The organism is Erythrobacter fulvus (assembly GCF_028595285.1).
GTDB classification, from domain to species: Bacteria; Pseudomonadota; Alphaproteobacteria; order Sphingomonadales; family Sphingomonadaceae; genus Erythrobacter; species Erythrobacter fulvus.
Map to the genome: position 1 here is coordinate 55850 of NZ_JAQQXQ010000005.1, position 55296 is coordinate 111145.

56 protein-coding genes and 1 other RNA gene (2 of these 57 only partly in view) are annotated in these 55296 nt (G+C 65.0%); 22 read left to right on the forward strand and 35 right to left on the reverse strand.

What is annotated here, in order from left to right; genetic code table 11:
* The 5 genes from OIK40_RS07610 to typA form a co-directional block, all read right to left on the reverse strand.
* Positions 1 to 120, reverse strand: partial view of a VOC family protein gene (locus OIK40_RS07610; RefSeq protein ID WP_273677511.1) — the 5' end (the start) only. 291 nt of this gene lie to the left of the window's left edge; only the first 120 of its 411 coding nucleotides appear in the window; it begins with the start codon at positions 118 to 120; the stop codon falls past the left edge of the window.
* A gap of 62 nt (positions 121 to 182) precedes the next feature.
* Positions 183 to 902, reverse strand: a complete 720-nt coding sequence (locus OIK40_RS07615; protein WP_273677513.1) for a cytochrome c biogenesis CcdA family protein — start codon at positions 900 to 902, stop codon at positions 183 to 185.
* Between the two features lie 12 nt (positions 903 to 914).
* Positions 915 to 1319, reverse strand: a complete 405-nt coding sequence (locus OIK40_RS07620) for a thioredoxin family protein (protein WP_273677514.1) — start codon at positions 1317 to 1319, stop codon at positions 915 to 917.
* Between the two features lie 121 nt (positions 1320 to 1440).
* Positions 1441 to 2925: a sodium/proline symporter PutP gene (putP, locus tag OIK40_RS07625; RefSeq protein WP_273677515.1), complete on the reverse strand. Its 1485-nt coding sequence runs from the start codon at positions 2923 to 2925 to the stop codon at positions 1441 to 1443.
* Positions 2926 to 3099: 174 nt separating this feature from the next.
* On the reverse strand, positions 3100 to 4938 hold the full coding sequence (gene typA, locus OIK40_RS07630) for a translational GTPase TypA (RefSeq protein ID WP_273677517.1): 1839 nt from the start codon (positions 4936 to 4938) through the stop codon (positions 3100 to 3102).
* Between the two features lie 402 nt (positions 4939 to 5340).
* Between typA and OIK40_RS07635 the strand changes: the two genes are divergently transcribed.
* Positions 5341 to 7965: a TonB-dependent receptor gene (locus tag OIK40_RS07635; RefSeq protein WP_273677518.1), complete on the forward strand. Its 2625-nt coding sequence runs from the start codon at positions 5341 to 5343 to the stop codon at positions 7963 to 7965.
* Positions 7966 to 8094: 129 nt separating this feature from the next.
* The gene (locus OIK40_RS07640; RefSeq protein ID WP_273677520.1) at positions 8095 to 8580 is read left to right on the forward strand and encodes a DUF805 domain-containing protein; all 486 of its coding nucleotides are present in this window, start codon (positions 8095 to 8097) and stop codon (positions 8578 to 8580) included.
* A gap of 31 nt (positions 8581 to 8611) precedes the next feature.
* On the opposite strand, the gene OIK40_RS07645 is transcribed toward OIK40_RS07640, so the two are convergent.
* Positions 8612 to 11137, reverse strand: coding sequence for an ABC transporter permease (locus tag OIK40_RS07645; RefSeq protein ID WP_273677522.1), 2526 nt, complete (start codon positions 11135 to 11137; stop codon positions 8612 to 8614).
* The gene (locus OIK40_RS07650) at positions 11134 to 11829 is read right to left on the reverse strand and encodes an ABC transporter ATP-binding protein (protein ID WP_273677524.1); all 696 of its coding nucleotides are present in this window, start codon (positions 11827 to 11829) and stop codon (positions 11134 to 11136) included. Before OIK40_RS07650 ends, OIK40_RS07645 begins: the two co-directional genes overlap by 4 nt.
* A 26-nt stretch (positions 11830 to 11855) precedes the next feature.
* Here OIK40_RS07650 and OIK40_RS07655 point away from each other — a divergent pair, with 26 nt between their 5' ends.
* A complete protein-coding gene (locus OIK40_RS07655; protein ID WP_273677526.1) occupies positions 11856 to 12617 on the forward strand; it encodes an arylesterase in 762 nt (253 codons plus the stop codon).
* On the opposite strand, the gene recF is transcribed toward OIK40_RS07655, so the two are convergent.
* The gene (gene recF / locus OIK40_RS07660) at positions 12614 to 13702 is read right to left on the reverse strand and encodes a DNA replication/repair protein RecF (protein WP_273677529.1); all 1089 of its coding nucleotides are present in this window, start codon (positions 13700 to 13702) and stop codon (positions 12614 to 12616) included. The genes OIK40_RS07655 and recF overlap by 4 nt on opposite strands.
* A 241-nt stretch (positions 13703 to 13943) precedes the next feature.
* Between recF and OIK40_RS07665 the strand changes: the two genes are divergently transcribed.
* Genes OIK40_RS07665 through OIK40_RS07675 form a run of 3 tightly spaced genes read left to right on the forward strand, consistent with a single transcriptional unit; the run spans position 13944 to position 14461 of the window.
* On the forward strand, positions 13944 to 14057 hold the full coding sequence (locus tag OIK40_RS07665) for an enoyl-CoA hydratase (RefSeq protein WP_273677531.1): 114 nt from the start codon (positions 13944 to 13946) through the stop codon (positions 14055 to 14057).
* A gap of 43 nt (positions 14058 to 14100) precedes the next feature.
* Positions 14101 to 14214 (forward strand): enoyl-CoA hydratase, encoded by a 114-nt coding sequence (locus OIK40_RS07670; protein WP_273677533.1) that lies wholly within the window; start codon positions 14101 to 14103, stop codon positions 14212 to 14214.
* 31 nt (positions 14215 to 14245) lie between these two features.
* Positions 14246 to 14461: a PspC domain-containing protein gene (locus OIK40_RS07675; protein ID WP_273677535.1), complete on the forward strand. Its 216-nt coding sequence runs from the start codon at positions 14246 to 14248 to the stop codon at positions 14459 to 14461.
* Positions 14462 to 14551: 90 nt separating this feature from the next.
* On the opposite strand, the gene OIK40_RS07680 is transcribed toward OIK40_RS07675, so the two are convergent.
* The 5 genes from OIK40_RS07680 to OIK40_RS07700 form a co-directional block, all read right to left on the reverse strand.
* Positions 14552 to 15334, reverse strand: coding sequence for an SDR family oxidoreductase (locus tag OIK40_RS07680; RefSeq protein WP_273677536.1), 783 nt, complete (start codon positions 15332 to 15334; stop codon positions 14552 to 14554).
* A gap of 32 nt (positions 15335 to 15366) precedes the next feature.
* Positions 15367 to 15912 carry an NUDIX hydrolase gene (locus OIK40_RS07685; RefSeq protein WP_273677876.1) on the reverse strand — a complete coding sequence of 182 codons (546 nt, stop codon included), beginning with the start codon at positions 15910 to 15912 and terminating at the stop codon, positions 15367 to 15369.
* Between the two features lie 78 nt (positions 15913 to 15990).
* Positions 15991 to 16665 carry a TPM domain-containing protein gene (locus OIK40_RS07690; RefSeq protein ID WP_273677538.1) on the reverse strand — a complete coding sequence of 225 codons (675 nt, stop codon included), beginning with the start codon at positions 16663 to 16665 and terminating at the stop codon, positions 15991 to 15993.
* A gap of 3 nt (positions 16666 to 16668) precedes the next feature.
* A complete protein-coding gene (locus OIK40_RS07695) occupies positions 16669 to 17538 on the reverse strand; it encodes a TPM domain-containing protein (protein WP_273677539.1) in 870 nt (289 codons plus the stop codon).
* Between the two features lie 5 nt (positions 17539 to 17543).
* Positions 17544 to 18146 (reverse strand): LemA family protein, encoded by a 603-nt coding sequence (locus OIK40_RS07700; protein ID WP_273677541.1) that lies wholly within the window; start codon positions 18144 to 18146, stop codon positions 17544 to 17546.
* A gap of 176 nt (positions 18147 to 18322) precedes the next feature.
* On the opposite strand from OIK40_RS07700, the gene mscL reads away from it, so the two are divergent.
* The 3 genes from mscL to OIK40_RS07715 all read left to right on the forward strand — a co-directional run bounded on the left by mscL (position 18323) and on the right by OIK40_RS07715 (position 19892).
* Positions 18323 to 18760 (forward strand): large conductance mechanosensitive channel protein MscL, encoded by a 438-nt coding sequence (gene mscL / locus OIK40_RS07705; protein WP_273677542.1) that lies wholly within the window; start codon positions 18323 to 18325, stop codon positions 18758 to 18760.
* Positions 18761 to 18792: 32 nt separating this feature from the next.
* Positions 18793 to 19135, forward strand: a transfer-messenger RNA (tmRNA) gene (ssrA, locus tag OIK40_RS07710).
* A gap of 97 nt (positions 19136 to 19232) precedes the next feature.
* Entirely contained in the window at positions 19233 to 19892 is a 660-nt protein-coding gene (locus tag OIK40_RS07715) for a hypothetical protein (RefSeq protein ID WP_273677543.1), read from the forward strand.
* Here the strand turns inward: OIK40_RS07715 and OIK40_RS07720 are convergent.
* From OIK40_RS07720 to OIK40_RS07735, 4 genes are all read right to left on the reverse strand, one after another.
* Positions 19889 to 20143, reverse strand: a complete 255-nt coding sequence (locus tag OIK40_RS07720; RefSeq protein WP_273677544.1) for a hypothetical protein — start codon at positions 20141 to 20143, stop codon at positions 19889 to 19891. The genes OIK40_RS07715 and OIK40_RS07720 overlap by 4 nt on opposite strands.
* Before the next feature lie 92 nt (positions 20144 to 20235).
* Positions 20236 to 21486: an N-succinylarginine dihydrolase gene (locus OIK40_RS07725; protein ID WP_273677545.1), complete on the reverse strand. Its 1251-nt coding sequence runs from the start codon at positions 21484 to 21486 to the stop codon at positions 20236 to 20238.
* Positions 21483 to 22499: an arginine N-succinyltransferase gene (gene astA / locus OIK40_RS07730; protein WP_273677547.1), complete on the reverse strand. Its 1017-nt coding sequence runs from the start codon at positions 22497 to 22499 to the stop codon at positions 21483 to 21485. The genes OIK40_RS07725 and astA overlap by 4 nt, the downstream gene beginning before the upstream one ends.
* Complete coding sequence (locus OIK40_RS07735; protein ID WP_273677549.1) at positions 22496 to 23707, reverse strand: hydrolase; 1212 nt, start codon at positions 23705 to 23707, stop codon at positions 22496 to 22498. Before OIK40_RS07735 ends, astA begins: the two co-directional genes overlap by 4 nt.
* Positions 23708 to 23824: 117 nt before the next feature.
* On the opposite strand from OIK40_RS07735, the gene OIK40_RS07740 reads away from it, so the two are divergent.
* Complete coding sequence (locus OIK40_RS07740; protein ID WP_273677550.1) at positions 23825 to 25921, forward strand: malate synthase G; 2097 nt, start codon at positions 23825 to 23827, stop codon at positions 25919 to 25921.
* Here OIK40_RS07740 and rsmA read toward each other — a convergent pair.
* The 4 genes from rsmA to OIK40_RS07760 form a co-directional block, all read right to left on the reverse strand.
* Positions 25918 to 26745: a 16S rRNA (adenine(1518)-N(6)/adenine(1519)-N(6))-dimethyltransferase RsmA gene (rsmA, locus tag OIK40_RS07745; protein WP_273677552.1), complete on the reverse strand. Its 828-nt coding sequence runs from the start codon at positions 26743 to 26745 to the stop codon at positions 25918 to 25920. The two genes, OIK40_RS07740 and rsmA, sit on opposite strands and share 4 nt — an antisense overlap.
* Before the next feature lie 80 nt (positions 26746 to 26825).
* Complete coding sequence (gene pdxA, locus OIK40_RS07750; protein WP_273677554.1) at positions 26826 to 27830, reverse strand: 4-hydroxythreonine-4-phosphate dehydrogenase PdxA; 1005 nt, start codon at positions 27828 to 27830, stop codon at positions 26826 to 26828.
* Positions 27831 to 27847: 17 nt separating this feature from the next.
* The gene (locus tag OIK40_RS07755) at positions 27848 to 29215 is read right to left on the reverse strand and encodes a peptidylprolyl isomerase (RefSeq protein WP_273677556.1); all 1368 of its coding nucleotides are present in this window, start codon (positions 29213 to 29215) and stop codon (positions 27848 to 27850) included.
* Positions 29216 to 29392: 177 nt separating this feature from the next.
* Positions 29393 to 31669, reverse strand: a complete 2277-nt coding sequence (locus OIK40_RS07760) for an LPS-assembly protein LptD (protein ID WP_273677558.1) — start codon at positions 31667 to 31669, stop codon at positions 29393 to 29395.
* A 145-nt stretch (positions 31670 to 31814) separates the two neighbouring features.
* On the opposite strand from OIK40_RS07760, the gene OIK40_RS07765 reads away from it, so the two are divergent.
* The 5 genes from OIK40_RS07765 (at position 31815) to ndk (ending at position 35046) form a co-directional block, all read left to right on the forward strand.
* A complete protein-coding gene (locus OIK40_RS07765; RefSeq protein WP_273677560.1) occupies positions 31815 to 33275 on the forward strand; it encodes a leucyl aminopeptidase in 1461 nt (486 codons plus the stop codon).
* A 41-nt stretch (positions 33276 to 33316) separates the two neighbouring features.
* Complete coding sequence (locus OIK40_RS07770) at positions 33317 to 33466, forward strand: DUF2256 domain-containing protein (RefSeq protein WP_273677561.1); 150 nt, start codon at positions 33317 to 33319, stop codon at positions 33464 to 33466.
* Entirely contained in the window at positions 33463 to 33897 is a 435-nt protein-coding gene (locus tag OIK40_RS07775; protein WP_273677562.1) for a DNA polymerase III subunit chi, read from the forward strand. The genes OIK40_RS07770 and OIK40_RS07775 overlap by 4 nt, the downstream gene beginning before the upstream one ends.
* Before the next feature lie 65 nt (positions 33898 to 33962).
* The gene (locus tag OIK40_RS07780) at positions 33963 to 34475 is read left to right on the forward strand and encodes a hypothetical protein (protein WP_273677564.1); all 513 of its coding nucleotides are present in this window, start codon (positions 33963 to 33965) and stop codon (positions 34473 to 34475) included.
* Positions 34476 to 34623: 148 nt separating this feature from the next.
* A complete protein-coding gene (gene ndk / locus OIK40_RS07785) occupies positions 34624 to 35046 on the forward strand; it encodes a nucleoside-diphosphate kinase (protein ID WP_273677565.1) in 423 nt (140 codons plus the stop codon).
* 139 nt (positions 35047 to 35185) lie between these two features.
* Here ndk and OIK40_RS07790 read toward each other — a convergent pair whose 3' ends face one another.
* Genes OIK40_RS07790 through purM form a run of 3 tightly spaced genes read right to left on the reverse strand, consistent with a single transcriptional unit; the run spans position 35186 to position 38470 of the window.
* Positions 35186 to 36466 carry a sulfotransferase family protein gene (locus tag OIK40_RS07790; protein ID WP_273677566.1) on the reverse strand — a complete coding sequence of 427 codons (1281 nt, stop codon included), beginning with the start codon at positions 36464 to 36466 and terminating at the stop codon, positions 35186 to 35188.
* Positions 36391 to 37356, reverse strand: coding sequence for a phosphoribosylglycinamide formyltransferase (gene purN / locus OIK40_RS07795; RefSeq protein ID WP_273677567.1), 966 nt, complete (start codon positions 37354 to 37356; stop codon positions 36391 to 36393). Before purN ends, OIK40_RS07790 begins: the two co-directional genes overlap by 76 nt.
* Positions 37349 to 38470 carry a phosphoribosylformylglycinamidine cyclo-ligase gene (purM, locus tag OIK40_RS07800; RefSeq protein ID WP_273677569.1) on the reverse strand — a complete coding sequence of 374 codons (1122 nt, stop codon included), beginning with the start codon at positions 38468 to 38470 and terminating at the stop codon, positions 37349 to 37351. Before purM ends, purN begins: the two co-directional genes overlap by 8 nt.
* 70 nt (positions 38471 to 38540) lie before the next feature.
* On the opposite strand from purM, the gene OIK40_RS07805 reads away from it, so the two are divergent.
* From OIK40_RS07805 to OIK40_RS07820, 4 genes are read left to right on the forward strand one after another with little or no spacing between them, the layout of a single operon-like run.
* Positions 38541 to 39833 carry a heavy-metal-associated domain-containing protein gene (locus OIK40_RS07805; RefSeq protein WP_273677571.1) on the forward strand — a complete coding sequence of 431 codons (1293 nt, stop codon included), beginning with the start codon at positions 38541 to 38543 and terminating at the stop codon, positions 39831 to 39833.
* A 21-nt stretch (positions 39834 to 39854) separates the two neighbouring features.
* The gene (locus tag OIK40_RS07810; protein WP_273677573.1) at positions 39855 to 40514 is read left to right on the forward strand and encodes an HdaA/DnaA family protein; all 660 of its coding nucleotides are present in this window, start codon (positions 39855 to 39857) and stop codon (positions 40512 to 40514) included.
* A 46-nt stretch (positions 40515 to 40560) separates the two neighbouring features.
* The gene (gene epsC, locus OIK40_RS07815) at positions 40561 to 41292 is read left to right on the forward strand and encodes a serine O-acetyltransferase EpsC (RefSeq protein ID WP_273677575.1); all 732 of its coding nucleotides are present in this window, start codon (positions 40561 to 40563) and stop codon (positions 41290 to 41292) included.
* 13 nt (positions 41293 to 41305) lie between these two features.
* The gene (locus OIK40_RS07820; RefSeq protein ID WP_273677577.1) at positions 41306 to 41671 is read left to right on the forward strand and encodes a DUF2794 domain-containing protein; all 366 of its coding nucleotides are present in this window, start codon (positions 41306 to 41308) and stop codon (positions 41669 to 41671) included.
* A 65-nt stretch (positions 41672 to 41736) separates the two neighbouring features.
* On the opposite strand, the gene OIK40_RS07825 is transcribed toward OIK40_RS07820, so the two are convergent.
* Entirely contained in the window at positions 41737 to 42666 is a 930-nt protein-coding gene (locus OIK40_RS07825) for an SDR family NAD(P)-dependent oxidoreductase (RefSeq protein ID WP_273677579.1), read from the reverse strand.
* 134 nt (positions 42667 to 42800) lie between these two features.
* On the reverse strand, positions 42801 to 43496 hold the full coding sequence (locus OIK40_RS07830; RefSeq protein ID WP_273677581.1) for an HAD-IA family hydrolase: 696 nt from the start codon (positions 43494 to 43496) through the stop codon (positions 42801 to 42803).
* 76 nt (positions 43497 to 43572) lie between these two features.
* Here OIK40_RS07830 and glmU point away from each other — a divergent pair, with 76 nt between their 5' ends.
* Together glmU and OIK40_RS07840 are read left to right on the forward strand one after the other, a co-directional pair.
* The gene (gene glmU / locus OIK40_RS07835; RefSeq protein WP_273677582.1) at positions 43573 to 44940 is read left to right on the forward strand and encodes a bifunctional UDP-N-acetylglucosamine diphosphorylase/glucosamine-1-phosphate N-acetyltransferase GlmU; all 1368 of its coding nucleotides are present in this window, start codon (positions 43573 to 43575) and stop codon (positions 44938 to 44940) included.
* Positions 44937 to 45212: an HNH endonuclease gene (locus OIK40_RS07840; RefSeq protein ID WP_273677584.1), complete on the forward strand. Its 276-nt coding sequence runs from the start codon at positions 44937 to 44939 to the stop codon at positions 45210 to 45212. Before glmU ends, OIK40_RS07840 begins: the two co-directional genes overlap by 4 nt.
* A gap of 14 nt (positions 45213 to 45226) precedes the next feature.
* On the opposite strand, the gene OIK40_RS07845 is transcribed toward OIK40_RS07840, so the two are convergent.
* The 7 genes from OIK40_RS07845 to OIK40_RS07875 form a co-directional block, all read right to left on the reverse strand.
* A complete protein-coding gene (locus tag OIK40_RS07845; RefSeq protein WP_273677585.1) occupies positions 45227 to 45478 on the reverse strand; it encodes a DUF1153 domain-containing protein in 252 nt (83 codons plus the stop codon).
* Between the two features lie 252 nt (positions 45479 to 45730).
* Complete coding sequence (locus OIK40_RS07850) at positions 45731 to 47851, reverse strand: prolyl oligopeptidase family serine peptidase (protein ID WP_273677586.1); 2121 nt, start codon at positions 47849 to 47851, stop codon at positions 45731 to 45733.
* A 323-nt stretch (positions 47852 to 48174) separates the two neighbouring features.
* On the reverse strand, positions 48175 to 48432 hold the full coding sequence (locus tag OIK40_RS07855; protein ID WP_273677588.1) for an ATP synthase F1 subunit epsilon: 258 nt from the start codon (positions 48430 to 48432) through the stop codon (positions 48175 to 48177).
* A gap of 6 nt (positions 48433 to 48438) precedes the next feature.
* Positions 48439 to 49896, reverse strand: coding sequence for a F0F1 ATP synthase subunit beta (atpD, locus tag OIK40_RS07860; RefSeq protein WP_273677589.1), 1458 nt, complete (start codon positions 49894 to 49896; stop codon positions 48439 to 48441).
* 22 nt (positions 49897 to 49918) lie between these two features.
* The gene (locus OIK40_RS07865; RefSeq protein WP_273677590.1) at positions 49919 to 50788 is read right to left on the reverse strand and encodes a F0F1 ATP synthase subunit gamma; all 870 of its coding nucleotides are present in this window, start codon (positions 50786 to 50788) and stop codon (positions 49919 to 49921) included.
* Between the two features lie 12 nt (positions 50789 to 50800).
* Entirely contained in the window at positions 50801 to 52330 is a 1530-nt protein-coding gene (atpA, locus tag OIK40_RS07870; RefSeq protein ID WP_273677591.1) for a F0F1 ATP synthase subunit alpha, read from the reverse strand.
* 10 nt (positions 52331 to 52340) lie between these two features.
* Entirely contained in the window at positions 52341 to 52895 is a 555-nt protein-coding gene (locus OIK40_RS07875; protein WP_273677592.1) for a F0F1 ATP synthase subunit delta, read from the reverse strand.
* A gap of 207 nt (positions 52896 to 53102) precedes the next feature.
* Here OIK40_RS07875 and OIK40_RS07880 point away from each other — a divergent pair, with 207 nt between their 5' ends.
* Complete coding sequence (locus OIK40_RS07880) at positions 53103 to 53930, forward strand: TauD/TfdA dioxygenase family protein (RefSeq protein WP_273677594.1); 828 nt, start codon at positions 53103 to 53105, stop codon at positions 53928 to 53930.
* On the opposite strand, the gene OIK40_RS07885 is transcribed toward OIK40_RS07880, so the two are convergent.
* Together OIK40_RS07885 and OIK40_RS07890 are read right to left on the reverse strand one after the other, a co-directional pair.
* Complete coding sequence (locus tag OIK40_RS07885) at positions 53927 to 54937, reverse strand: hypothetical protein (RefSeq protein ID WP_273677596.1); 1011 nt, start codon at positions 54935 to 54937, stop codon at positions 53927 to 53929. The genes OIK40_RS07880 and OIK40_RS07885 overlap by 4 nt on opposite strands.
* Positions 54934 to 55296, reverse strand: partial view of a hypothetical protein gene (locus OIK40_RS07890; protein ID WP_273677598.1) — the 3' portion only. Its footprint extends 579 nt past the window's final position; 363 of the gene's 942 nt are visible here — the last part of the coding sequence; its start codon lies off the right edge, out of view; the stop codon is at positions 54934 to 54936. The genes OIK40_RS07885 and OIK40_RS07890 overlap by 4 nt, the downstream gene beginning before the upstream one ends.

Below are 55296 nucleotides of genomic sequence, written 5' to 3' on the forward strand. Positions count from 1 at the left end.
CAGGGTATCGCGATACCACGCGCGGGTCGCTTCCGGGTCGCGCACCACGTAAAATACGCCGCCCAATCCAGTCACTCTGGGCCCGGTCACGCGCGGCCCGCTGCCATGATTGTCTGTCATCGTCCTTTCCTCCCCACGGAGCAAAGTGCCCCATGTTGCGACCTGAGGGAAGGGCGATACGTTCAGAACCGGGTAGTGAAGGCCACCAGCCCGGCCGGAAGCACGTCGAGCAGCGCGGCCTCCAGCACCTTGTCGAAGCCGGACAGCACCATCGCGCCGACCACCACCAGCGCCGCGCCGAATAGCGGCTTGCCGTAGCGGGCGAGTGTCACGAGTGTCTTGCGGCGTTCACCCAGCGCCCGGCGCGAACCATAGGCGAAGGCGAGGATTGAGGTGGCCACGCCCAGCCCGAAGGCAAGGAAGATGGTGAAACTCGCCAGCAGGTTCTCCCCCTGGCTTGCCGCCGCAATCGCGACGCCGAGCGTCGGGCCGACGCAGGGTGCCCAGACCAGGCCGAGCAATAGGCCGATCACCGCCTGTCCGTGCCACCCGTTACCGCTGACCTGCGCCAGCCTACGGTTGCCGAAACCGGCCAGCGGCGCGGCTGCGGCGCTGAGCGCGGTCTGAGCCTGCGGCACCAGCAGCACAAAACCGGCCGCCAGCAGCAATGCGCCCGCCAGCGCGCGCACCGCGCCTTCGTCGATCCCCAGCGCATGGCCGAATGCGATCGCGGCAAAGCCGAAAGTGGTGAAGCTCGTCACCAGTCCGGCGGCAAGCGCAAGCGGCCCGGCGCGGCTCTTGCCCAGCGCCGAACCGACGAGGATGGGCACCAGCGGCAGCACGCAAGGATTGAGGATCGTCACCAATCCCGCAAGGAAGGCGAGCAGCACGCCGGTGGCCATGATGCGCGCTCCTTACAGCGCGCCGAGGACGACGGCGCGTAGGCGCTTGCGATCGGTCTCGGCAATGGAGCGGGCGACTTCGCGTTCGCCTTTGAACACCACCACGGTCGACTGGCGCGGGATGCGGTGGGCGCGCAGGAAGGCCTTGTCGCTGTCGAAATCGACCTTGATGAAGACGATCTTGTCGCCGGCCTGCTCCTTGCGCAGTTCATCGAGGATGGGAGCCTGTGCGCGGCAGGTGGGGCACCAGTCGGCATGGACATCGACCACGATGGTTTTGCCTGCGGCCTGTGCGGCGGCGAAGGCCTTGGCATCATAGGCCTGCCAGCCGCCGCCGGTTTCCGCGCGGGCGGTGACAGTCAGGGCGGCAGCGAACAGCGCGCCGATAGCGGCGAGCAGCGAGACAAAACGCAGCATGGGAAATCCTCCGGTCAGGAAAACAAGGTGCAGGAGCGCACCGCCCGTCCGGATGGGGGGAGGGGGGGAGGACGGCGGCGCGTTCCTGACACCCCGGGTTTCGCGTGCAGGTGCCCGGTGGTTACACCGCCAGCAGGTTTTTCCGGGTCGCCTTGCTGACCACGATGATCGCCAGCATCGCTGCGGCAAAGCCGGGGACGATTTCGTAAAGACCCGGTCCGCCCATAAAGGCCTTGTTCCAGCCCAGCGCGATCCACGCCGCGACCACGCCAGCCCCGGTCACAAGCCCCGCAACCGCACCTGCGCCCGTCATGCCGCCGCCATCCTTGCCGTGCCACATCAGCGCCAGCAGGATCAGCGGGCCAAACGCAGCGCCGAAGCCCGCCCAAGCATTGGCGACGAGACCCAGCACCTCGCTGTTCGGATCGCTCGCCAGCAGGCAGGCGGCGACAGCGACCAGCGCCACGGCGATGCGGCTGACATTCACCGCCTCGCGCTCCGACGCGTCGCGGCGCAGGAACAGGCGGTAGAAATCCTCGGTCAGCGATGAGGACGACACCAGCAGCTGCGAGGAAATCGTGCTCATGATCGCCGCCAGCAGCGCGGCGTAGAGGAACCCCGTCACCGCCGGGTGGAACAGCAGTTGCGCGAGCACGATGAAAATCGTTTCGGGGTCGGCGATCACCAGCTCGTTGCGTTCAACATAGGCGCGGCCCGCGATGCCGAGGCCGATCGAACCGATCAGCGCGATCCCCATCCAGCCGAGGCCGAAAGCGGCCGCGCGGGGAACGTTCTTCACCTTGTCGATCGCCATGAAGCGCACGATGATATGCGGCTGGCCGAAATAGCCCAGACCCCAGGTGACCGCGCTGATGAAGCCGATTGCAGTGAGGCCGTGGGTGATGTCGAGGAAACCCTCCACCGGCACGTCCTTCAGACTCCCGCCCGCTTCGCCGCCGGCGCCGAACATTACCACCAGCGGCATGATGACGAGCGCGCCCATCATGATCAGCCCTTGCACGAAGTCGGTCAGGCTGACGGCCAGAAAACCGCCGATCATGGTGTAGGCGAGCACGATCCCCGCGGTGATCAGGATGCCCATCATGTAATCGCTGAACATCGTGTTCGGCAGGATGCCGGCAAAGGCGGTCTCGAACAGCTTGCCGCCGCCCACCAGCCCCGCGGCGGTATAGACGGTGAAGAAGGCGACGATAATCACCGCCGAGGTGACGCGCAGCATCGTCGCCCGCTCGGGGAAGCGGTTGGCGAGGAATTGCGGGATGGTCAGCGCGTTGCCAATCCGCTCGGTCTGTTCGCGCAGGCGCGGCGCTACGAGCACCCAGTTGGCCAGCGCGCCGACGAACAGCCCGATGCCGATCCACGCCTCCACCAGCCCGGCGGCATAAAGCGCGCCCGGCAGGCCCAGCAGCAACCAGCCAGACATGTCGCTGGCCCCTGCCGACAATGCCGCGACCGAAGGCGGCAGGTTGCGTCCGGCGAGCAGGTAGCCTTCCGAATCCGCTGTCGATTTGCGCCAGGCGTAAAGCCCGATCGCGAGCATGAGGACGAAATAGGCGGCGAGGGAAGCAAGGGTTGCGCTGTTCATGGCGCGGGTGGGTAACAAGCCGGAGCGTGCTTGGCCACCGCTCGCCCGAAATTCGCAAGGATTGCCTAGCGCTGTGGCGGATCGGCTAAATCCCTGTCCCGCAATCAGGATGCGCGGCAAGATTATGTCGCGAGGCAGGGCGGCATGAAATCACGCCGCCCGGCCTTGCGAGGATCAATCTTCCTTCTTGCGCTTGGCCTTCTTGCGCTCGTGCGGGCACAGCAGCGCCTTGCGCAGGCGGATCGATTGAGGGGTGACTTCGACCATCTCGTCGTCGTCGATATAGGCGATCGCCTGCTCCAGGCTCATGCGGCGCGGCGGGGTGAGGCGGATCGCGTCGTCCTTGCCGCTGGAGCGGATGTTGGTGAGCTGCTTGGCCTTCAATGGGTTCACTTCGAGATCGTCGGGCTTGGCGTTCTCGCCGATCACCATGCCTTCGTAGACCTTCATCTGCGGGCTGATGAACAGCGTGCCGCGCTCTTCCAGCGAGTTAAGCGCATAGGCCACCGCCTCTCCATCGCCGTTGGAGATCAGCACACCGTTGATGCGGCCTTCGATCGGGCCCTTGTAGGGGCCGTACTTTTCGAACAACCGGTTCATGATCCCGGTGCCGCGCGTGTCGGACAGGAATTCGCCGTGATAGCCGATCAGGCCGCGCGAGGGGGCGGAGAAGGTAATGCGGGTCTTGCCGAGCCCCGAGGGGCGCATTTCGACCAGGTCGGCCTTGCGGCGCTGCATCTTCTCGACAACCGTGCCCGAATGTTCGTCATCGACGTCGATCACGACCGTCTCGTAAGGCTCCATGCGCTTGCCGTCTTCCTCGCGGAACAGCACGCGCGGGCGGCTGATGCCAAGCTCGAAGCCTTCGCGGCGCATCGTTTCGATCAGCACGCCGAGCTGCAATTCGCCGCGTCCGGCGACTTCGAAGCTGTCCTTGTCCTCGGATTCCGTCACGCGGATCGCGACATTGGTTTCGGCTTCGCGCAGCAGCCGGTCGCGGATCATGCGGCTGGTAACCTTGCTGCCTTCGCGGCCCGCAAGCGGGCTGTCATTGACCGAGAAGCGCATCGCCAGCGTCGGCGGATCGATCGGCTGTGCGGCGATGGGTTCGGTCACCGAGGGATCGCAGATGGTGTTGGCGACGGTCGCCTTTTCCAGACCGGCGAGCGCGATAATGTCACCCGCGCGCGCGATTTCGACCGGAACGCGTTCCAGACCGTCGAAGCTCATCAGCTTGGTTGCGCGGCCAGTTTCAATCACCTTGCCGTCCATGTCGATGGCGTGGATCGGGTCGTTGACGCGGATCGTGCCCGACTGGACGCGGCCGGTCAGCACGCGGCCCATGAAGTTGTCGCGATCGAGCAGCGTGGCGAGGAAGCTGAACTTGGCGTCCGGGTCGAGGCCCGGGGGCGGTACGTGCTCGATCACCTTGTTGAAAAGCGGGGCGAGGGTGCCGCTGCGGGCTTCCTGATCATCGCTGGCATAGCCGTCGCGGCCCGAGGCGTAGAGCACGGGGAAGTCGAGCTGTTCGTCATTGGCATCGAGGCTGACGAACAGGTCGAACACTTCGTCGAGCACTTCCTGCGGGCGGCCGTCGGGACGATCGATCTTGTTGACGACGACGATCGGCTTGAGGCCCAGCGCCAGCGCCTTGCCGGTGACGAACTTCGTCTGCGGCATCGCGCCTTCCGCACTGTCGACCAGCAGGATCACGCCGTCGACCATGGAGAGGATGCGCTCCACCTCGGCACCGAAGTCGGCGTGGCCGGGGGTGTCGACGATGTTGATGCGGGTGGTATCGCCGCCGCCTTCCGGCGTCCATTCGACGCTGGTGCACTTGGCGAGAATGGTAATCCCGCGTTCCTTTTCGAGATCGCCCGAATCCATCGCGCGTTCTTCCACCCGCTGGTTCTCGCGGAAAGTGCCGGACTGGCGGAACAGCTGGTCGACCAGCGTGGTCTTGCCGTGGTCAACGTGGGCGATAATCGCGATATTTCTCAGCGAGGAGGACATTTTTTCGTTTTTCCAGTCAGGTCCCGGGCGCAGCCGATCCGGGCAGGTCAAAAGCATGGCGCACGGCCGGGCGCGCGAGGTAGGCCGGGTTTGTGGCGGGTTGGCGACAGGCCGCGACGCTACGGCAAGGTGCCGCGGGCGCGCTGCTTGTTGCGTTGCAACATTGCCGCGCCGCCTAGCGCAAGAGCGTCGGATGGGCAAGCGTCGGGGCGCAGGCGCTGCTTTGCAAGGGGTTAGTCACTGTGGCCTGCGTGCCACACACGGCGTTTTTGCCCCCGGAAACCGCGGGCTTTGCGCTTGTCGGGCAACCGTCGCTGGCTTATCACTCGGCCCGTCGACCACGGGAGAGAACGTATCGGGAGGTACGGGCCGGGGTCGAGGGATTTGAGGAGAGGAGCTTCCATGCGTTCGACCCACACCGGCTTTGCCGGCTCGTACCGATCCACCCTGCTGGCAGGTGCTGCCGCCATTGCCGCCGCCATGCCGGGCGTCGCGCTGGCACAGGACCAGGAGCCCGAAATCGAGGCACCGGAAAGCAGCAACGTCATTATCGTCACCGCGTCCAAGCGCGAACAGACCCTGCAGGAAACTCCGATCGCAGTGTCGGTGACCAGTGGCGAAGTGCTGGAGCAGGCGCAGATCCGCGACGTGCTCGACCTGCAGACCGTCACCCCGTCGCTGCGCGTCAGCCAGCTTCAGACCTCGTCGGCCTCGACCTTCATCATCCGCGGTTTCGGTAACGGCGACAACAACTTCGGCGTCGAACCTTCGGTCGGCGTGTTCATCGACGGCGTGTTCCGTTCGCGTTCGGCCGGCGCCCTGTCCGACCTTAACAACGTCCAACGCATCGAAGTCCTGAACGGTCCGCAATCGACCCTGTTCGGCAAGAACGCCAGCGCCGGCGTGATCTCGATCATTACCCGCGAACCGCAGTTCGAGTTCGGCGGTTCGGTCGAGGCGAGCTACGGCAATTTCAACAACATCTTCCTTCGCGGTGATGTGACCGGGCCGATTACCGATAACATCGCCTTCTCGCTCGACGGCACCTATCAGAAGCGTGACGGGACGGCGGAGATCGTCAATCTCGGTGTTGACCAGAACGACCGTAACCGCTGGTCGACCCGCGGCCAGCTGCTGATCGAGCCGACGCCCGATTTCCGCATCCGCGCGATCGCCGACTATTCGCGTATCGACGAAGTTTGCTGTCAGGTCGGCACTGTTGTCGCCGGCCCGACTGCGCCCGCACTCAACCTGTTGGGCGGGCAGGTGCAGAACTTCGACACCTTCTTCAACCGCACGTCGAGCCTCAACATCGTGCCGGTCAACGAAGTCGATAACTACGGCGGCTCGATCCAGATGGATTACAGCGCCGGTGCGCTGAGCTTCACCTCGATCACCGCCTATCGCGAACTGACGAACTTCTTCCGTTCGGATATCGACTACACCGGTGCCGACATCGCCCGCGAACAGCGCGATCAGGGCGTCGACACCTTCACACAGGAACTGCGCGTCGCGTCGGATTTCGACGGGCCGATCAACTTCCTGCTCGGCGGTTTCTACTTCGACGAGAAGATCACGCAGGAAAGCCGGATCGAGAACGGGTCGCAGATCCGCGACTTCTTCGAAATCCTTGCCGGCGGTAACCCGGCGGCCGTCCTTTCAGGCGCGCCGAGCGTGTTCAACGGGGTGGAGGCCGCACTTGGCCTGCCGCAGGAAAGCATCTTCCTGACCCCGCTGCTGACCAGCGAAAGCTTCCGCATGGACAACACCGCCTGGTCGGTGTTCGGTACGGTCGACTTCGAACCGGTCGACGGCCTCGTGCTGACCGCCGGCTTCAACTACACCGACGACAAGAAGCGTTTCGCGCTGAGCCAGAATAGCTTCGATCCGCTGGCCAACATCAACCTTGTCGATGCGGTTATCGTCGGCCAGATCGCACAGCTGACGGCGACGCCGCCGGCCAATATCGGTCCGGCCCAGATCGCCGCCTTCCAGGCCGCCAACCCGGCTGCTTTCGCCGCGATCGCGGCGGCGGCGACCAACCCGGCGCAGAACCCGCTGCTGGCACTGCAACCGTTCCAGTTCCAGCCGCCGTTCCTCGCCATTCCGAACGCGGTAGAGGATGGTCGTACCAATGACGACAAGTTCACCTACCTGCTGCGCGCCGCGTATCAGTTCTCGAACGAACTGAACGTCTATTTGAGCTATGCCACCGGCTTCAAGGCGAGCTCGGTCAACCTTTCGCGCGACAGCCGTCCGCTGGGTACCGATTTCGTTGCCGGCCCGCGTGGTTCGACGATCCTCGCGCCGTCCTCGCCGATCCGCGATGCGGGGCTGGCGGTTCCGAACCTCGTATCCGGCACCCGCTTTGCCGGTCCGGAAGAAGCCGAAGTCTACGAAATCGGCGTGAAGGGCCAGTGGGACGGCGTCGGCTTCAACCTCGCGGTGTTCGACCAGACGATCCAGGGCTTCCAGAGCTTCGCCTTCACCGGCACCGGCTTCGCCTTGCGCAACGCAGGTGAACAGTCGGTCAAGGGCTTCGAGTTCGACACCACGATCAACCCGACCGACGGTCTGGTGCTGACCTTCGCGGTGACCCACCTCGATCCGCTGTTCGACAGCTTCACCGGTTCGGTGGTTGGTGATCTGACCGGCCAGCGGCCGGCGGGCATCCCGTCCTGGGCGATCGCCACTTCGGCAACCTACACCCACGAATGGGACAGCGGTTCGAAGCTGATCACCCGTCTGGATTACAGCCACGAAAGCAATACCGACATCAACAACGGTCTGCCGACCTTCAATGCGGCGCTGGGCAACACGGAGATCTTCCGCCGCGAGGTCAACCTCGTGAACGGCGCGATCACGCTGGCGCTCAATAACGGGATCGAACTGGGTGTCTGGGGCCGCAACCTGCTCGACGACGAATATCTGCTCACCGTCTTCGACGGCGTCGCGCAGGCGGGCACGGTTTCGGGCTATCCCAACCAGCCGCGCACCTATGGCGGCCTGGTACGCTTCCGCTTCTGACGCGGACGCCCGTAACGAAATGCGAAGGCCCCGTGCAGCGATGCGCGGGGCCTTTTCGTTTGCCTTGGAACAAGGATTATGGTGCCTTGAGAGGGTGTTACGCACAACGCATGAGAGGGGATCACGCACATGGAATGGATGATTTTGCCGTTCAAACGGTATGTCGATTTTCAAGGCCGTTGGCGGCGCAAGGAGTTTTGGATGTTCCAGCTCCTCAATATTCTGGTCGGGCTGCTGCTCGTCACTCCGGCCATCATCCTTTCGCCGACAAGCAGCAGTTCCGACTTCGATTCCCAGGGAGACGGTTTCTCGGCATCGGCCGACTTTGCGAGCAATTTCTCCGAAAGTCCGATCGCTTTGGTTCTGATCGGCATCTACGCTCTTTATGCTCTGGCTACCTTTATTCCTTCGATCGCGGTCACGGTCCGGCGGTTCCATGATCGCGACATGTCCGGGTGGTGGTATCTCGGGTTCATAGTTGGCAGCGCGCTTCCGATAATCGGTTTGCTCATCGCATTGGGGTTGCTGGTTGTTATGGCCATGCCCGGCACGCCGGGCAGCAACCGCTTTGGCCCGGATCCCAAGGATCCCTTCAGTGAAGATGTCTTCGCGTGATCTTGCTGCCGCGCGCGCTCTGCGGGATAGCCTAGAGCTCTCGCAGAGCGCGGGCGGGTTTTGCGCGCAGTAGCGGCAGCGAACCCGCCAGCGCGAAGCCGAGCACCAGCGCCACGCCGAGGCCGAGCACCGCGAGCACCTGCCCCCAGTCGGGTAGCCAGTCGAATTCGAACAGGCGGGTTATCACGACCCATGCCAGCCCGCCGCCGAGCGCCAGGGCGACCAGCGCCAGCAGGCCCGCGAGCAGGCCGTATTCGGCCAGCTGCAACAGCAGGATCTGCCTCCGGCTCGCCCCCAGCACGCGCAGCATCACCGTGTCATAGGTGCGCGCTGCCCGTGCGGCGGCAATCGCGCCCATCAGCACCGCGAGACCCGCCAGCACCGTTACAGCCGCCGCTGCCAGCGTGGCGAGGCTGACTTGCTGGAGCAGGTTGCGCGCCTCCACCAGAATACCGCCGACCTCGATCACCGAACTTGACGGCAATTCCTTCACCAGCGCGCGCAACAGCGTTCCGCGCGCGGCGGAGTCCGCATCTTCGGGCAGATCGATGGTCGCGGCGAGATTGTGCGGCGCATCGCTGATCGCGTTGCGGCTGAACACCAATGCGAAGTTGAAGCCCATGCTTTCCCAGTCGATTTCGCGCAGGTTGGCGATGCGCGCGGTGCGCTCGACCCCGAGAATGCCGATCGTGAGATAGTCACCGACCTTGAGGCCGGTGGCGTCGGCCAGCCGCTTGTCAATCGAAACCAGCGGCTCTCCCTGATGCACCGGGCTCCACCACTTGCCTGCGACGACGCGGTTTCCGGGCGGCACGCGATCGGCATAGGTAAGCCCGCGCTCACCGCGCAGCGCCCAAGCGCCTTCGGGGATTTCCTCCAGATCGGCGACGCGGACCATCTTGTCCTTCTGGCCATAGGCCAGCACCGCGCCGCGCATGGTCGGGACGGAACGGATCACGGCATTGGGGAAGTCGGCCTCGACCAGTTCGAAGAAACGCGCTTCCTTGTCGCGCGGCACGTCGAGCACGAAGTAATCGGGCGCCTCGCGCGGCACGCGGCTCTGGATATTGCCGTCGATCGCGCTTTGCACTGCGGCAAGCAGCACGAAGGCGGCAAGTCCGAAGCCGAGCGCCGTCACCAGCGCGCCGGTGGGGGCGCCGGGACGGTGGAGATTGGCAATCGCGCTTCTGAGCAGCGGGTTGGCCGGGCGCGGCAGGCGGCGGGCGAAATGCTGGATCGCCCAGCCGAGCCCCGCCAGCAATACCAGCGCGCCGCCTGCGCCGATCAGGAATCCGCCCGACAGCATCGGCTGATCAGTCGTCAGCAGCGCCAGCGCACAGATCGCGGCAAGGCCAAGGCCCGTTACCAGCAGCGCCCGCTTGTCGCGCGACAGCGGTACGATGCCCGATCGCATCAGCGCCATTGCCGGAAAGGTGCGGGCACGCAGCAACGGCGCGGCAGCGAAGGCAAAGGCGACCAGAAGGCCATATGCTCCCGCCAGCGCCAGTGGGCCGGGCGCGATGATAAAGCCGCTTTCGACCGGCAGCAGGCCTTGCAATGCGCTGGCCAGCAGCGGTGTAACAGCGACGCCCGCCAGCAGCCCAGCAAGGCTTCCCGCCAGTGCCGCGGCGCCGATTTGCAGGGCATAGATGCGCACGATGTCAGCCGAGGTCGCGCCCAGCACTTTCAGCGTAGCGATGCTGCTGCGGCGCTGGTCGAGGTAGGACGACACGCCGCCGGCAATCCCGATTCCGGCAATCACCAGCGCGGCGAGGCCAACCAGCGTGAGGAAATCGCTCATCTGCCGCACAAAGCGGTCTGCCCCGGGCGAGGCACGGTCGCGCGTGCGGAAGTCGAAGCCCGCTTCGGGGAAAGCCTCTGTCAGTTCCTCCTCGACCGCTTCGGGGTCGCGGCCCGGATCGGCAAAGGCGACGCGGTGCTTGCTCTGGTACAGCGCGCCCGGTTGCAGCAATCCGGCCTCTGCGGGCACGCCGCGCGCGACGATCACCGTCGGGCCGAGCTGGAATCCTTCGGACAGGCGATCGGGCTCGTCCCTGATCACGCCCGCTGCGGTCAGCGTTACGGTGCCCACGCTGAAGCTGTCGCCGACCTTGATCCCCAACCGTTCGAGCGCACCCTCGGCAATCCACGCGTCATTGCCGGACGGCGCGCCGACCTCGCGCCCGTCGGCAAGCACGAGCGTCCCGAACATCGGCCACTTCGCGTCCACCGCCTTCAATTCGATCGGCGCGGCGGCATCGGGCGTGCTCGCCATGGCCTGCAAGCGGAAACCGCCCGATACCTCGCCATATTCCTGCAATGCGGCCAGTTCGTCGGCACGCAAATCGCGCTGCCAAACCTCGACCTCGAGATCGCCGCCGAGCAGTTCCTGCCCGCTGGAAGCCAGTTCACGCTCGATCGCGGCGGTCAACGTGCCGATCGCGGCCAGGGCGGCGGTGCCGAGGAAGATGCACACCAGCAGCAGCCGCAGCCCCTTGAAGCGGGCATTGAGATCGCGCCGGGCGATGCGCCATGCGGTCGAAAGCGGCAGGCTCATGCGCCCGAAGCCGTGTCCGAGACGATCACCCCGTCGGCCATGGTCAGCACCCGCTCGCAGCGCGCGGCAAGGCTGGCGTCATGGGTGATGATCAGCAGCGTCGCCCCGGTTTCGGCGCGGCGTGCGAAGAGGAGGTTGATGATCTCCTCACCGGTGGCGGCGTCGAGGTTGCCGGTCGGCTCGTCGGCGAAGATCAGTTCCGGGCGCGGTGCGGTGGCGCGGGCGATGGCGACGCGCTGCTGCTCACCGCCGGAAAGCTGGGTGGGATAATGCCCGGTGCGGTGGCCGAGCCCGACCGCTTCCAGTTCCGCCAGCGCGCGCGGCGCGGCATCCTCCATCCCGGCCAGTTCCATCGGTGTGGCGACATTCTCTGCCGCTGTCATGGTGGGCAGCAGGTGGAATGCCTGCAGCACGATCCCGATCCGTCCCCGCCGTGCGGCAGCAAGGCCATCCTCGTTTAGCGACGTGAAATCCGCACCGGCGACCGTCAGGCTGCCGCCGCTGGCACGTTCGAGGCCGGAAAGCACCGCCATAAGCGAGCTCTTGCCCGAGCCGGAAGGACCGAGCAGCGCCACCACCTGCCCATGCGCGATGTCGAGATCGATACCCCGCAGGATCGTCACCGGCGCGGCACTGCTGCCGAGGGTGAGGGTGAGATTGCGGGCGGAGATTGCGAGAGAGGGACTTGTCACACGGTTCCGATGGCATAGGTGAAGGGATGCAACAAGGTACTGTCACGGAAGGTTCGCGGATGCACGGGCGCGGTTGGTCGAAAATGATGGTGGCGGGCGCGGCTCTGCTGGCGCTGGCGGCTTGCGGCGATCCCGCCGAAGAGGCGACCGCGCCGCCCGCTTCGGGCGCGGCGCTTGGCGCGGGCGAAGGGCCGCCGCCGATCCCGGTGATGGGGCCGGAACGGCGCATTCTGGCATTCGGGGACAGCCTGTTTGCGGGCTATGGCCTCGAACCGGAGCAAAGTTACCCGGCGCAGCTGGAGGCGGCGCTGCGGGCCAAGGGCGTGAATGCGCGGATCGCCAATGCGGGCGTGTCGGGCGATACCAGTGCGGCCGGATTGATGCGGCTTGCCTTCACGCTCGACGCGCAAGGCGAAACCCCCGATCTGTTCATCCTCGAACTGGGCGGCAATGATCTGCTGCGTGGGCTTTCGCCGGAGGAAACCAAGGCCAATCTCGGCAAGATGCTGGACGAATTGAAGGCGCGCGGCATTCCGGTGTTGCTGATGGGGATGCGTGCGCCGCCCAATTACGGGCCGGAATACCAGGCGCAGTTCGATGCGCTCTACCGCGAACTTGCGAAGGAGCATGGCGCGGCGCTGATCCCCTTCTGGCTGGAGGATATCTATCGCGAATCCGATCTGTTCCAGGACGATCGCATCCATCCCACGGCAGAAGGGATCGAACGGCTGGTTGCCTCGACGCTCGGAGAGGTCGAAGGGGCGCTGCCCCCACCCGGCGAAGGCTAGAGCCGTTCCACGCTGCCGCCGCTGACCCGCCAGATCGCCGCTTCTTCGCGGATCGCGTCGAAGGGGGCGAGTTCGGTGCCGGTCATCCACACCTGCGCGCGGCCTTCGCGCAGCCGCCGGAACAATTCGGTGCGGCGCACCGGGTCAAGGTGCGCGGCGACTTCATCAAGCAGCAGCACGCTCGGCCGGCCGGAGGCGGCGAGGATGCCATGGGCCAAAGTGATCGCGATCAGCATCGCCTTTTGCTCGCCAGTCGAACAGGATGCGGCTGGCTGGCGGGTGCTGGCCATCACCACCTCCAACTCGTCGCGCTGCGGGCCCGTGAGCGCGCGGCCCGCCGCCCGGTCGCGCGGGCGATTGCGGGCGAACTCGGCGCGCAAACCGGCCTCGTCGGTCGGGCCGCCGGAGCGATAGGCGAGGGCGGGGCGCGCAAAAGGTTCCGGGGGCAGCGCCGATAATTCATCCGCCAGCCGTGCGACCAGCTCCGCCCGTGTCGCCGCCACGGCCGCACCGTGGTCTGCCGCCTGCGCTTCCACGGCATCCAGCCAGCGCGGATCGCCCCCATGTTCAAGCAACCGTCCGCGTTCGCGCAGCGCCGCCTCCAGCGCATTGACCCGCCGCGCATGATCGGGTGCGATCGCCAGCGCCATGCGGTCCATGAAGCGCCGCCGCGCGCCCGCGCTGTCGGTGAACAGCCCGTCCATCGCCGGGGTGAGCCATGACAGCGCCAGCCATTCGGCAAGGCTTGCCGCGCTCGCGGGCGCGCTGTTGACCCGCACCAGCCGCCGTCCGGGCTGACCCGCTTCGGTATAGGTGCCGATCCGCGCGGAGACAGTGCCCGCCTCGTTCAGACTTGCGCCGATGGCGAAAGGCAGCGGAGCATCGCCCGGCGCAGGGCGGCGAGCGAGATCGGCAAGGTTCGAACGCCGCAAGCCACGGCCCGGTCCGAGCAGCGATAGCGCTTCGAGCAGGTTGGTTTTGCCCGCGCCGTTTTCGCCCACCAGCAGGTTGAAATGGGCCGTCTCCCCAAGCGTCGTGCTTGCGTGGTTGCGGAAGTTTTCGAGGCTGATCCGGCTGAGGCCCATGGCCTTTGCGCGGTTAGCGGGAGGGGCAGGATTTGGCCAGTGCGCACACCCCGCAATCCGCAATCCCAATCCTTAGGAAATTTCACCAAGCTTTCGGGAAGGTGAACGGCATGTCGGCCGGTTGAAAGCAAAGGAATGGCGGAATTCCGCCGTTTTTCGAGTTTGGCACGGCTCCTGCAATGTTGTTTGCGTCCCCGGGATGGTCTCGAGGGACAGCAAAAAACACCAAGGAGATTACCCCATGTTTGCCATCGAAGCTTCCGAACGCTTTTTCGCTGCTGCCTTCTCGGTCGTCATTTCGGCCGCGTTCCTGGCCTATGCGATCATCCCCGCCAGTCCGAGCCTCGTTGCCTGATTTCGGCACTGACCAGCTCTTTTTTCACAAGGACCATTTGACCATGTTCGGCCCCGAAACTTCTGCCCGCTTCGCCTCTGCCACCTTCGCGGTGATCCTGACGGTTGCAAGCTTTGCCTATGCGATCATCCCCGCCAGCCCCGGCCTGACGGCGTAAACCCTAACCACGCAACAGGAGTGCGACTGAAATGAACAACGTTACCCGCAATCCCGACGGCAAGCCGCCCCGCGCTGGCTTCCGCCTCGACAAGACCAATGCGAAGGTCTTCGGCGTCTGCGCCGGGATTGCCGACTATTTCGGCATCGATACGATGCTGGTGCGGATCGGCTTCGTCGCCGCCACGCTGCTCGGCTTTGGCAGCCCGATCCTCATCTACCTCGCGGTCGCGCTGATCGCGGATTGAGTGCAGCGCCAGAAAAGCGGTTCCCGGTTTTCGGGCCGCTGCACCTGATTGGACAAACCGGGAAGGGGCCTTTTTGGGCCCCTTTCTTTTTTACATGGCGGAAATGCCGCCATCCAGTTTCAGCTCCGCCCCGGTCATGAAGCGGCTTTCATCGCTGGCGAGATAGAGCACCGCATTGGCGATGTCGTTGGGCTCGCCCACGAATTTGAGCGGGATCTGCCGCGCCAGCTTTTCCATCAGCACCTCCTTGTCGAGCGCGTGCGCCTTGGCCGTCCCGTCAAGGATCGGCGTATCGACGAAAGTCGGGTGCACCGAATTGCAGCGGATCTGCATGCCCTTCTTGGCGCAGTGCAATGCGATCGACTTCGACAGCATCCACACCGCCGCCTTTGAGGAATTATAGGCCGGCATGGTGTCGCTGGCGATCAGGCCGGCGATGCTGGAGATGTTGATGATCGATCCCGGCGCATGCTCGCGCATCAGCGGCAGCGCCTTCTGGCAACCGTGGAAGATCGAATTCACGTTGATGTCGAAGCAGCGCTGCCAGTCCTCGAACTTGCAGGTCTCGATATTGCCGGCAACGCCGATCCCGGCATTGTTGACCAGCACGTTGAGCCCGCCGAGGTGTTCGCGCGCGGCATCCACCGCGGCTTCCCACTGCGCCGGGTCGGTCACGTCATGGGCGATCGAAAAGGCGGTGCCTTCGCCCATTTCGGCATTGATGATCGCCGCGGTTTCCGCCGCGCCCGCACCATTGATGTCGGTTGCCAGCACCCGCGCGCCTTCCTGCGCCAAGCGGATGCAATGCGCACGGCCCAGGCCCTGTGCGCCGCCGGTCACCAGGGCCATCTTGCCCGCTACACGTCCTGCCATATCTTGATCCTCTCCCAAATATTCCGGTGCTATCAGCCCAGCAAATTCAAAAACAGGGCGATGCGCACGTCGACCGCGTGTCCTGCGCGTCGCCATTCGGCCACGAAGCGCGAAAGATCGCGCAAGGCAACCCGGTGAACGGTGATATTCTCGCCTTCCGTCCCGCCGCCTTCGCCCACGCGTTCCAGCGCGGTCGCCTTGAGCAGGGTGAAGCATTCCGAAACCATGCCCGGCGAGGAATAGAATTCGCCCAGCACCTCGAGGCTTCCGGCGCGATAGCCGGTTTCCTCCTCCAGCTCGCGCGCGGCGGCGAGGGTCGCATCCTCGCCTTCCTTGCCCTCGTCATCGCCGATCAGCCCGGCCGGAATCTCGAGGCAAAAGCGGCCCAGCGGTACGCGATACTGGCTGACCAGGATGACGTGGCGCGTGCCGTCCGGGTCATCATCAAGGGCGATGATCGCGGCGGCGCGGATGCCGCGCGCGCGCCCGACATATTCCCACCGCCCGCGCTTCTTGGCCGTGATAAAGCGGCCTTCCCACATGATCTCTTCAGGCAAGTCGGCGTCGCGATCTTTGATCAAGGGGAACTCCATCGGGTGAGGCTGGGTGGCGCTTTTCGACAGGTTCGCGCGCGGCGGGTCAAGAGGGAAGGGTGATCAGACTTCGATCAGCCGATCGGGCAGCTCGTTCACGTCCTCGCTGCCGCGCGGGAAATGCTGCGACAGAACGAAGCCGACATCGCGGATGCCCGCTGCCAGCCCTTCGGCGACATGGCCCTTGCGGATATGGCTGAGCATATCGCCCATCGCCTCGCCCCAGACTTCGGCCGGAACCTTGGCGGCGATGCTTTCGTCGGCGACGATCTCGGCCCGGTGTTCGCGCATCGACAGGTAGATCAGCACGCCGGTGTGGCCGGTGGTGCGCGCCTGCGCGCCGACCTTGAACTGGCGCACTGCCTGATCGTGGACGCGTGCGGTACGGGTGGGGCCCGGCACCAGCGCGAATTTGAGCGGCTGCCATTGCTGTACCAGCATCACGACCAGGAAGGTGAGCAGGCCAAGCCCGATCACCATGCTCGCCAGCTCTCCGGTGGTCCATTCGTGGCCCCAGCCGCCGATCAACCGGTCCCACAATTCGAGAAAGGGCAGAGGAAAGGCCGCAAAGATGCTCATCATCGTGAAAGCCGCGCCCGCCGCCCAGAGCAGCGCGACATCGGTGTAGCCGTCGCTGCGGTCGGCGAGCACGGTCACGATCTCGCCCGCGGTCGCGCTTTCCGCCTCGGTCACGGCTTCGCTGACCAATCGGTGTCCTGCCTCGTCAAGCCACGCCATGTGTCACCATCCCCCCGAGGCGCCGCCGCCTCCGAAAGAGCCGCCGCCGCCAGAGAATCCTCCCCCGCCGAAGCCGCCGCCTCCGCCGAACCCGCCACCGCCCCAGCCGCCGCCGTCATCGTCGCCGCCCGACAGCGCGCCGCGCAGGATCGCGCTGCCCACTTCCCACAGGATGATGTCGCGCGCGGTGTCCGCGGCATCGCGCCCGCGATCGCCCCAGGGGCCGGAGCCGCGCGAGCGGTATTTGCGCCGCCGCCCGCGTCCGGCAAGGATGGGCAGTACGAAGAAGAAGAACATGAAGGCGAGCCAGATCAGCACCCCGATCGGAAAGCCGCCGTCGCTTTGGCGCTTCTTGCCTGCCTCGGCTGCGACCTTGGCCGCTTCCTCGGGCGGGAGCTCAAGCTGGGCGATGATGGCATCCGTCCCCGCCTCGATCCCGCCGGGAAAATCGCCGTCGCGGAACCGCGGCAGGATGGCATTCTGGATAATCAGCGCGGACAGCGCATCGGTAAGATAGCCTTCGAGGCCGTAACCCACCTCGACCCGGACCTTGCGATCATTCGGGGCGACCAGCAGCAGCGCGCCGTCATTGCGCTGGGCATCGCCAAGGCCCCAGTAGCGGCCGAGCTGGTAGCCGTAATCGGCGATATCATAGCCCTGCAGATCGGGCACCGTGGCGACGACCAGCTGGCGCTGCGACCGGGTTTCAAGCGCTTCGAGCTTGGCAGTCAGCTGTGCTTCCTGTTCGGGCGAGAGCAGGTCGGCATTGTCGACCACCCGCCCTGTCAGCTCGGGAAATTGCGGCTCTGCGGCCAGCGGGGATGCGAACAGCGCCCCCGCCAGCGCGAGCAAAAGGAGCAGGCGACGGATCACGCCGCTCAGTTCGAGGTCATGTCGAGCGTCGGCGCGGCTTCGGCGCCTTCGGTCACGGCCTTGTAGGGCACCATCGGTTCGGCCCCATGGACGACCTTCGCGCCGATGATGTCGGGGAAGGTCCGGATCGTGGTGTTATACTTGCGTACCGCTTCGTTATAGTCTCGGATGGCGACAGCGATGCGGTTTTCCGTCCCTTCGAGCTGGCTCTGCAGCGCAAGGTAGTTCTGGTTCGACTGGATCTGCGGATAGGCCTCGAAGCTGGCGAGCAGACGGCCGAGCCCGGCGCTGAGCTGGCTCTGCGCGGCAGCGAATTCTTCCATCTTGGCCGGATCGTCGAGATCTTCGGCGGTGACATTGACGCTGGTCGCCTTGGCGCGGGCTTCGGTGACCTGAGTCAGAATGCTGCGCTCGTTCTCGCCCGCGCCCTTGGTCACTTCGGCGAGGTTGGGGATGAGATTGGCGCGGCGCTGGAACTGCGCCTCGACATCGGCCCACTTGGCCTTGGCTTCTTCCTCGGCGGCGGGAACCGAGTTGATCCCGCAAGCGGCAAGGCTGAGCGCGGCGACGGCAGCAAAGGCGCCGCGCAGCATGGTGGTGAGCTTCATTATCCGATCCCTCCTGATGGCGCTGCCCGAGGACAGGGGCGGCGCAGCAAGTTCCTGTATTGCCGATATAGCACACCTCCTTGGCGGTTCAAGCGGTGGAGGGAGGAAACCGTACGGCTTGGCAGCGTACGGAGAGAGTGCCAGAAGAAGGCAGCAGCGGACACAAGGGGATAGACATGCTGTCGGAATTCAAGGCTTTCATCGCCAAGGGCAACGTGATGGAACTGGCTGTCGCGGTGATCATCGGCGGCGCATTCGGAACCATCGTCACCTCGCTTACCGGCGATATCATCATGCCGCTGGTCGGCGCGATTTTCGGGGGGGCGGATTTCTCTTCCCATTTCATCCTGCTGTCCGTGCCCGAAGGTTATGAAGGCGCGATGGACGATTATGCCGCGCTGAAGGAAGCGGGTGCGGCGATGATCGGTTATGGCGCATTCGTCACCGCGGTGATCAATTTCGTGATCCTCGCCTTCATCATCTTCCTGCTGGTGCGTTACGCCGCCAAGGTCACCGCGCAGTTCGAGAAGAAGGAAGAAGAGGCCGCGCCCGCGCCGACAGGTCCGACCGAGATCGACCTGCTGACCGAGATCCGCGATGCGCTGAAGAAGTAAGTGTTACCCCCTCCTGCCTGCGGGAGGGGGATACACTTCACATTCAGGAATGCCGCGCTATATCAGCCATGTCGGGCAACCGACTATGGCGATAAACTGCGCTGTGTCATAGGCGCAACGGACCCGGGGGCAGTACCCGGCGGCTCCACCAGAAGCTGCGCTTTGCGCTGTTCCTGATGGGGCCGAACTAGGATCGACGTGTGTTGAAAAGCAGTGTTTTCGTCCGGGCTGAGTAACCCGTTAAAGGCTCAAAACCAATAAGTGCCAACGACAACGAAGCACTTGCTCTCGCTGCGTAATGTGACGGCTTAACGGCCTGAATTTACAAAGCTAAGAGCACGGTTCGGACCGAACCGGGTAACAGAATCGGAAACCGGGGGCCCGGGGGAGCCTAGCAACAGAATCCCCCACCTGATTGCAGGAGGCCGCATTGCAACCCAGGCCATTTTTGTTCGCCAGCGCACTGATCGGCATGTTGGCCCAGCCGCAACCTGCCGCCGCCTCCTCCGAAACCCGTGAAGCCTATCTCGAAAGGATGCGCGCCATCTGCGAGGTCGGCTGCCTCCAGCCGAAACAATTGCTGCGCACTGCGCGCAAGCTGCCCCCGGGTGAGACGCCGGAAATGGCGGCGGTCATCGACATCGGCGATGTTGCGGTGCGCGGGGACAAATATCTGCTGATGCAGATGACCCCCAACCTCTATGACATGACCGAGCTCGATTTCGGGATGCCGCATCTCGACCAGAGCCCGATCTCGGACCGCAACAACATTCTGATCGAAATGGATGCGCAGACGCTGTTCGATCTGCTCAACCTGCCGCAGGAAACAGATCTGTCGCCCTCCGGCAGAGCAGGGCGCGAGGGCGGAGCGGGCATCGTCGTCGATGGCGATCGTGACCGGAAATTCGTGAAGCCCTCGCTCGCCGCGATCAAGGCGATGTTCCGCAATCGCCGCATCGTGGTGCGCGGCACGCCGCGGCTGGAGGTGCTGTTTGCGGGCGCGCGGCGCGACCGTCGACACAAGCAGCTTACGCTGATGCTGGCCAATGCAGATGATCTGGTATTGCTGCCGCGTTATGATGATGACGGCGAGCCGATTTTCGAAGGGCCTCTTGCCGGCCTCGGCGGTTAGCCTTCGCTCTCGCCCGTGCGGGCGCGCAATTCCGCCACTTCTTTTTCCAGCCGGATGCAGTCGAGCATCTTGGCGCCCGCCAGAAACACCGCGCCGGTGGTGGCGAGGAACAGCAACTGGCCGCCGAAGCCCGGAAACTGTTGGAGATAGGCCGAACCGCGCGCCGTTGACCCCAGGGCGAGGGCGTAAATGATCAGGAACGCTTCAAACCGCGTCTTGATCACGAACAGCCGACCGATCTTGCGCAGCATGGGCTCTCCCGGGGCAGACTCGGCACCGAGACCCGGTACCGTCTTAACAATGTCGTAACCCTAACCCCATCGGCGCCGAGTCGGCAAATGCGTTAACCAAGCTGTGCCAGATCGAGCACGTCCAGCAAGGCGAGGCGTGCGGCAATCACGCTGGCCGCAAGGCTGTCTGTGCCAAGATCGGACGGGTCGATCTGTTCGGGCCAGTATGCTGCGATAGTCTTTTCGATCAGATCGGCCTTGGCCTCGCCGAGCAAGAAGCGCGGATCGACCGTGGCCGGATCGCACACCACCCGAAGGCGCAAACAGGCCGGGCCGCCGCCGTTCGCCATGGATTGGCGCACATCGACGGGGATCACCTGGCGGATCGGGCCATTGCCCGCGAGCATGCCTTCCACCCAGCTCCAGACGGCGGCGCTTTCGCGGCATTCCTCGGGCACGATCAGCGCCATCTCGCCCGAGGGCAGGGTGAGCAGCTGGGCGTTGAACAGATAGGTGCGGATTGCCTCTGCAAGACTGACGGCGGAGGAGGGCACCTCCACGACCTCAAGCGCGGGGAAAGCAGCCCGGATCGCGTCATAGGCGCCCTGCTGATCGGCAAAGGCCATGTCGTGGGTAAACAGCACCCGTCCGTTGGCCACCGCCACCACGTCATTGTGGAACGCGCCCGCAGCGATCGCTTCGGGGTTCTGTTCGATGAACAACGTGCGCGCTGGAGCGAGGCCGTGGGCGCGGGCGACCAGGCGGCTCGCTTGTTCGTGCTGGCGCGCGGGGAAGCGCCCGCCGGTGCGGCCATAGACGAACACCTCGACCCCTTGCTGCTCGTGGCTCTCGCACAGCCGCATGTGGTTGGCCGCGCCCTCGTCGCCGAAGCTCGGCGGCACCGCGTCGTGGATGGCAAAGTGCCGCGTATCGCCGAAAGCGATTTCCAGCTGGCGCTTCGTATCCGGCCATTCCTGCGCGCGGTGGAGCATGGTGACAAGGTTCGCCGGCGTCAGGTGGCAGCGCCCGTCGGCGGTGTCGGGCGCTGGGCTGACGGTCGCGGCATTGGCGGTCCACATCGACGAGGCCGACCATGGCGCGGCGTGAAGCTGCGGCGGCTCGCTCCCGTCGAGCGCCAGTGCCGCTTGCAGCGCGCTGTTGGGGCGGGGGAGTGGCAGCAGGAAACCTTGCACGCCGAGCCGCGCAAGGTTGCCGCGCATTTTCGCCACGCCCTGAAGCGCTGCCGCGCGCGGATAGGACGGATCGCCCGCATGGCTGGCGCTGGCGATATTGCCGAGGCTGAGACCGGCGTAATTGTGCGAAGGGCCGACGATCCCGTCGAAATTGATTTCCGTAAGGCTCATCGCGCCACGCTCCACACCTTGTCGCCTTCGCACACGTCAAGCAGGTCGGCGCTGGCCGAATCGATCGCGATGCCTCCATCCGCGTCCAGCACCCGCGCGCCGAAACAGGCGCGGAACGTGCCGAGCCGTCCTGTGGCCAAGATCGCGCGTTCGCCTTCCTTGACGGTGACGCCGGTGACGGTCGCCTGTGCGCTGTTCTTCACGCTGGTGACGAGGTCGGTATGCGCGACCATAGTCGGCCCGCCGTCGAAGATGTCGACATAGCCATCGTGGCGGAAGCCCTCGTTCTCCAGCATCCGCATCGCCGCGCGGCCCGTCGGGTGGGGGACACCAATCACGCTCCGCGCATCATCGTCCAGCATCGCGACATAGACCGGGTGCTTGGGCATCAGGTCGGCGATGAACTGGTTCCCGTTGATCGCGTTGAAATAATCCGCGTCCTGAAAGCTCATCCCGAAAAAGCGGCCCGCAACGCCTTCCCAGAAGGGCGAACCGCCGCGCTCATCGATGATCCCGCGCAGTTCTGCCAGAATGCGATCGGCGAAACGCGGACGGTGCATTGCCACGAACAGGTAGCGCGAGCGTGCGAGCAGTAGGCCGAGGCCTCCGGCACGCTCGTTGGGGTGCAGGAACAGCCCGCCGACCTCGCTCGATCCTTCCAGATCGGTGACGAGGCTGAGCAATTCGGCGCGCACCGTGCGGTCTAGCTCCTGCGAATACTGAGTCAGGGTGTTGAGACGGTAGGAATAGAACGGCCAGCGCTGGCCGACCTGCGTCATCAGCTGGCAGGTGCCGCGCACCGCGCCGGTGCGGGCGTTTTCCAGCACCAGCACGAATTGTTCGTCAGCGATCGCTTCGTCGTCGCGGGCAAAAGCCGCCTCGGCGCGTTCCAGCTTGGCTTTCAACGCGGCACGATCGGGGGGCAGGTTGGTGAAGCCCCCGCCGGTCAGCTTGGCCATTTCATAAAGCGCTTCGAGATCGGAGGCGCGCGCGGCGCGCAGGCGGAAGCTCATGCAGTTGTTCCTTCGGCAAGCGCGCCTTCGGCAAGGCGCGCGATCACGCGGGCGGAAAGCGCCGCACGTTCGGCAAGGCTGGGGACGATCAGAAATTCGTTCGGCGAATGGATCGCGCCGCCGCGCACGCCCATGGTATCGACCACCGGCACACCGCAGGCGGCGATGTTGTTGCCGTCGCACACCCCGCCGGTCGATTGCCAACGGATGTCCTGCCCCAGCTCCGCACCACATTGGCGCACCAGATCGAACAGCTTCTGCGCGCGGGCATCGACTTTCTTCGGCGGGCGGGTGACGCCCCCGTGGCGGTGAGTGGAAACCTCGTGTTCAGACTCAATAGTGGCCAGCAAAGCCTTGAGAGAATGATCGAAGCCTTCCATCGCTGCTGTCGATTTCGGACGGATATTGAAGCGCAGCACGGCGTGATCGGGGACAACATTATTGGCCGCCCCACCTTCGAGCTTGGCGGGATTGACGGTGAGATCGTCGCTTTCCAGCGCCTTCAGCTGCAGGATCAGATCGGCCGCCGCGACGATCGCGTTGCGCCCCTCGTGCGGGTTGCGGCCGGCGTGGGCCGATTTGCCTGTAAAGGTGATCGAATAATTCCCTGTCCCCCCGCGCTCATGCGCCAGCGTGCCGTCGGGCAGGGCGGCCGGTTCGTAAGTCAGCGCGGCAAGCTTGCCCGCGGCCAGCTCGGCAATCAGTGCGGCGCTGGCAAGCGAGCCGGTTTCCTCGTCCGAATTGATCAGCACGTCATAGCCGAGGCTAGACGCGCTGGCGGTCTGTTCAAAGGCGGTCAGCGCATGCAGCATCACCGCGATGCCGCCCTTCATGTCGGCCACACCGGGGCCGTTCAGCGTCTCCTCGTCCAGCCAGCGCTGGTGCTGGAACGCATGGTCGGCTGGGAACACGGTATCCATGTGTCCCGTCAGCAGGATACGGCGATTCGCTTGCGGGCGTACCCGCACCAGCAGATGCTGCCCGTGCGGCTTGTCAAAGGCGGTGCCATCGGCGGCAATCGCGGTAACCGCGGCGGGATCGACCAGTTCGACCGTGCCGGGAAGCGCAGCGAAAGCCTCCGCCAGCGCGGTAGCCTGCTCGGCCAGTCCAGCGAGATTGGCGGTGCCGGTGTTGATCGCGCTCCATGCCTGCACCTGCGCGAGCATGGCGGGGGCATCAAAGGCGGAAAGATCGATCTGCGCGGTCATGGCCTGCCACCTCTAGCCGCCCGCGCGCGGCTGTCCAACCCGTTGCAATCGTGTCTGCGCTGCGCCATAGGCGCGCTGTCCTCTCCTCCCCGGGCCTAACAACCGACGAGGACACGAATGACCGACATGACCACCCGCGCAGGCCTTGCTGTCGATTCCCGGCTGGCGAGCTTCCTTGAAAGCGAAGTGCTTGGCCCGCTTGGCCGGGATACTGGCGCTTTCTGGAAGGGTTTCGCCGCGCTGCTTGCCGACTTTGCCCCGCGCAACGCTGCGCTGCTGGCCAAGCGCGAGAGCCTTCAGGCGCAGATCGACGCCTGGCACATGGAACGCGCCGGAAAGCCTCACGATGCAGAAGGTTACAAGGCGTTCCTGACGCAGATCGGCTATCTCGTCCCCGAGCCGGGCGACTTCACCATCGGCACGCAGAATGTCGATCCCGAGATCGCGACCATGGCCGGCCCGCAGCTGGTGGTGCCGATCCTCAATGCGCGTTTCCTGCTCAACGCCGCCAACGCGCGCTGGGGGAGCCTCTACGATGCCTTCTACGGTACCGACGCGCTCGATGCGGCTCCGGCACGGCCCGGTGGCTATGACGAGGCGCGCGGCGCGGCGGTGATCGCGCGCGGGCGGCAGTTCCTCGATGAGGCGCTGCCTCTTGTGGACCAGAGCTGGGCCGATCTTGAGAATGAGCACGACGGCAAGCTTCAGGACGAAAGCCAGTATGTCGGCAAAACCGACAAGAGCCTGCTGTTTTGTAACAATGGCTTGCATATCGAAGTTGTGTTCGATTCGAACACACCTGTGGGCGCGGGCGACAAGGCCGGGATCGCCGACATCATCGTCGAGGCTGCGCTCACCACCATCGCCGATTGCGAGGATTCGGTCGCGGCGGTGGATGCCGAGGACAAGCTGCTCGCCTACACCAACTGGCTCGGCATTATCCGCGGTGATTTGTCGGAGAGTTTCGAGAAGGGCGGCAAGACGCTCACCCGCACGCTGGCGGGCGACAAGAGTTATACGGCGCCCGACGGTTCGCAGCATATGCTCCCGGGCCGCAGCCTGATGTTCGTGCGCAATGTCGGCCACCTGATGACCAACCCTGCGATCCGCCTGCCCGACGGCAGCGAGATTCCCGAAGGCATCATGGACGCGGTGTTCACCAGCGGGATCTCCACGCTTGATGTCGAGGGCAAGGGCAAGTTCGGCAATTCCCGCAAGGGCTCGATCTACATCGTGAAGCCCAAGATGCACGGGCCGGAAGAATGCGCCTTCACCAATGACTTGTTCGACGCGGTTGAGGATTTACTTCAGCTCCCACGCCACACCATCAAGGTCGGGGTGATGGACGAGGAACGCCGCACATCCGCCAACCTTGCCGCTTGCATCCATGCTGTGAAGGACCGGATCGTCTTCATCAACACCGGCTTCCTCGACCGGACGGGAGACGAAATCCACACCTCGATGCGTGCAGGGCCCATGCTCAGGAAGGGCGCGATGAAGGGCAGCGACTGGCTAAAGGCCTACGAAGCGCGCAATGTCGCCATCGGCCTCAAGCACGGCCTCTCGGGCAAGGCGCAGATCGGCAAGGGCATGTGGGCCGCGCCCGATCTGATGGGGCAGATGATGGTCGAGAAGATCGGCCACCTGAAGGCGGGCGCGAACACCGCCTGGGTACCGTCGCCCACCGCCGCAACGCTGCACGCGCTGCATTACCACCAGATCGACGTGTTCGATGTGCAGAAGCACCTGCCCGAGCCGATGGGTCTCGACGCGCTGCTTGCGATCCCGCTGGCAGACGGCGCGAACTGGTCGGAGGAGGAGGTCCGCGAGGAGCTCGACAATAACTGCCAGGGCCTGCTCGGCTATGTGGTGCGCTGGGTCGATCAGGGCGTGGGCTGTTCCAAGGTGCCCGACATCAATGATGTGGGCCTGATGGAAGACCGCGCGACGCTGCGCATTTCCTCGCAGCATATCGCCAACTGGCTGCTGCACGGGGTGATTACCGAAGCGCAGGTGATGGATAGTCTCGCGCGCATGGCCGCCAAGGTCGATGCCCAGAATGCGGGCGATCCGCTCTACACTCCGCTCACCGGTAACGAGAATGGCCCCGCTTTCAGCGCCGCGAAGGATCTGATCTTCAAAGGCGTCGAGCAGCCCAGCGGCTACACCGAGCCACTGCTGCATCACTGGCGGCAGGTGAAGAAAGCAGGCTAGGACAGCGCCCGTGCGAGGCTGACGAACTCCGCCACGCTGACGGTTTCGGCGCGGCGGGTTTCGTCGATTCCCAGCGCTGCCAAAGCCTCCAGCGCGCCCGGTACGCCCTTCAGGCTCTGGCGCAGCATCTTTCGGCGCTGGCCGAAGGCGGCTTCGGTGAGGCGTTCGAGCATCCGTGCCGAGACGCCTTCGGGCATCGCCGAAGGGGTCACGTGGACAATCGCGCTCATCACCTTGGGGGGCGGGGTGAAGGCGCTGCGGTGGACTTTCATCGCCAACCTTGCCTCGGCGCGCCATTGGGCGAGCACGGCGAGGCGGCCATAGGCGTCGTCTCCGGCGGCAGCAACGATCCGGTCGGCGACTTCGCGCTGGAACATCAGCGTGAGCGAGTTCCACTGCGGCGGCCAGTTCTCTCCGCCGAGCCACTTCACGAACAGTGCGGTGCCGACATTGTAGGGCAGGTTTGACAGCACGTGGAACGGCTCTCCGTCCATCAATGCCCCGTGATCGAGCTTCAGTGCGTCGCCCTCGATCACTGTCAGCTGACCGGGAAAAGCATCGCCCAGTTCGGCGAGTGCGGGCAGGCAGCGGCGATCCATCTCGATGGCGGTAACCCGCGCACCGGCCCGCAGCAGCGCCCGCGTCAGCCCGCCGGGGCCGGGGCCAACCTCCAGCACCCTTTGGCCCGCAAGGTCGCCCGGCACCGCCGCGATGCGGGCGAGCAGTTGCTCGTCGAGCAAGAAGTTCTGTCCCAGCGCCTTGGACGCGGACAGGCCGTGGCGCTGGATGACGTCGCGGATCGGGGGAAGGCTGGGAGGGTTCACCGGGTTTCCTTATTCGTTCGCCGCGAGCGAAGTCGAGAGGCTGCGCGCAGGTGTCTCGACTTCGCTCGACACGAACGGGGTCAAGCCGCTGACCGCGTCGCCGCCATATCCGCTGCCATCACGATTGCCGCGGCCATGGCACCGGGATCGGCCAGCCCCTTGCCGGCAATATCGAACGCCGTCCCGTGATCGGGCGAGGTGCGGATGATCGGCAATCCGAGCGTGACATTCACGCCTTCGTCCACCTCCAGCGCCTTGATCGGGATCAGCGCCTGATCGTGATACATGCAAAGCGCTGCGTCATAGGTCGTTCGCGCGCGGGGCATGAACAGTGCATCGCCGGGGACGGGGCCGAATGCGCCTATCCCCTCTGCCTGCAACGCGGCGATAGCTGGGGCGATGATGCGCGCTTCCTCGTCACCGAATTGCCCGCCTTCGCCGCCATGCGGATTGAGCGCGGCAATCGCGAGGCGCGGGGAAGTAACGCCGAAATCGCGCATCAGCCCTGCCGCAACAATCCGTGCCTTGTGGACGATCAGATCGGGGGAAAGCAGCCCCGGCACTTCGGCCAGCGCGACATGAACCGTCAGCGGCACGGTGCGCAACGAAGGCCCGGCCAGCATCATCACCGCATCGCGATAGGGGCGCCCGCAAGCATCGGCGAGGAATTCGGTCTGGCCAGGATAGTCCCAGCCGATCGCCGCCAGCGCGCCCTTGGAGACAGGCGCAGTGACCAGCCCGCCTGCTGCTCCCGCCAGCGCGCACTTCACGCCCCATTGCAGCGAGGCCAGTGCCAACCGCGCGCCATCCTCTGAGGGGCGGGCTGGGTGCCACGGCCCGTCCAGCAGGGCCAGAACGGGAAGGCCCACGGCGCTTGCGAATGGCGCCTCGGCAGGGTCGGCAATCGGCACGATCGGGCAATCGATTCCGAGCTGTTCGGCAGCCCCGCGCAGCAGCTGCGGCCCGCCAACCACGAAGGCCGGTGGTGCCTTGCCCGCAGTCCGCAGCCGCGTCCATGCGCCGAGGATCACTTCCGGGCCAATACCCGCCGGATCGCCGAGTGAGATCGCGAGGGGCGCGGTCAACGAACCCGACCGCGCGCTCAGTTATATTCGATATAGGCGTCGTTGCGCAGGTCGCGCAGGTAACGCTGGGCGCGCTTGTTGATGCGCTCTTCCTCAATCGAGTTCATCACCGACTGGAAGGTGGGCGCACCCGCATCGGGCGGATCGTCGCGCCCGCACAGCATCAGCACGCGCACGCCTTCCTGCACCCCGCCGAACAGCGGTGTGGTTTGCCCGATTTGCAGGTTGAGCACGATGTTGCGCAGCTGTTCGGGCAGGTTGGCGGCCTTGATCTGGTCGTTGGACACCACCTGTGCGCCGATGGCCGAAGCCCCGGCTTCGACGTCGGCGCAGCCGCGCAGCCCCTCGATGAAGCTGCCGAACTGGCCGACCCTGGCTTCGGCCTCGGCCTCGGAAACGCCTTCGGGGAAGGCAATCGAGATCTGCTTCAGGTTCAGCAGCGCCTCGTTCGGGTCGGCCATCAGCACCTGGCGCTTGTTAATCAGGTAGATGATCGAAAAACCGCCCGGAATCTCGATCGGGCCGTTGAGCTGGCCGGGCTGCATCGTGCGGGCGACGCTGGCAAGCTGCGGCGGAAGCTGGCCAAGCCGCACCCAGCCAAGATCACCGCCCACGACTGCGGTGGTCGCTTCGGAGAACTGGCGGGCATAGGCGACGAAGCTGCCGCCCTGCTGGAGCTGTTCGATAATCGCGTTGACGTTACGCAGCACCGCCTCGCGGTTTTCGCTGGTGGCCGACAGATAGATTTCGCCGAGCCGGTATTCGTCTGTGCCCTTGGCCTCGTTCAGGCGCTTGAGCACGTCATTGACCTCTTCCGCGGAGACGTTGACGAAGGGGATGACGTTGCGACGCAGCACATTTTCCCACGCCATCTCGCCTTCGATCTGGCGCTTGAGCGCGGCGGGAGAGGAGCCGATCGACAACAGATATTCGTCCATCTTCTCCGGCTGGGCGCCGAAGTTCTGGGCGGCGAGCTGCTGGTAGGTCTGTTCGACTTCTTCGCGCGTGACCTTCATTTCCTGCGCTTCGGCGGCCTGGATCTTGAGCGTTTCGTCGATCAGGTTGCGCAGCACCTGCACACGCAGGCGCAGCAGCTCCTCCTCCGCGATCGGCGCTTCGGATGCCGCCGTGACAAGCGCCACGCGCTGGTCGATGTCGGTGCCGGTAATGACAAAGCCGTTGACCACGGCGGTGGCGGTGCGGCTGTCAGGATCGGTCTTGCCGAAGATGGTCACATCCTCGGGCAGGCCAAAGGGATTTTCGGCGGTCGGTACCGCGACGGTCTGCGCCGGAGCGGCCGCCGGCACCATCGCCAGCGCGCCCAGCGCGGCCAGCGCGATGGCGCTCCGCGATGTCATTCCGGCCTTGTTTGCAAACAGCTTCATTCTCACTCGTTCAATCCCGCCTTTGGTAAATTCTCGCGCGACCCCACACGCATCTGTGCCGCAACTGCTGTTTCGTGGCTGAATGGAAGCTGAGTCCCGTCCGTCTCGCGCCACGCCTGCTCGCTGCCGCGACAGGCCCTTACCCCGATTTGTTGGTCCTGCCAATTCGTGGCTGCCTTACCGGAAGCCGAGATTGCGCAAGGCGAAGAACAGCTGAAACGTATTGCCGCGCCTTGCATCGCCCGCGTCGATGAAATCGCGCCGCCAGGTTGCGCCGAATTCGATGCAGTCGTCCGAATAGGCGACCCCGAGGCGGGTCCGGATCGGTTCGAATCCGTCAGGCTGGAACACCGGATCTTCTTCGGCATCGGTAAGGTTGAACACGCCCGAGCCGAACACCGACCAGTTACGCCGGATCGCTATACGAGCGGCGGCGCGCAGTTCCTCGCGGTCGCGCAGGTCTTCCACCGTCTGGATGTCGCGATTGAGCCGCAGATAGCCGACTTCGACATAGTTGCGGCGCGAACCGATGGTCGCGTCGATCTCGTTGCGGCGCACCGCCAGGTTGTCCTTGTCGAGCCGGAAGCGGTGGGTGAAGCTGATAAAATCGCGATAGCGGATCTGGGTTCGTCCGACGAAATCCGATACCTTTTCCGACAGGCCTGTGCCGACCGGGAAGATCTGTTCGGAAGGATCGTCGAAGCGATAGGACTGGCCGATGGTCGTCGAGACCCGCCAGCCGGGGCGCTGCAATTCCCAGTCCACGCCCCAGGTAACGCGCGTGCCGTCTTCCACGCGATCATAACCGGGGAAGCGGTTGAGGGCGAACAGGTTCGAATCCTCAAGGTCGAAGGCGCGTGCATCCTCGTTGGGTACGGCAAGATTGCGCAGCTGCGGGCTGGCGACGATCTGCACCCGCGGTTTCAACACCTGCGTGCCGCCGAAGGCTTCGCCGACAAAGGGCCATTCGATATCGAGCGCCGCAGTGGCGACGCCGCGGCCGGTCCAGCCTTCGGTGCCGCGATAGCTCGGCGTGGCCGTGGCGAGGATGTTGTCGGTATTGTAGATGTCGCCACGCACCAGCGCGGTCAGCGTCACGACCTGACCCAGGCCCGTCAGCCGCCGCAGGTCCCATTTCGCTCCGGCAAAGGCGCGCTGCGTGTCCTGCCCGTCATTGCGCAGCAGAGCGAGGCTGTTCACCTGAAACTCGATCTCGCCGCCCAGTACCGGATCATCGACGATCTGGCGGTAATCGAGCGCGGGCAGAGCGAGCGGGATCTGCCCCTGTTCGGCATTGATCCGCAGCGTCTGGGTCGCCCAGCCAGCCAGCGAGAAATAGGATTTGTCGGTGATCCGTTCGAGATTGATGGTCGAACGCAGGCGGTCATCGCGGCTTAGATCGTATCGGCGCAGGAAGGTGCGGTCGCTCGCCAGCCGGATCGAACCCGTTAGGCTCCATTCGGGCGAGAACTGGAAGCGCCCGTTGCTCTCGATATAGCCGCGCGGCCGGTTCTGGAAACTCTGCCCGCCGGTGAAATCGGTGAGCCGGTCGCTCGCGGTAAGATAGCCGGTGACCTGATAGGCGCCCTTGTCCGTCAGGTGACGCCACTTCGCGCTCGCCATGGGTGCGACATTGGAAAAGACGTAGGCCCCCAGCGTCAGATCGCGATTATCCGCCAGACGCCAGTAATACTCGCCGCTGATTTCCAGCCCGTTGACCTGGCTGACGCGAAAATCGGGAACGAGAAAACCGGATTCGGCATTGCCGTCAGTGCGCAGCGCAAGACCCGGCAGCGGCAGGATGCGCGCGCCGAACAATTCCAGCATCGCCCCCTTGAAGCGCACCCGGGCGGCCTTCTGGTCGTAGGTCACGCGGTCGGCGGTGATCCGCCAGCTCGGGTTCTTGGCGCAGCCTTCGGCATCGGTGACGGCGCAGGCCGTGTAGGCTGCGTCGGTCAGTAGCGCGATGCCGTCTTCGCCCCGTTCGGCCGAACGTGCCGCCAGCCGCCCGCCGGCACGCAGGGCGATCAGCAGTTCGGACATGGCGCCCGCCTCGAAGGTTTCACTCAATTCGACCTGGTCGGTAAACAGCTGGTTTCCGGCCTCGTCGACCAGCCGGATATTGCCGGTGGCGATAATGGTGCCCGCGCCGCGGTCCCACGTTACCTGATCGGCACGCACCGAACGGTCGTCCGAGCGCAGGATCACATTGCCGCGCGCGGTGACGACGTCGGTCTCGTTATCGTAGCCGAGCTGTTCCGCCTCGAAATCGATCACCGGGCTGCTGGCCGGTTCGGCCTCCTCTGCCGGGGGCGGCGGTTCCTGCGCGGCCAGAACGCTAGGCGCGGCGAAAAGCGCAAAAGCGAGAACCAGACGCGACGAGAGCCCTTGCGCCGGGAAGCGCATGGCTGGGCGCGCAGGGCCGCGCGATCCGTTCTTCAAGCCTCCCGACATGGCCTTGCCTATTGCACCGCTCGCGCCTAATCGCAATCGCGTTTGCGGTGCCGCGCACACCCTTGTCGGCGAGTGCGGGCCGTGCCGTTCCAGCCGGGGCATTATGTACGCCGGCGTCTATTTCGCCTCACCTTGCGGAGAACCCATGCAGATCCATTTCACCGCCACGCCGCCCGCCGATATCCGCCTGCATGCCCGCGTGGTAAATCAGGGCGCGGCGCTTGCCGGACTTGATAATGCGCTGGTCGAAGGCGCTGCTGCTGCACGCTTTTCGGGCCGGGTGGGGCAGGTGTTCGAAGGTTTCGCCAGCGTCGAGGGCGCGGTGAAGCGGATTGCGCTGGCCGGGGCGGGCGAGCCGGGCGCAGGCGAGCGTCCGCTCAATTGCGAGCGCGCAGGCGCGGCGCTGACCGCCAAATATCTGGTTTCGGGCGAAACCGCGATGGTGCTCGATCTGTCGGACGCGGGCCTTTCGGCCGATGATGCGGCGGCGGTGCTGCTCGGCCTGCGGCTGCGCGGCTGGCGGCATGACAAGTATCGCACGCGTCTGGCTGCCGACAAGAAGCCGACCCTGACGACGGTTCACGTCACCGGCGCGCCCGAAGGCACCGAGGCCGCGTGGGAGCGCGAGGCGGCGATCGCCAAGGGGGTCGAATTCACCCGCACGCTGGTTACCGAACCGGCCAATGTCATCTACCCCGCCAGCTTCGTTGCCGCGTGCGAGGAAGCCTTTGCGGGCACGGGCGTTGGCATCACGGTGCTGGGCGAGGAAGAGATGGAAAAGCTCGGCATGGGCGCGTTGCTCGGTGTCGGGCGCGGTTCGGAACGCGAATCGAAGCTGCTCGCAATCCGCTGGAACGGCGGCGCGGCGGATGACAAGCCGACCGTGTTCGTCGGCAAGGGCGTCACTTTCGACACCGGCGGCATCTCGCTGAAGCCGCCGCCGGGCATGGAAGACATGAAGTGGGACATGGGCGGCGCAGGTGCTGTGGCCGGCGCGATGCTGGCACTGGCCAGCCGCAAGGCCAAGGCCAATGTGATCGGCGTGATGGGCCTCGTGGAGAACATGCCCGACGGCAAGGCGCAGCGTCCCGGCGACATCGTCACCACCATGAGCGGCCAGACGGTCGAGGTGCTCAATACCGATGCCGAAGGCCGGCTGGTGCTGTGCGACGCGCTGCACTGGGCGCAGGAACAGTACGAACCGGCGCGGATCGTCGATCTCGCCACGCTGACCGGCGCGATGATCATCAGCCTCGGCAACGAATATGGCGGGATGTTCGCCAATGACGATACCCTCGCCGCGCAGCTCGATGCGGCAGGCAAGACCACCGGTGACAAGCTGTGGCGGATGCCGCTGGGCAGCAATTACGACAAGCTGATCGATTCGCCCGTCGCCGACATCAAGAATGTCGGCCCGCGCGAAGCCGGATCGATCACCGCCGCGCAATTCCTCCAGCGGTTTGTGAAGAACGGCACGCCCTGGGCGCACCTCGATATCGCCGGCATGGTCTGGGCGTCCAAGCCCGGCCACAGCTGGGACAAGGGCGCCACGGGTTACGGCGTGCGCCTGCTCGACCGGTTCGTGCGGGATGTGGTGGAAGGTTGATCCGCATTTCCGGCCTCAAGTAGCGAAGCGGTAGGCCGGGCATGCCGAAAATGCGCAAGAAAAGCGACCTGCCTACCAAGACCTGCCTCGCCTGCGGGCTGCCTTTCACATGGCGCAAGAAGTGGGAGCGCGACTGGGACAATGTGAAGTATTGTTCCGATCGTTGCCGGAGGTCTAAACCCGCATCATGAAGCTGGATTTCTGGCAGGTCTCGCGCGATCCGGTAGAAAAGGTAGTAGCGCTAATCGCCCGGCGGGTTCAGGGTGAGGGCGAACGTCTGCTCGTGGTCGCTGCCGATCCCGCAAAGCGCGCCGTGATCGCGCGGGAATTGTGGCAGGCTGGACCGGAGAGCTTTCTTGCCAATGGCGAGGCCGAAGCGGCCGGGGCCGAACGCCAGCCCATCCTGCTTTCGGCCGATTGCGATCCGGCCAACGGCGCAAGCCACCTCATCATTGCGGACGGACAATTCCGCGAGACCGAAGGGTTTGCCCGGGTATTCCTGTTGTTCACGCCGGATGCGGCCCCGGCTGCTCGTGCCGCATGGCGCGCGCAGGACGGTCGATCGGACGTGACCCGCGCCTATTTCGAGCAGCAGGACGGGCGCTGGGTGAAGAAGGGATGAGGGCTTGCCGCGCGCGTTCCGATGAGGGATGTTGCAGCCGGCAAACGGGAGCGGGGAAGGCACAGATGCGCAAGACGGCTTTGATCATCGCAAGCGGCGTGGCGCTCGCGCTGGCGGCGTGCGGTTCGGAAACTTCGGGCGAATTCACCACCGAGGACGGCGAGACTGCCGAATACACCATCGATAAGAATACCGGCGAAACCTCGATGACCCTCGAAGGCGAGGACGGCACCGCCACCTTGCGTTCGGGCGCAGACGTCCCGGTGGATCTGCCCGACGGTTTCAGCCTCTATCCCGGGGCAAAGGTCATCACCAATACGGTCGTCAACCAGCCCGACGGGACGGGGACGATGGTGATGTTCGAGACCGGCGATGCCGCAGACAAGGTTATCGCCCATTTCCGCAAGGAGGCCGAGGAGGCCGGGTTCGCCATCCAGATCGATGCCAACATGAATGGCAGCCTGATGATCGGCGGTGAGCGCAAGAAGGACGGTTCGACTCTCTCGGTCACCGCCAACACCCATCAGGGCGATGCCACCACCGGCCAGCTGATCATCGGTAGCAAGAAGGGCGGCTGAGCAGGCCTGCACCGGCTTTTCCGGGGGAGGGGTAAGCGCGCGCGTGGCGGCATGATGCCGCTTCATCGCGGTGCTTGCCATTTTGCAGCGCAGCATCTACGGGGCGCGGCCAATATCCCCCTAAAAAGACGTTCACAGGAGCACTATCATGGCGGTCACCCGCACCTTTTCGATCATCAAGCCCGATGCCACCCGCCGCAACCTGACCGGCGCGGTCACCAAGATGCTGGAAGAAGCCGGCCTGCGCGTCGTCGCTTCCAAGCGCATCCATATGACCCGCGAGCAGGCCGAAGGCTTCTACGCGGTGCACAAGGAGCGTCCTTTCTTCGGTGAACTCGTCGAATTCATGATGAGCGAGCCGGTGGTGGTGCAGGTGCTCGAAGGCGAAGACGCCGTCGCCCGTAACCGCGAAGTGATGGGCGCGACCAACCCCGCCGACGCCGCGCCGGGCACGATCCGCAAGGAACTGGCCCTGTCGATCGGCGAGAACACCGTCCACGGGTCGGACAGCGAAGAAAACGCGGCGATCGAAATCGCCTTCTTCTTCAAGCCGGAAGAAATCGTCGGTTGATCCTTCAGCCCGATGGAATTGCAAAGGGCCGTCCCGCGAGGGGCGGCCCTTTTGCTTTGCGCCAACATCCGTTCGCCTCGAGCGTAGTCGAGAGGCCAGTGCGGGGTGTCTCGACTGCGCTCGACACGAACGGGTGGGTTCAATCAACTCCCGCAAACCGCGCCAGCTGTTCGCGGTGCGCATGGTGATGCCCGCCCTCGCTCGCCGCCATCATGCGCTTCATCGCGCCGAGCGCCTGCGGGGTGAGGGCAAGGCCAAGTTCGGCATAGACGCGGGCGATCGCGCTTTCCCAGTCGGTGTTGAGATCATCGAAGGAAGCGCGCGCTACAGGCCCCTGCCAGCCTTTCAGCGCAACCGCGACGCGTTCCTCGCGCAAGGCAATCTTGTGCCGCCAGCGCGCTTCGATACGCGCCAGATCGCAGCTATCCGATTGCACCGCCATTTGGTTCGCCGCGAGACTGACCGCACTTTTGAGCACTGCCGCGTGATCGCGGTGCGCCAGCACCAGCCGCGCGTCGGGGAAGAGCGAGAGGATCGTGGCCAGATCCTCGGCAAAGGCAGGCACCTTCAGCACGCGAGGCTTGTCCGCCAGCCTGCGATGGGCCGCGTCGGTCTGTAGGATGCGCTTGAATTCGCGATAGATCGGCGCGGCATCGCGTGCCTCGCTCCACGCTGAGTAGGCCGGGATGTGCCACTGCGATTCGTAGATCGAATGGTGCAGCGCCGCCGAGATCCACGCCAGCTCCTCCTCGACCTCGGTCGGGGCCATGGGGTGGATCGACTGCATCCACGGGTTGAGCAGCCCGAGCATCGCGAGTTCAACCGCGCTGGCAATGCGGTTCATGCCCCAGCGTGAAGGTACGGGGTGATAAGCGTCGCAATAGCGCGTGTGCGAATGCGCCGGGTCGGCGGCGAGCAGCTTGTGGATGCGGGTGGTGCCGCTGCGCATATGGCCGATGACGATCATCGGCGGGGCGAAGGGCGTTTCGAGCAGTTCGGGCCGGTCCTGCCACAGCGCGCCAAAGGCGAGACGGTTCTTCACCACACGCGATAACTGGCCCCAGGCCATCACTTTTCCGAGCGGGTTGAGATCGGCTTCGGTGTTCACGGCTGCGATTATCCGCGAAAGCCGTTCACGGAAATCGGCGACATCCTCGGCGCTGCGCCCGCCGTGCTCCGCGTCTTTGGCACGTGCTCCATGCGATTTGGCGGCGAACGCCCACAAGGCATCCGAATCGAGTTCCGGCGGCGGTAGCCAGCCTTTGTCCCACGCCTTTCCCAGAAAATCGCTCGCCTGCTGGGCCAGCTTGCCGCGCGCCAGCGGATTGTCACGCACAGGGGGCATCAGAATGCGTCCGCTGCGTCCATCAGCCGTGTCAGCCGCTTCGGCGCAACGCTGCGCCAGCTGCGCCGGAGCCATGCAGAGACCTCGTCCCAATCGACGCCCGGACGGTTGAGAATGATCCCGATCCAGCCGCTCGCGCCGTAATAGGCAGGTTTGAAATAGATCTCCGGCTGATGTTCGACGAGGCCCAAGAGCTCGTCCATCGAGCCGGTGCGGACGAGCAGAGCGATGTGCGGCGTGCCGTGGTGCTGATCGGTGAAATAGGCGAAGAATTTGCCCGATTTCTCCCCGCCGACGCGGAAACCCGGGCTACCGTGGCTCTCGCGTTCCTCGGTCTCGTCAAGCGCGAGGGCGCGGGCGCGCACCTGCTGGAGCAGCCATTCGGGATTGCGCCAGCGCCCGACATATTCGGCCACCGCGCGCGGATAAAGCTGGTGTTCGGCAAAGCGGACCCGCTCGGCAAGGGTTGCGGGCGTATCATCGGGTGCGATGGCCACGCGGGCCTGCGCCAGCACTTCGCCTGCATCGAGTTCGGGCGTGACCAGATGCACGCTCGCGCCCGCGTGGCTGTCCCCGGCCTCGATCGCGCGGGCGAAAGTGTCCAGCCCCTTGTATTTGGGCAGCAGCGAGGGGTGGATGTTGAGCATCCGGCCCGCCCAGCGTTCCACGAACCCGTCCGACAGGATGCGCATATAACCCGCGAGCACAATTGTTTCCGCGCCTGCGGTCTGCACCGCCGTCTCCATCGCAGCATCGTGCTCCTCGCGGGTCATGCCCTTGTGCGACAGCGCGAAGGTGGGGATGCCTTCGAGTTCGGCGAGCGCGAGACCGGGTGCCTGCGGATCATTGCTGGCGACCAGCACTACCTCGTAAGGCGCTTCTGCCATGCGGCTGGCATAGAGCAGCGCGGCCATGTTGGTGCCTATGCCTGAGATCAGAATGGCGATGCGGGCCTTTTCAGCCAAGATGCGTCGCGCTCCAGTCCGCCTTGGCCGACCATGTTTCCAGGCTGCCACGCACGGTGCAGCCCTTTTCGCCCGCTTCGATCCGGCCGACCGGGAACACAGTCTCGCCCGCCGCTTCAAGCCTTGCGGTGACGACTTCGGCCTTGTCCGGATGAACCGCCAGCACCATACCCACCCCGCAGTTGAAGGTGCGGGCCATTTCCTCCGGCTCAATATGCCCCTGCGCCTGCAGGAACGCCATCAGCCGCGGCTGGGGCCACAGGTCGGCATCGACATGAGCGTGGGCGCCTTGCGGCAGGATGCGCGGAATGTTTTCGAGCAAGCCGCCGCCGGTGATGTGGGCGAGGGCGTTGATAAATCCCTCGCGGATCAGCGGGAGCAGGCTGGCCACGTAGATGCGCGTCGGCGCGATCAGCGCGTCGATCAGCAATTGATCCTGATCGAACAGGGCGGGGCGATTCAGCTTCCAGCCCTTGTCCGCCGCAAGCCTGCGCACCAGCGAATAGCCGTTGGAGTGCACGCCCGAGGAGGCGAGGCCAAGCAGCACGTCGCCCGCGGCAACCTTGTCACCCGTCAGCTGCTCGCCGCGTTCCACCGCGCCGACGCAGAAGCCGGCGAGGTCATAATCGCCCGGCGCGTACATGCCCGGCATTTCCGCTGTCTCGCCGCCGATCAGCGCGCAACCGGCGTGTCTGCAGCCTTCCGCGATCCCCGCGATCACCCGCTCGGCAACGCCGTTTTCCAGCTTGCCGGTGGCGAAATAGTCGAGGAAGAACAGCGGTTCCGCGCCCTGCACGATTAGATCATTGACGCACATTGCGACCAGATCGATGCCGACGCTATCGTGCCTGTCATGCTCGATCGCCAGCTTAAGCTTGGTGCCGACGCCGTCATTGGCCGCGACCAGCAGCGGATCGGTGTAGCCTGCCGCCTTGGGGTCGAAAAATCCGCCGAACCCGCCCAGCTCGCTGGTCGCGCCGGGACGCGCCGTGGCCTTCGCCAGCGGGGCGATGGCTTTCACCAAGGCATTGCCCGCAGCAATCGAAACGCCGGCATCGGCATAGGTGTAGCCGGTCGCCTCTGGCGCGCCGCTTTGGTTTTTCCCCGTAGTCATGCACGCCGCTTTAGCCTTTCGCGCTTGGAATTCCACTCGCCATTGGGCAAAAGGCGCGCGATTTTCCCCGATGAGCCTGTCTCTGTCCCTTCCCCGCCGTGATGCGCCCCAATCCCGACCGCTGCTGCGGCAGCTGGGCGGCGTGGCCTTGGCGCTGGCGTTGCTTGGGGGCGGCTATGCGCTGGTGGCACAGGTCGCGGGCGATCGCGGCATCGCGCCGACTGCGGCCAGCGCGGATATCGAGGTGCGCGGAATCAGCGTCGATGTCACCGCCGACAGCGCCGAGGAAGCCCGCGCCAAGGGCTGGCGTGAGGCGCAGCGCAAGGCCTGGGACAAGATCAAGGGGCCCAAGATTTCCGACAGCCAGCTCGACGGTCTGGTTTCCGCCATCGTGATCGAGCGCGAGCGGTTGGGGCACAAGCGCTATATCGCGACGCTCGGCGTGGTGTTCGATCGCCAGCGCGCCAGCGGCTATCTCGGCGGAGCGCAACAGGCGACTCGCTCGGCGCCGATGTTGCTGATCCCGGTCGAAGTCAGCGGCGGCACCTACACCGCCTTTGAACAGCGCAATGCCTGGCAGCGCGCCTGGGCCGGATTCAATCCGGGCCGCAGCCGCATCAATTACGTGCGCCCGAGCGGGGCAGGGGGCGATTCGCTGCTGGTCAATTTCGGCCAGACCGGGCGCCACAGCCGCGCGTGGTGGCGCAGTACGCTCGATCAATACGGCGCGGGCGACGCGCTGATGGCCTTCGCGCGGATCGATCACCAGTTCCCCGGCGGGCCGGTGAACGGCACCTTCACCGCGCGCTATGGTCCGGATAGCCACCTGCTTGAAAGCTTCACGCTTGAGGCATCGGGGCCGGACGAACTGCCCGACATGCTCGCCCGCGCAGTCGAGCGTATGGACGCGATTTTCACCGGCGCGCTCGAAAGCGGCAAGCTGCGGCCCGATCCGACCTTGCGGCTCGGCGGTTCGGGCGAGGTCGATCCCGCGATCGCTCGCCTGATCGAGATTGGCCGGGCCGTGCGTGAACGGGCTGCGGCGGATGCTGCGGCAGCGGCGGCAGGCAATCTGCCGCAGACCAATGCGCAGCCGGTTGCCGGAGCCGAGACCAGCGAGGCGGCAGTGCGCAGCATCGTCGTCCAGTTCGCCACCCCCGATGCAGGTGCGTTTGATGCGACGCTCGGCGCGGTGCGTGGGACGACAGGGGTGCGCGGCGTTGGCGTCACCAGCACTGCGATCGGCGGCACGTCGGTAATGAGTGTGAGCTTTGCCGGCACGCTGGAAGAACTCGCAGCAGCGCTGGAGGCGCGCGGGCTGACGGTGCGGCGGGGATCGAACGCGCTCGCCATCAGCCGCTGACCGGGGCCGGGAGCCGCGTCGATGAGCCGCCATTCCCCTTCGCAGATCGCGCTGCCGCTGACGGCGCGCAACGCCGCCGGAGCACAGCGTATCGTCGTCGGCAATGCCAATGCGGCGGTGATCGAGGCGTTGCAGGACCCGGCGCGCTGGCCGTTCCACGTTGCCGTGCTGACCGGCCCGCCACGTTCGGGCAAGAGCCTGCTGGCGCGCTGGGCCCAGAGCCTTCCCGCAGACGGGCAGATCGAAGTGATCGACGATGCCGAGCGCGTCGACGAGACCGAACTGTTCCACCGCTGGAACGCGGTGCAGCAGGGTGGTTCGCGCGAAGGCGGGGCGCTGCTGATCGTCGCCAATGCCGATCCTGAACATGGCGGGTGGAGAATCGCCTTGCCCGATCTTGCCTCGCGCATCGGCGGTTCGCTGCAACTTGCCATCGGCGCACCCGATGATGCGATGGCGGGCGAGTTGATCCTTGCCCATGCCGAGCAGCGCGGATTGACCCTGCCCGATGGGGCGGCCGAATATCTCGTCCCGCGCACCACCCGCAGCTTTGCCGCAATCGAGTCGCTGGCGGCCACAATCGACCGCATCAGTCTTGAACGTCAGTCGCCCGCCACCATGTCGGTATGGCGCGCCGCGCTCGAAGCCCTGCACGGGCCGGAGCAGCAGCGCCTGTTCTAGCCTGCACGAGTTGCATCGCGCGGCGTTTGGTGGGAATGATATGGCCATGTTCGAGCGCCTGATCAGCTATCTGGACTCGGTCCGCGCGCGCGACCCGGCGCCGCGTTCGCGCTGGGAAATCCTGCTTTATCCGGGCGTTTGGGCGCTTGGCTTTCACCGCATCGCGCACTGGCTGTTCCAGGCGAAGCTCTATTTCCTCGCCCGTTTCGTGAACCATCTGTCGCGCCTTTTGACCGCGATCGACATTCACCCGGGCGCAACGATCGGGAAGAATTTCTTCATCGACCACGGCTTCACCGTCATCGGCGAGACCGCGGAGATCGGCGACAATGTGACGATCTACCAGTGCGTGACGCTGGGCGGCACCAATCCCACCAGCGGCAAGGGCGGCAAGCGCCACCCGACGCTGATGGACAATGTCATCATCGGTTCGGGCGCGCAGATCATCGGACCCATCGTGGTGGGAGAGCGGGCGCGGGTGGGCGCCAATGCGGTGGTAACCGATGACGTGCCCGCCGGTGCGACGATGATCGGGCTGAAGGCCCGTTCGACGCTGGTGCCGGCTGAACAATGGCTGCGAGAATTCATCCCCTACGGCACGCCCTGCGACGATCCGCCTTGCGACGATGAAGGCATGCCGCGCCGCGACTGCGTCGAAAAGCTCGAGGCCGAGCTGGCGGGCGTGAAGGCCGAACTTGCGGAAATGAAGGCGCTGCTTACCGAACGCGGCGCGCCGGTGCAGGAAGAACTGCCGTTGAAGAGCGGGACCGAAGATTGACCGGGGACAGGGTTTGAAGAACGCGGGGCAGGTTCCGGGGCTGGCCGGACAGGTTGTGGCCTTCCCGGGCCGCGCGGCAGAGCAGGTCGGGTTCGAACGGCCCGAACTCATGCGCATTCTCGATCTCTACGGCCGCATGGTCGCTGCCGGGGAGTGGCGCGATTACGCGATGAGTTTCGATCGCAACGCCGCCACTTTCGCCGCCTTCCGCCGCGCCGCCGAACGCCCGCAGGCGCGGCTGGAAAAGCGCCCGGCGCTCAGGTCCAAGCAGGGGATGTGGACGCTTTTCGGCGAACACGGACAGGTGCTCAAGCGCGGGCACGACCTCGCCAACGTCCTCGCGCCGATGGAACGGCGGCTGCTGAAGGCGGTGGATTAGGTTTCGCAAAAGCAAAGGCCCGCCCCCTTGCGGGGACGGGCCTTGCCTGATTGATGCGAACCGGATCAGCCGCGTGCGCTGCTCGGACCCGTGCCGGTGACCTTCTGCATCGCCTTGAGGATGTTGGCCGACTGCTCGCTGCCCGACTGCGGGGCGATGAGGTTGGTGAAGGCGCTGATTTCCTCCCAGCGGGCGGCGAAGCCTTCGACAGTGCGCTCGCCTTCCGGCAACCACACGGCGTCGTTCATCACCGTCCAGGCCGAGTGGTAACCGCCCGCACCCGCGCCGACGATGGCGTTGGTGGGCGCATCTTCACTGACGAGGTAAAGCGCCGCCGGCACCACGTTTTCGGGTGCGAACAGCTTGAAGGCTTCTTCGGGGAAGAGGTCTTCGGTCATGCGGGTGCCCGCGACCGGTGACAGCGTGTTGACGCGCACGTTGTACTTCGCGCCTTCGAGCGCAAGCGTCTTGGTCAGACCGGCAAGACCCAGCTTGGCTGCGCCGTAATTGGCCTGACCGAAATTGCCGAACAGACCGGTCGAGGATGCGGTCATGAGGATGCGGCCATAGCCCTGCTCGCGCATGGTTTCCCACGCCGCCTTGGTGGCGAAGGCCGAGCCGGTGAGGTGCACCTTGACGACGAATTCGAAGTCGGCGGGCTCCATCTTGGCGAAGGTCTTGTCGCGCAGAACGCCGGCGTTGTTGATGAGAACGTGCACGCCGCCCCACTTCTGCTTGGCGTCGGCGATCATCTTTTCCATCTGATCATATTCGGTCACCGAAGCGCCGTTGGCGATCGCCTCGCCGCCCATCGCCTCGATCTCGGCGACGACCTGCGCGGCCGCGTCCGAGGTGCCGGTGCCGTCCCGCGAACCGCCCAGATCATTGACGACAACCTTGGCGCCGCGGCGTGCGAGCTCCAGCGCGTAGGCCTTGCCCAGACCGCCGCCGGCGCCGGTGACGATGGCAACCTTGTCCTTGAAATCGATGCTCATGCGTGTCTCTCCTGTCTTGCGAAGGGGCGGGCATGGCTATGCTTTACGCCCGCGTAAACCCGATTGCGGGCGCTGCGTGGCACTTTCTCTCGCCCCATGCAACAGTCGAACTGACAGAGTGCGATGCCGTAGGGTCAGGTGGCGCGTTCGAGGCCGTGCAAGGCGGGAATCAGGCCCGCAAACGAATCGATCACCGCGTCCGCGCCCAGCTCGTGCGGGGGGCGGTCGCAATAGCCATAGGCCGCCGCGATCACCGGAACGCCCGCGGCTTTGGCGGCGCGCACATCATAGGTCGAATCCCCGATGAAGGCCATGCGCCCGCCGCCGGTCGCCGTGCGCGCGGCCAGAACCGGGGCGGGATGCGGCTTGGCGAGGAACTGGCCGTCTTCGCCCTTGCCCATGGAATCGCCGCCGATCACGGTTTCGAACGCGCCGATCAGATCGAGATGGGTGAGGACATTGCGGGCGAAGGCTTCGAACTTGTTGGTCACCACCGCCATCCGCACACCCTGCGCGGCGAGCTCATCCAAAGCTTCGCGCACGCCGGGATAGGGCACGGTGTGGACCGCGTTGTTCTGTTCGTAAAATGCCAGCATCGCCTTGTAGAGCCGCTTGAATTCGTCCTGCGGCAGGCCGCCCTGCGCCTCAACCGCGCGGGCGAGCATGATCTTGGCCCCGCCGCCGATCAGATCCTTGCTGGTTTCAACCGAAACCTCTTCAAAGCCGCCCAGCACCAGCGCGTGATTCACCGCCGCGCCCAGATCGCGGAAGGTATCGAGCAGGGTGCCGTCGAGGTCGAAGCCGATCGCGTCGAAGGGAATTTTGTTCATCCGCGTGCGCGTGGCGGATGCTTCTTCATTCCGCAAGCATTTGCTGGCAGATGCGGCATGACTTACAGGGGCCGACATGAACGACACGACCACTCCCTTTGCCGCCATCATCCTTGCTGCGGGCAAGGGCACCCGCATGAAGAGCGATACGCACAAGGTGCTGCACAAGATCGCCGGGCGCGCGATGCTCGAACATCTTATGGCGAGCGTCGATGAGCTGGCGCCGGAACGCCTTGCCGTCGTCGTGGGCGCGGGGCGCGAACAGATCGAGGCAGCGGTGGGCGACCGCGCGGCGACCTGCCTTCAGGAACCGCAGCTCGGCACAGGGCACGCGGTGCAGCAGGCCGAAGGCGCGCTGGCGGGTTTTGCGGGCGATGTGCTGGTGCTGTACGGCGATGTGCCCTTCGTGAAGGCCGCGACGATGCGCGCCATGCTCGAACGGCTCCACGCGCCCGACAGTCCTGCTGCCGTGGTGCTGGGCTTCGAACCCGACGATCCGCTCGCCTATGGCCGGGTGATCGCGGATGACGACGGCCGCATCATCAAGATGGTCGAATACAAGGACGCTGACGAGGGCGAGCGGGCCTGCCACCTGTGCAATTCCGGCCTTATCGCAGCCCGGGCCGAAGATCTGTTCGCGCTGCTGCGCCGGGTCGGCAATGACAATGCCCAGGGCGAATACTACCTGCCCGATATCGTCAATATCGCCATTGCCGACGGGCGCACCTGCGCGGTGATCGTGGCGACAGGTGCCGACGAGGTATCGGGGATCAATTCGCGCGCCGAACTCGCCGCTGCGGAAAGCCGCTGGCAGGCCGCCCGCCGGCTTCGGGCGATGGACGAAGGCGCAACCCTGATCGCGCCGGATACGGTGTTCTTCAGCTGGGACACGCAGGTCGGCCGCGATGTCACGATCGAACCCAATGTGTTCTTCGGACCCGGCGTGACCATTGCCGACAACGTGCTGGTGCGTGCCAATTCCCATATCGAGGGCGCGAAACTGGCGAGCGGCGTCAAGGTCGGCCCCTTCGCCCGCCTGCGTCCGGGCACGGTGATGGAGGAGGGCAGCTTCATCGGCAATTTCGTCGAGGTGAAGAACGCGGTGATGCACGCAGGCGCCAAGGCGAGCCACCTCACCTATCTGGGCGATGCCACCATCGGTGCCGGCGCGAATATCGGCGCAGGCACTATCACTTGCAATTACGACGGTTACTTCAAATACCGCACCACCATCGGCGAGCGCGCCTTCATCGGTTCGAATTCGGCGCTGGTCGCGCCCGTCACCATCGGCGCGGATGCGATCGTGGCGGCAGGTTCCACCGTCAGCCGCGACGTCGCGCCTGGCGAGCTCAGGATGGTGCGGGCCGAACAGCTGGTGAAGCCCGGCTGGGCCGACCGCTTCCATGATGCGATGAAAAAGAAGAAAGCGGCGGAAAAGAAGTGAGCAACGAGCTAGCCCCGCTCACCTGCTGGCTGTGCGAGCGCCCCTTGGGCGACATCATCCAGTGGCATCACCCCGTACCCAAGGCCAAGAAGGGCAAAGTGAAAGTGCCGGTGCACCCGATCTGCCACAAGACGATCCACGCGAATTTCACCAATAACGAGCTGGCACGGATCGGAGACAATACCGAAGTGATCCGTGCCAATCCCGCCATCGCCAAATTCGTCGCCTGGATCGCGAACAAGCCCGCCGATTTCGACGCACCGACCCGCTGAGGCGGGCTAGGCGCTCAGGCGTCCTGCATCCGCGCCGCCTCGCTGCTGCGGGCCCCTCCGCTGGCGATATAATCGGCTTCCCACTGTTCGAACTCGGTGCGGCTCAGCAGGTAGCGCTGGCGCGCCTCGTGAAAACTGATCGCCTGTTCCCGCACGGCGCGCACCACGTCATCCTTGCGCGCTTTCGACCAATGGACGCGGTGGCTCTTGGGCAGGCCGTATCGCTTGATCGCTTCGGAAATCGAAATATCCCTGGGGTACGCCATTCGTCAGCTCCTTCTCGTGCTCGTGCTGTCATCGCCCCCGATGAACACAAGTCTTGCGGAGCAGGCTTAACCAGACCCTGCGGAACAGGGTTAAATTGCCCTTTACGACCCGTCCCGTGCCGCGCGTGCGACGAGCCGAGGGCAAAGTGTCGGCTTGTTTTACAGGCAGTTGCGTTGGCCTACGGCGGCTAACGCAAAAGGGGCGGCTCCTTGCCGGAAGCCGCCCCTTGCGTGGCCATTACGATGCGAAGGTTACTCGCCCGATAAAGGTTCGGGCGCGTCCATCAGGCGCTGCATCAGGTAGATGAATTGCAGCGCCTGAAGCTTGGCGCGCTGTTCGTTGTCGACCCCGCCGGAATGGCCCCCGGTGGTGTCCTCGAAGTAGTAATAAGGCTGGCCCAGCGCCTTCAGCTTGGCCGCACCCTTGCGCGCGTGGGCGGGGTGAGTGCGGTCGTCAGCCGTGGAGGCCCAGAGGAACGGTGCGGGGTAGTCCACGCCCTCCACAATCTTCTGATAGGGCGAATATCCCTCGATCCAGGCGCGCTGTTCGGGAATGCGCGGATCGCCATATTCGCCGATCCACGATGCCCCGCGCCCGATGAGGTGATAGCGCAGCATGTCGAACAGCGGGATCTGCACGATCGCCGCGTTCAGCAAGTCTGGCCGCTGGGTGAAGAAGGTGCCCACCAAGAGCCCGCCCTGCGAGCCGCCTTGGATGCCGAGGTGCTGCGGCGAAGTGAAGCCGCGCTTCACCAGATCCTCGCCCACCGCGATGAAATCGTCCCAGGTGCGCTGCTTGTTCTCGCGGATTGCGGTCTGGTGCCACATCGGCCCGAACTCGCCCCCGCCGCGCATATTGGCGAGCACATAGGCGCCGCCCTTTTCCACCCACAGCTTGCCGGTGGAACCGAGGTATCCCGGCAGGCGCGGCACCTGAAAGCCTCCGTAGCCGGTGAGCAGGGTTGCGGTGCTGCCGTCCAGCGTCATGTCCTTGGGCTTGACGATGAAATAAGGGATCTTCGTCCCGTCCTTGCTGGTCGCCTCGTGCTGTTCGACCTCCATGCCTTCGGGGTCGAAATAGGCCGGGCTGGTCTTGAGCACGGCGGGCGCATCAGTGCCGTCCGAATAGTAAAGCGTGGTCGGTTCGAGGAAACCGCTCACCGTGTACATGATCTGGTCGGTCTCGTCCGAGGAGGCCGCAATGCTGAGCGTCGCGTTGTCGGGCAGGGGCACCTGCTTGCTGACCCACGCGCCGTTTTCAAAATTGAACTGCAGCACCTTGCCCACGACATTGTCGAGCAGCGTCACGAACAGCGCATTGCCGGTGATCGAACCGCCCTGCTTGGTCTGGCGTTCGCCCGGCGCCCACACCAGCGTCTTCTTCGCGCCGTTGGGGTTGGCCTTCCATTCCTCCAGATCGACCGCGATCAGGCTGTCGGCGGGGAAGGTTTGCCCGTCCACCGTCCAGTCCACATCGGTCGAAAACAGCAGGTGGCCGTCAACGATGCCGTAGGGCGCGGCCTTGGTCGGAATGTCCATCTTCAGCCATTCGCCGTCCTTCCAGACGTAGAACAGGCGTTCGTGAAAGCTGATCCCGCGATAGGCGGTGCGGGCGTGGATCGTGCCGGTATTGTCGCGCAGCAGGCTGGCGCCTGCCGAAACGTCGGTGGGATCGCCGCGGAAGATTTCCTCGGCATCCTCGATCGCCGTGCCGCGCTTCCAAACGCGGCTGGTGAAGGGATATTCGCTTTCGGTCAGCGTATCCTCGCCGAAGCTGCGGCTCACCAGCAGCGTGTCCTCGTCGATCCAGCTCGCGCCGCCCTGGCTCTTGCTGTCGAGTACGAAGCCGCCTTCGACGAACTGCCTGGTCGAGGTGTCGAATTCGCGCAGGATGGTGGCATCTTCGCCCCCGTCGGACAGCGCGATCAGGCACTTGGTGCGCGCGGGCGGCAGGCAGGACGAGCCCTGATAGACCCATTCCTTGCCTTCCGCCTTGGCGAGCGCGTCGATGTCGAGCACCACTTCCCATTCCGGGCTGTCGGTGCGGTAGCTTTCCAGCGTGGTGCGGCGCAGGACACCCTTGGGGTTCGCTTTGTCCTGCCAGAAATTATACAGGCCGTCGGGGCGGAAGCTGACGAAGGGGATGCGATCATTGCTGTCGAAGATCGCCAGCGCCTCGGCCTTGAGCTGGGCATAGCGCGGGTCGGCTTCGAAGGCGGCCAGCGTGCGCTCGTTCTCCTTGGCGACCCAGTCCAGAGCCTCGGGGCTGCGTGCCTCTTCCAGCCAGATGAAGGGATCCTGTTCGGGGCCGGGAACGCCGGGAACGGGGGTTTCGTTGGCGGCTGCAGCGCCGGTGGTTGCAGTGATCGTCATAGCGAGTGCCAGGGCAAGGGTTGAGACAAGTTTCAAGCGTCCTCTCCTCAAGAGCGATTTCGAGCGTACTGCCATCAGTGCGCGGCTCGGAAATCGCGCCAGAAAACAAAGAAAGCGATCTCTCGCTTTCCGAAATACCGAGCGCATTTGTGGCCGGATAGGCCCGCAAAGGGAAGGGGATACAAACAAAAAGGGCGAGCCATCGGCCCGCCCCTGTTGGTCGTTCGTCGATTGCCTGAAGGTGTCAGCCTTCGACATGCTCCGCCAAAAAGGGCGAGCCATCGGCCCGCCCCTGTTGGTCGTTCGTCGATTGCCTGAAGGTGTCAGCCTTCGACATGCTCCGCAAGCACGGTGAGGCCCTTTTCGTTGACCTCGGCAAAGCCGCCGCGCACCTGAATGACTTCAGGCGCAGCGCCCGCGCTGGCGAACACCTGCACTGCGCCGTCGCGGATCGTGCTCATGAAAGGCGCGTGGCCTTCGAGCACCCCGAATTCGCCCTCGGTGCCGGGGACGACCACCATGTGGACGTCTTCCGAACGGACGAGCTTGGCCGGGGTGACGAGTTCGAAGTGGAGGGGCATGGTGCCTTACGCCTCTTCGGCCAACTTCTTGGCCTTTTCGATCGCCTGCTCGATGCCGCCGACCATGTAGAAGGCCTGCTCGGGCAGGTGGTCATATTCGCCGTCGACCACCGCCTTGAAGCTCTTCACGGTGTCTTCGAGCTGCACGAAGCAGCCGGGGATGCCGGTGAAGACTTCCGCGACGTGGAAGGGCTGCGAGAGGAACTTCTGCAGCTTGCGCGCGCGGGCGACGATCAGCTTGTCTTCTTCCGACAGTTCATCCATCCCGAGAATGGCGATGATGTCCTGCAGGCTCTTGTACTTCTGCAGGGTTTCCTGAACGCGGCGGGCGGTTTCGTAGTGCTCGGCACCCACGACGCGCGGTTCGAGAACGCGGCTGGTCGAATCCAGCGGGTCCACCGCCGGGTAGATGCCGAGTTCCGAGATCGCGCGGCTCAACGTGGTCGTCGCATCAAGGTGCGCGAAGCTGGTGGCCGGGGCCGGGTCGGTAAGGTCGTCCGCGGGAACGTAGATCGCCTGCACCGAGGTGATCGAACCCTTGGTGGTCGAAGTAATGCGTTCCTGCAGCTTGCCCATGTCGGTCGCCAGGGTCGGCTGGTAGCCCACCGCCGAGGGGATACGGCCGAGCAGCGCCGACACTTCCGAACCCGCCTGGGTGAAGCGGAAGATGTTGTCGACGAAGAACAGCACGTCCTGGCCTTCGACGTCGCGGAAATATTCCGCCATGGTCAGGCCCGACAGCGCCACGCGGGCACGCGCGCCCGGGGGTTCGTTCATCTGACCGAACACGAGCGCCACCTTGGAGCCTTCCGAGGTCGCATTGCCATCGGCATCCTTGGCGATAACGCCAGCGTCGAGGAATTCGTGGTAGAGGTCGTTGCCTTCGCGGGTACGCTCACCCACGCCGGCGAACACCGACACGCCGCCATGACCCTTGGCGATGTTGTTGATGAGCTCCTGAATCAGCACGGTCTTGCCGACGCCCGCGCCGCCGAACAGGCCGATCTTGCCGCCCTTCGCGTAAGGCGCGAGCAGGTCGATCACCTTGATGCCGGTGACAAGGATCGCGGCTTCGGTCGACTGGTCGATGAAGGCCGGAGCTTCGGCGTGGATCGGGGCGGTGCTTTCCGCGCCGATGGGGCCGCGCTCGTCGATCGCTTCGCCGACGACGTTCATGATGCGGCCGAGCGTCTTCGGGCCGACCGGCACCGAGATCTGCGCGCCGGTGTTGATCACTTCCGCGCCGCGCACGAGGCCTTCGGTCGCATCCATGGCGATGGTGCGCACGGTGTTCTCGCCGAGGTGCTGGGCGACTTCGAGCACCAGCGTTTTGTCGCCGTTGCGGGTTTCGAGCGCGGTAAGGATTGCGGGCAGTTCGCCTTCGAACTGCACGTCGACGACAGCGCCGATGACCTGGCTGATGGTGCCGTTGGTGGTCTGGTTGAGAGCGGGGGCGGTGGCCATGATGTGTTCCTTAGCCTTCGTATTAGAGCGCTTCTGCGCCCGCGATGATTTCGATGAGTTCGGTGGTGATCGCGGCCTGGCGGCTGCGGTTGTACTGGATGGTCAGCTTCTGGATCAGCTCGCCCGCGTTGCGTGTGGCGTTGTCCATCGCGGTCATCGAGGCGCCCTGTTCGGAAGCCTCACGCTCGAGCAGCGCGCCGAACAGCTGGGTGCGCACATAGCGCGGCAACAGCTCCTCGAGGATTTCCTCCTCGCCCGGCTCGTAATCGACCACCGCATCGCTCGCCACCGCATCGGTGGGGGCGGGGACGGGGATCAGCTGGTTCACGGTCGGGTCCTGCGCCAGCGCCGACTTGAAGGTCGGGAAGATCAGGTGCGCGACATCGAACTTGCCGGCGTCGAACATGGCGATCAGTTCATCGGCGATGCTTTCCGCCTCGTCGAAGCCCGGGGTCTTGACCGTGCTGGTGTCGAAACCGCCGCCGATCAGGTTCGGGTATTCGCGCTTCAGCGGCGCGCGGCCCTTCTTGCCGACGAGGTAGAATTCGACCGTCTTGCCAGCCGCCTGCAACTCGCGCGCCTTGACCTTTGCTGCCTTGACGAGGTTCGAGTTCAAGCCGCCGCACAGCCCCTTGTCGGTGTTGACCACCACAAGCAGGTTGCGCTGGTCGCTGCCGGTGCCGGCCAGCAGGCGCGGGGCGGCATCGCCCGACACCTTGCCCGCCAGCGATGCCATCACCGCGGCAAGGCGCGTCGCATAGGGCCGCGCCGCCTCCGCCGCGCTTTGGGCACGGCGCAGCTTGGCCGCCGCGACCATCTGCTTGGCCTTGGTGATCTTCTGGGTCGACTTGACCGAGTTGATCCGGCCCTTGAGTTCCTTGAGTGAGGGCACGTCAGGGCGTCCTTACGCGAACTGCTTGCCGAAGGCTTCGAGCGCGGCCTTGGTCTTGTCCGCGACTTCGCCTTCGAACTTCTTCGAGGTGCGGATTTCGGCCAGCACGTCACCGTGTTCGCGGCGCATGAAGTCGAGCATCTGCGCTTCGTATTCGTTGACGCGGTTCACCGGAATGGCATCGAGGAAGCCGTTGGTGCCGCCGTAGATCGACACGGTCTGCTCTTCGAACGGCATCGGCGAGAACTGCTTCTGCTTCAGCAGCTCGGTCAGCCGCGCACCGCGGTTCAGCAGCTTCTGCGTGGCCGCGTCGAGGTCAGAGCCGAACTGGGCGAAAGCCGCCATTTCGCGATACTGCGCAAGGTCGAGCTTCATCGAGCCCGAAACCTTCTTCATCGCCTTGGTCTGGGCCGCACCGCCCACTCGCGACACCGACAGGCCGACGTTAATCGCCGGACGGATGCCCTGGTAGAACAGGCCGGTTTCGAGGAAGATCTGGCCGTCGGTGATCGAGATCACGTTGGTCGGAATATAGGCCGACACGTCGCCCGCCTGGGTTTCGATGATCGGCAGCGCGGTGAGCGATCCGTGGCCGTTTTCCTCGTTCATCTTCGCCGCGCGCTCGAGCAGGCGGCTGTGGAGATAGAACACGTCGCCGGGGTAAGCTTCGCGGCCCGGAGGACGACGCAGCAGCAGCGACATCTGGCGATAGGCGACGGCCTGCTTGGAAAGGTCGTCGTACACGATCACGGCGTGCATGCCGTTGTCGCGGAAGAATTCACCCATCGCACAGCCGGTGTAGGGCGCGAGGTACTGCAGCGGGGCGGGCTCCGAAGCGGTCGCGGCGACGACGATCGAATATTCCATCGCGCCGTTTTCTTCGAGCTGCTTGACGATCTGCGCGACGGTCGAACGCTTCTGGCCGACCGCGACATAGACGCAGTAGAGCTTCTTCTTCTCGTCGTCGCCCTGGTTGGCTTCCTTCTGGTTGATGAAGGTGTCGATCGCGACGGCGGTCTTGCCGGTCTGGCGGTCACCGATGATCAGTTCGCGCTGGCCGCGGCCAACGGGAACCAGCGCGTCGATCGCCTTGAGGCCGGTCTGCACGGGTTCCGACACGGATTCGCGCGGGATGATGCCCGGTGCCTTCACTTCGACGCGGCGGCGCTCGGTGCTTTCAATCGGGCCCTTGCCGTCGATCGGATTGCCCAGCGCGTCGACCACGCGGCCCAGCAGGCCCTTGCCGACGGGCACGTCGACGATGGTGCCGGTGCGCTTTACCACATCGCCTTCGCCGATTTCGGAGTCCGAACCGAAGATCACGACACCGACATTGTCGGCCTCCAGATTGAGGGCCATGCCCTGCACCCCGTTGGCGAATTCCACCATCTCGCCGGCCTGCACCTGATCGAGGCCGTGGATGCGGGCGATACCGTCACCCACCGACAGCACGGTGCCGGTTTCGCTGACTTCGGCCTCGGTGCCGAAATTGGCGATCTGGTCCTTAATGACCTTCGAGATTTCTGCGGCGCGGATTTCCATGGTTCTTCCTTTAAGCCTTCATGGCCTGGGCAAGCGAGTTGAGACGGGTGCGGATCGAGGCATCAATGCGCTGCGAGCCGATGGTAACGACGAGACCGCCAAGCAGGTCGGGATCGACCGAGGCGGACAGCATGACAGTGCGGCCTTCGCGCGCGGTCAGCTTTTTCTTGAGCGCGGTCAGCTGCGTGGCCGTCAGCGGGTGGGCGCTGGTGACCGTGGCCGACACTTCGCCGCGCTGGGCAGCGGCGATCGCCTTGAAGGCGGAAATGATCGCGGGCAGCTTTGCCAGACGGCGGTTGGCCGACAGCACGCCGAGGAAATTGGCGGTCAGCGGCGACAGCTTCAGCTTCTTGGCGACAGCGGCCATCGCACTGCCCTGGGCAGCACGCGAAAGCTCGGGGTTGGTGGTCAGCGCGACCAGATCGGCCGATTCGCCGAGCGCGGCCGAGAGCGTTTCGAGATCGCTCTCGACAGCCGTGACCTTGCCGTTCTCGCTAGCGAGATCGAACAGGGCCGAGGCGTAGCGTCCAGCCAGGCTGGCCTTGATACCGGCGGAAATATCCACGCGCGTGCAGTCCTCTTGCGAAGCTTCGATGAGTAATTGCTTGGGCCTCGGGTACAGGGCGAGCGGAGAGGCTGCCCGCAAGGCTGGCGCGCGCCTAGCAACAGATTCCCGTTCCTGCAAGCCGGTGGACGGGATTCTCTGGACACGGCGGCTCGTGCGGGACAGATTGCGCGTAACGAGGCGGCAATCGCCCGAGGGAGAGGATCGATGGAAATGACGGCGATGGCTCCGCGTTGCGGGGTCGAGATTTCGGGCGTGTCGCTTAGCCGGTGCAGCGATGCCGATATGGCGGCGATCAAGCAGGCGATCTACGAACACGGCGTGGCGGTGTTCCGCGATCAGGACTTCGTACCGGAGGATCATATCGCCTTCGCCAAACGCTGGGGCGGGATCGACCTGAATAACTACTTCCCGCTCGATCCGCGCTGGCCGGAAATCGCACTGGTGAGCAAGGCGCCCGACCAGACCACCAATATCGGCGGGGCGTGGCATACCGATCATTCCTATGATCAGATCCCGGCAATGGGATCGATTCTTGTCGCCCGCGTGCTGCCGCCGGCAGGAGGCGATACGCTGTTCGCCCACATGGGCGCAGCCTACGACGATCTGGACGACGACACCAAGGCCGCGATCGAGCATCTTGAGGCGTTCCACACCGCCGACCATGTCTACAAGGCGGATGGCCTTTATTCGCAGACCGATCAGGGCAAGAGCCTGCGCGGGCAGGATCTGAAGACCGGCGCGGTGCACCCGGTGGTGATCCGCCATCCGGTTACGGGCCGCCGGCTGCTCTATGTCAACGGTGCCTTCACGATCAATTTCGTCGGCCAGACCCGCGAGGAAAGCATGCCGCTGCTGTCAAAGCTGCTCGCCGCCGCAGTGAAGGAGGACAACCAGTGCCGCGTGGTGTGGAAGCCGGGCACGGTGGCGATCTGGGACAACCGCACAACCTGGCACAACGCGCTCAATGATTATCACGGTCACGCGCGCGAAATGCATCGCATCACGCTGAGTGGCGAGGCGCTGGCGGCCTAGGGTGCCGGTGTGGCGGAGTCTGTGCAGGCGACAGTGACACCTTTCGCGCAATCTTCCCGGCGAATGTCCTCGTAGGCGGCGAGAACGAAACTCTCCAGCCGGGTCCCGGGATCATTGGGCCGCATCGCATAGAGGCCGCGCAGATAGGCACGATCAACGGCCGTCAGTTCCTGCGGCGCTTCCAGGGGATCGAGGTCGAACAGGTTGAGAATCGAATCCGCCGGATTTTCCTCTTCGAATTCGACTGTGGGCTGTGGCTCGGCGAGCAGTCGCATCGTCGCAAAGTCCGCGATCTGATCGAGGTGAACCCCATCCAGCCGATCGACATCGAAGACAAGGACGGAAAGCACGCGTTCGAGGCTGAAAGGGATCTTGAACCGCGAGACGCCGCTGCTCGACGTCGTCGGGACTGCCTGGCCGGCGCTTGCGGAAAGGGCTTCGGCGCCGGTAATTCCTGCGCCTGCGAATGTCCCGCTCTGGAGAAGCGGCCTGCCCCGCGCATCGGCAATCCGTGACAGTGACCATCCGATCGCGACATCGCCGCGTCGCTGCGCCGCCTTGATCTTTCGATTTACGCCCGCGTTGAAAAGGCGGGGCTGCTCCTCGCGAAGTCTTTCTATCAATTGTCCGGGGCGCCTGACGATGATCACCAGTGCATTATGCTCGCAGCCGGGCTCTGCGACGTGGAAGCCGGCCGTCCGGGTGTTCTCCTCAATCCGGGCAGCGACTTGCGCGCCGAGGGTTTCACCCAAACCCGAGACCTGAAGGCATAGCGGCGCCTGAAAGCGTGTCAGAGGCCTGCTGAAAGTGCGCCCGCGCATCGCCACATCGCGCAGGGCATCGCGCAGTTCTTTTCTCTCCAGCTCCTTCTCACCCTCAACGATGATCGGATTGCCTTCACGGCCTTGCAGATCTTCGCCGATCTCGTCGACATTCTGCGCTTGCGCGGGAAGGGCGAGCAGTGCAGCAATGATTGCAATAGGGCCAAGATGGCGCCTGACGCTCACGATCCTTCCTCTGCCTCGCCAGCCTGATAGGCGGCCAGGGCGAACCCGCCGAGGCGGCTGCTCCAGGCGTTGGGCTCCATCGTGTAGAGTCCCTTGAGATAGGCCCGGTCAAGCGCGGTCAGTTCTGCCGGTGCCTTGCGCGGGCCAAGTTCGAACAGGCTGAGGATGGTGGGCACATCGTTCGATGTCGCCGCGACATCCGCACGCGGTGTGGCCAGCAGTTGGACGGTGGCATAGTCTGCCAGCTGGACGAGATGCACATCGTCCAATTTTCGCACGTCGAACATAACCACCGACAGATCCTTGGACCGGCTGAAGGGCACCTTTACCCGCGAAGGCGAGAAGGCATCGGTCTGCGG

What these genes read in the sequence shown, in the direction of transcription:
- atpD (WP_273677589.1), bottom strand. Translation starts at nt 49,896, where the DNA reads ATGGCCACCGCCCCCGCTCTCAACCAGACCACCAACGGCACCATCAGC.
- OIK40_RS07690 (WP_273677538.1), bottom strand. Translation starts at nt 16,665, where the DNA reads ATGGCGTGGCTTGACGAGGCAGGACACCGATTGGTCAGCGAAGCCGTG.
- OIK40_RS07735 (WP_273677549.1), bottom strand. Translation starts at nt 23,707, where the DNA reads ATGACCGCGCAGATCGATCTTTCCGCCTTTGATGCCCCCGCCATGCTC.
- epsC (WP_273677575.1), top strand. Translation starts at nt 40,561, where the DNA reads ATGTTCGAGCGCCTGATCAGCTATCTGGACTCGGTCCGCGCGCGCGAC.
- OIK40_RS07790 (WP_273677566.1), bottom strand. Translation starts at nt 36,466, where the DNA reads ATGGCTCCGGCGCAGCTGGCGCAGCGTTGCGCCGAAGCGGCTGACACG.
- recF (WP_273677529.1), bottom strand. Translation starts at nt 13,702, where the DNA reads ATGGGCCTCAGCCGGATCAGCCTCGAAAACTTCCGCAACCACGCAAGC.
- OIK40_RS07760 (WP_273677558.1), bottom strand. Translation starts at nt 31,669, where the DNA reads ATGTCGGGAGGCTTGAAGAACGGATCGCGCGGCCCTGCGCGCCCAGCC.
- OIK40_RS07810 (WP_273677573.1), top strand. Translation starts at nt 39,855, where the DNA reads ATGAGCCGCCATTCCCCTTCGCAGATCGCGCTGCCGCTGACGGCGCGC.
- atpA (WP_273677591.1), bottom strand. Translation starts at nt 52,330, where the DNA reads ATGGAAATCCGCGCCGCAGAAATCTCGAAGGTCATTAAGGACCAGATC.
- OIK40_RS07880 (WP_273677594.1), top strand. Translation starts at nt 53,103, where the DNA reads ATGGAAATGACGGCGATGGCTCCGCGTTGCGGGGTCGAGATTTCGGGC.
- OIK40_RS07680 (WP_273677536.1), bottom strand. Translation starts at nt 15,334, where the DNA reads ATGGCAGGACGTGTAGCGGGCAAGATGGCCCTGGTGACCGGCGGCGCA.
- OIK40_RS07615 (WP_273677513.1), bottom strand. Translation starts at nt 902, where the DNA reads ATGGCCACCGGCGTGCTGCTCGCCTTCCTTGCGGGATTGGTGACGATC.
- mscL (WP_273677542.1), top strand. Translation starts at nt 18,323, where the DNA reads ATGCTGTCGGAATTCAAGGCTTTCATCGCCAAGGGCAACGTGATGGAA.
- OIK40_RS07645 (WP_273677522.1), bottom strand. Translation starts at nt 11,137, where the DNA reads ATGAGCCTGCCGCTTTCGACCGCATGGCGCATCGCCCGGCGCGATCTC.
- OIK40_RS07780 (WP_273677564.1), top strand. Translation starts at nt 33,963, where the DNA reads ATGCGCAAGACGGCTTTGATCATCGCAAGCGGCGTGGCGCTCGCGCTG.
- OIK40_RS07740 (WP_273677550.1), top strand. Translation starts at nt 23,825, where the DNA reads ATGACCGACATGACCACCCGCGCAGGCCTTGCTGTCGATTCCCGGCTG.
- OIK40_RS07640 (WP_273677520.1), top strand. Translation starts at nt 8,095, where the DNA reads ATGGAATGGATGATTTTGCCGTTCAAACGGTATGTCGATTTTCAAGGC.
- typA (WP_273677517.1), bottom strand. Translation starts at nt 4,938, where the DNA reads ATGTCCTCCTCGCTGAGAAATATCGCGATTATCGCCCACGTTGACCAC.
- OIK40_RS07670 (WP_273677533.1), top strand. Translation starts at nt 14,101, where the DNA reads ATGTTCGGCCCCGAAACTTCTGCCCGCTTCGCCTCTGCCACCTTCGCG.
- OIK40_RS07720 (WP_273677544.1), bottom strand. Translation starts at nt 20,143, where the DNA reads ATGCTGCGCAAGATCGGTCGGCTGTTCGTGATCAAGACGCGGTTTGAA.
- OIK40_RS07830 (WP_273677581.1), bottom strand. Translation starts at nt 43,496, where the DNA reads ATGAACAAAATTCCCTTCGACGCGATCGGCTTCGACCTCGACGGCACC.
- glmU (WP_273677582.1), top strand. Translation starts at nt 43,573, where the DNA reads ATGAACGACACGACCACTCCCTTTGCCGCCATCATCCTTGCTGCGGGC.
- OIK40_RS07825 (WP_273677579.1), bottom strand. Translation starts at nt 42,666, where the DNA reads ATGAGCATCGATTTCAAGGACAAGGTTGCCATCGTCACCGGCGCCGGC.
- OIK40_RS07675 (WP_273677535.1), top strand. Translation starts at nt 14,246, where the DNA reads ATGAACAACGTTACCCGCAATCCCGACGGCAAGCCGCCCCGCGCTGGC.
- OIK40_RS07635 (WP_273677518.1), top strand. Translation starts at nt 5,341, where the DNA reads ATGCGTTCGACCCACACCGGCTTTGCCGGCTCGTACCGATCCACCCTG.
- OIK40_RS07620 (WP_273677514.1), bottom strand. Translation starts at nt 1,319, where the DNA reads ATGCTGCGTTTTGTCTCGCTGCTCGCCGCTATCGGCGCGCTGTTCGCT.
- OIK40_RS07765 (WP_273677560.1), top strand. Translation starts at nt 31,815, where the DNA reads ATGCAGATCCATTTCACCGCCACGCCGCCCGCCGATATCCGCCTGCAT.
- OIK40_RS07805 (WP_273677571.1), top strand. Translation starts at nt 38,541, where the DNA reads ATGAGCCTGTCTCTGTCCCTTCCCCGCCGTGATGCGCCCCAATCCCGA.
- OIK40_RS07755 (WP_273677556.1), bottom strand. Translation starts at nt 29,215, where the DNA reads ATGAAGCTGTTTGCAAACAAGGCCGGAATGACATCGCGGAGCGCCATC.
- putP (WP_273677515.1), bottom strand. Translation starts at nt 2,925, where the DNA reads ATGAACAGCGCAACCCTTGCTTCCCTCGCCGCCTATTTCGTCCTCATG.
- OIK40_RS07665 (WP_273677531.1), top strand. Translation starts at nt 13,944, where the DNA reads ATGTTTGCCATCGAAGCTTCCGAACGCTTTTTCGCTGCTGCCTTCTCG.
- OIK40_RS07855 (WP_273677588.1), bottom strand. Translation starts at nt 48,432, where the DNA reads ATGCCCCTCCACTTCGAACTCGTCACCCCGGCCAAGCTCGTCCGTTCG.
- purM (WP_273677569.1), bottom strand. Translation starts at nt 38,470, where the DNA reads ATGACTACGGGGAAAAACCAAAGCGGCGCGCCAGAGGCGACCGGCTAC.
- OIK40_RS07655 (WP_273677526.1), top strand. Translation starts at nt 11,856, where the DNA reads ATGCAACAAGGTACTGTCACGGAAGGTTCGCGGATGCACGGGCGCGGT.
- astA (WP_273677547.1), bottom strand. Translation starts at nt 22,499, where the DNA reads ATGAGCTTCCGCCTGCGCGCCGCGCGCGCCTCCGATCTCGAAGCGCTT.
- OIK40_RS07775 (WP_273677562.1), top strand. Translation starts at nt 33,463, where the DNA reads ATGAAGCTGGATTTCTGGCAGGTCTCGCGCGATCCGGTAGAAAAGGTA.
- OIK40_RS07725 (WP_273677545.1), bottom strand. Translation starts at nt 21,486, where the DNA reads ATGAGCCTTACGGAAATCAATTTCGACGGGATCGTCGGCCCTTCGCAC.
- OIK40_RS07850 (WP_273677586.1), bottom strand. Translation starts at nt 47,851, where the DNA reads ATGACGATCACTGCAACCACCGGCGCTGCAGCCGCCAACGAAACCCCC.
- OIK40_RS07715 (WP_273677543.1), top strand. Translation starts at nt 19,233, where the DNA reads ATGTTGGCCCAGCCGCAACCTGCCGCCGCCTCCTCCGAAACCCGTGAA.
- OIK40_RS07770 (WP_273677561.1), top strand. Translation starts at nt 33,317, where the DNA reads ATGCCGAAAATGCGCAAGAAAAGCGACCTGCCTACCAAGACCTGCCTC.
- ndk (WP_273677565.1), top strand. Translation starts at nt 34,624, where the DNA reads ATGGCGGTCACCCGCACCTTTTCGATCATCAAGCCCGATGCCACCCGC.
- OIK40_RS07700 (WP_273677541.1), bottom strand. Translation starts at nt 18,146, where the DNA reads ATGAAGCTCACCACCATGCTGCGCGGCGCCTTTGCTGCCGTCGCCGCG.
- OIK40_RS07845 (WP_273677585.1), bottom strand. Translation starts at nt 45,478, where the DNA reads ATGGCGTACCCCAGGGATATTTCGATTTCCGAAGCGATCAAGCGATAC.